The 57,671-nt window shown below is 64.3% G+C and carries 41 protein-coding genes (1 of these 41 running past the window's edge); 19 read left to right on the top strand and 22 right to left on the bottom strand.

Going from position 1 to position 57,671, the window contains the following annotated elements:
- The 3 genes from OKA05_RS24705 to OKA05_RS24695 all read right to left on the bottom strand — a co-directional run.
- Positions 1–145, bottom strand: partial view of a hypothetical protein gene (locus tag OKA05_RS24705; protein WP_264489886.1) — the 5' end (the start) only. The gene continues 1,142 nt to the left of window position 1, outside the view; 145 of the gene's 1,287 nt are visible here — the first part of the coding sequence; it begins with the start codon at positions 143–145; its stop codon lies beyond the left edge, outside the window.
- Between the two features lie 539 nt (positions 146–684).
- On the bottom strand, positions 685–2,760 hold the full coding sequence (locus OKA05_RS24700; protein ID WP_264489885.1) for a sialidase family protein: 2,076 nt from the start codon (positions 2,758–2,760) through the stop codon (positions 685–687).
- 554 nt (positions 2,761–3,314) lie between these two features.
- Entirely contained in the window at positions 3,315–4,478 is a 1,164-nt protein-coding gene (locus OKA05_RS24695) for a sialate O-acetylesterase (protein WP_264489884.1), read from the bottom strand.
- Between the two features lie 211 nt (positions 4,479–4,689).
- On the opposite strand from OKA05_RS24695, the gene OKA05_RS24690 reads away from it, so the two are divergent.
- The 5 genes from OKA05_RS24690 to OKA05_RS24670 all read left to right on the top strand — a co-directional run bounded on the left by OKA05_RS24690 (position 4,690) and on the right by OKA05_RS24670 (position 16,138).
- Positions 4,690–5,808 carry a glycoside hydrolase family 16 protein gene (locus OKA05_RS24690; protein ID WP_264489883.1) on the top strand — a complete coding sequence of 373 codons (1,119 nt, stop codon included), beginning with the start codon at positions 4,690–4,692 and terminating at the stop codon, positions 5,806–5,808.
- Between the two features lie 130 nt (positions 5,809–5,938).
- Positions 5,939–6,715, top strand: a complete 777-nt coding sequence (locus tag OKA05_RS24685; RefSeq protein WP_264489882.1) for a hypothetical protein — start codon at positions 5,939–5,941, stop codon at positions 6,713–6,715.
- A 145-nt stretch (positions 6,716–6,860) separates the two neighbouring features.
- Positions 6,861–11,675: an exo-alpha-sialidase gene (locus tag OKA05_RS24680; RefSeq protein WP_264489881.1), complete on the top strand. Its 4,815-nt coding sequence runs from the start codon at positions 6,861–6,863 to the stop codon at positions 11,673–11,675.
- 151 nt (positions 11,676–11,826) lie between these two features.
- On the top strand, positions 11,827–12,465 hold the full coding sequence (locus OKA05_RS24675) for a YdcF family protein (protein ID WP_264489880.1): 639 nt from the start codon (positions 11,827–11,829) through the stop codon (positions 12,463–12,465).
- Positions 12,466–12,562: 97 nt separating this feature from the next.
- Positions 12,563–16,138 carry a beta strand repeat-containing protein gene (locus OKA05_RS24670; RefSeq protein WP_264489879.1) on the top strand — a complete coding sequence of 1,192 codons (3,576 nt, stop codon included), beginning with the start codon at positions 12,563–12,565 and terminating at the stop codon, positions 16,136–16,138.
- A 327-nt stretch (positions 16,139–16,465) separates the two neighbouring features.
- On the opposite strand, the gene OKA05_RS24665 is transcribed toward OKA05_RS24670, so the two are convergent.
- Positions 16,466–17,548, bottom strand: a complete 1,083-nt coding sequence (locus OKA05_RS24665) for a substrate-binding domain-containing protein (protein WP_264489878.1) — start codon at positions 17,546–17,548, stop codon at positions 16,466–16,468.
- 85 nt (positions 17,549–17,633) lie between these two features.
- The gene (locus OKA05_RS24660) at positions 17,634–19,244 is read right to left on the bottom strand and encodes a GDSL-type esterase/lipase family protein (protein WP_264489877.1); all 1,611 of its coding nucleotides are present in this window, start codon (positions 19,242–19,244) and stop codon (positions 17,634–17,636) included.
- Positions 19,245–19,372: 128 nt separating this feature from the next.
- On the opposite strand from OKA05_RS24660, the gene OKA05_RS24655 reads away from it, so the two are divergent.
- From OKA05_RS24655 to OKA05_RS24640, 4 genes are all read left to right on the top strand, one after another.
- Complete coding sequence (locus OKA05_RS24655) at positions 19,373–20,917, top strand: sialidase family protein (RefSeq protein ID WP_264489876.1); 1,545 nt, start codon at positions 19,373–19,375, stop codon at positions 20,915–20,917.
- 107 nt (positions 20,918–21,024) lie between these two features.
- Positions 21,025–22,071 (top strand): tRNA wybutosine-synthesizing protein 4 beta-propeller domain-containing protein, encoded by a 1,047-nt coding sequence (locus OKA05_RS24650; RefSeq protein ID WP_264489875.1) that lies wholly within the window; start codon positions 21,025–21,027, stop codon positions 22,069–22,071.
- A complete protein-coding gene (locus tag OKA05_RS24645) occupies positions 22,068–23,315 on the top strand; it encodes an MFS transporter (RefSeq protein ID WP_264489874.1) in 1,248 nt (415 codons plus the stop codon). The genes OKA05_RS24650 and OKA05_RS24645 overlap by 4 nt, the downstream gene beginning before the upstream one ends.
- Positions 23,316–23,325: 10 nt before the next feature.
- Positions 23,326–24,261 carry a dihydrodipicolinate synthase family protein gene (locus tag OKA05_RS24640; protein ID WP_264489873.1) on the top strand — a complete coding sequence of 312 codons (936 nt, stop codon included), beginning with the start codon at positions 23,326–23,328 and terminating at the stop codon, positions 24,259–24,261.
- A gap of 29 nt (positions 24,262–24,290) precedes the next feature.
- Here the strand turns inward: OKA05_RS24640 and OKA05_RS24635 are convergent, their stop codons facing one another.
- Genes OKA05_RS24635 through OKA05_RS24615 form a run of 5 tightly spaced genes read right to left on the bottom strand, consistent with a single transcriptional unit; the run spans position 24,291 to position 26,709 of the window.
- Complete coding sequence (locus OKA05_RS24635) at positions 24,291–24,731, bottom strand: arsenate reductase ArsC (protein ID WP_264489872.1); 441 nt, start codon at positions 24,729–24,731, stop codon at positions 24,291–24,293.
- Positions 24,728–25,174: an arsenate reductase ArsC gene (locus OKA05_RS24630; protein WP_264489871.1), complete on the bottom strand. Its 447-nt coding sequence runs from the start codon at positions 25,172–25,174 to the stop codon at positions 24,728–24,730. Before OKA05_RS24630 ends, OKA05_RS24635 begins: the two co-directional genes overlap by 4 nt.
- Complete coding sequence (locus OKA05_RS24625; RefSeq protein ID WP_264489870.1) at positions 25,171–25,842, bottom strand: MIP family channel protein; 672 nt, start codon at positions 25,840–25,842, stop codon at positions 25,171–25,173. Before OKA05_RS24625 ends, OKA05_RS24630 begins: the two co-directional genes overlap by 4 nt.
- A gap of 4 nt (positions 25,843–25,846) precedes the next feature.
- On the bottom strand, positions 25,847–26,323 hold the full coding sequence (locus OKA05_RS24620) for a DUF6428 family protein (protein WP_264489869.1): 477 nt from the start codon (positions 26,321–26,323) through the stop codon (positions 25,847–25,849).
- On the bottom strand, positions 26,320–26,709 hold the full coding sequence (locus OKA05_RS24615) for an ArsR/SmtB family transcription factor (RefSeq protein WP_264489868.1): 390 nt from the start codon (positions 26,707–26,709) through the stop codon (positions 26,320–26,322). Before OKA05_RS24615 ends, OKA05_RS24620 begins: the two co-directional genes overlap by 4 nt.
- Positions 26,710–27,081: 372 nt before the next feature.
- Between OKA05_RS24615 and OKA05_RS24610 the strand changes: the two genes are divergently transcribed.
- The 5 genes from OKA05_RS24610 (at position 27,082) to OKA05_RS24590 (ending at position 33,867) form a co-directional block, all read left to right on the top strand.
- Positions 27,082–28,161, top strand: coding sequence for a hypothetical protein (locus tag OKA05_RS24610; RefSeq protein ID WP_264489867.1), 1,080 nt, complete (start codon positions 27,082–27,084; stop codon positions 28,159–28,161).
- A complete protein-coding gene (locus OKA05_RS24605) occupies positions 28,158–30,281 on the top strand; it encodes a DUF1553 domain-containing protein (RefSeq protein ID WP_264489866.1) in 2,124 nt (707 codons plus the stop codon). The genes OKA05_RS24610 and OKA05_RS24605 overlap by 4 nt, the downstream gene beginning before the upstream one ends.
- A gap of 12 nt (positions 30,282–30,293) precedes the next feature.
- Positions 30,294–31,625, top strand: a complete 1,332-nt coding sequence (locus OKA05_RS24600) for a DUF1501 domain-containing protein (protein WP_264489865.1) — start codon at positions 30,294–30,296, stop codon at positions 31,623–31,625.
- Positions 31,622–32,590 (top strand): WD40 repeat domain-containing protein, encoded by a 969-nt coding sequence (locus OKA05_RS24595; protein ID WP_264489864.1) that lies wholly within the window; start codon positions 31,622–31,624, stop codon positions 32,588–32,590. The genes OKA05_RS24600 and OKA05_RS24595 overlap by 4 nt, the downstream gene beginning before the upstream one ends.
- Positions 32,591–32,670: 80 nt before the next feature.
- Complete coding sequence (locus OKA05_RS24590) at positions 32,671–33,867, top strand: AGE family epimerase/isomerase (protein ID WP_264489863.1); 1,197 nt, start codon at positions 32,671–32,673, stop codon at positions 33,865–33,867.
- Between the two features lie 94 nt (positions 33,868–33,961).
- Here OKA05_RS24590 and OKA05_RS24585 read toward each other — a convergent pair whose 3' ends face one another.
- The 12 genes from OKA05_RS24585 to OKA05_RS24530 all read right to left on the bottom strand — a co-directional run bounded on the left by OKA05_RS24585 (position 33,962) and on the right by OKA05_RS24530 (position 52,392).
- Positions 33,962–34,954 (bottom strand): metallophosphoesterase family protein, encoded by a 993-nt coding sequence (locus tag OKA05_RS24585; protein WP_264489862.1) that lies wholly within the window; start codon positions 34,952–34,954, stop codon positions 33,962–33,964.
- Between the two features lie 62 nt (positions 34,955–35,016).
- Positions 35,017–36,294 (bottom strand): MFS transporter, encoded by a 1,278-nt coding sequence (locus OKA05_RS24580; RefSeq protein ID WP_264489861.1) that lies wholly within the window; start codon positions 36,292–36,294, stop codon positions 35,017–35,019.
- A 19-nt stretch (positions 36,295–36,313) separates the two neighbouring features.
- The gene (locus tag OKA05_RS24575; protein WP_264489860.1) at positions 36,314–37,747 is read right to left on the bottom strand and encodes an aldehyde dehydrogenase family protein; all 1,434 of its coding nucleotides are present in this window, start codon (positions 37,745–37,747) and stop codon (positions 36,314–36,316) included.
- A gap of 167 nt (positions 37,748–37,914) precedes the next feature.
- Positions 37,915–38,799 (bottom strand): metallophosphoesterase family protein, encoded by an 885-nt coding sequence (locus tag OKA05_RS24570; protein WP_264489859.1) that lies wholly within the window; start codon positions 38,797–38,799, stop codon positions 37,915–37,917.
- A gap of 118 nt (positions 38,800–38,917) precedes the next feature.
- Positions 38,918–40,147, bottom strand: a complete 1,230-nt coding sequence (gene phnA / locus OKA05_RS24565; RefSeq protein ID WP_264489858.1) for a phosphonoacetate hydrolase — start codon at positions 40,145–40,147, stop codon at positions 38,918–38,920.
- Between the two features lie 112 nt (positions 40,148–40,259).
- Positions 40,260–41,402 carry a TIGR03364 family FAD-dependent oxidoreductase gene (locus OKA05_RS24560; RefSeq protein WP_264489857.1) on the bottom strand — a complete coding sequence of 381 codons (1,143 nt, stop codon included), beginning with the start codon at positions 41,400–41,402 and terminating at the stop codon, positions 40,260–40,262.
- Positions 41,403–41,460: 58 nt separating this feature from the next.
- Positions 41,461–43,356 (bottom strand): LamG-like jellyroll fold domain-containing protein, encoded by a 1,896-nt coding sequence (locus tag OKA05_RS24555; RefSeq protein WP_264489856.1) that lies wholly within the window; start codon positions 43,354–43,356, stop codon positions 41,461–41,463.
- A gap of 73 nt (positions 43,357–43,429) precedes the next feature.
- Positions 43,430–44,953, bottom strand: a complete 1,524-nt coding sequence (locus OKA05_RS24550) for a tetratricopeptide repeat-containing sulfotransferase family protein (protein WP_264489855.1) — start codon at positions 44,951–44,953, stop codon at positions 43,430–43,432.
- Between the two features lie 79 nt (positions 44,954–45,032).
- The gene (locus OKA05_RS24545; RefSeq protein WP_264489854.1) at positions 45,033–45,839 is read right to left on the bottom strand and encodes a hypothetical protein; all 807 of its coding nucleotides are present in this window, start codon (positions 45,837–45,839) and stop codon (positions 45,033–45,035) included.
- A gap of 216 nt (positions 45,840–46,055) precedes the next feature.
- A complete protein-coding gene (locus OKA05_RS24540) occupies positions 46,056–48,347 on the bottom strand; it encodes a LamG-like jellyroll fold domain-containing protein (RefSeq protein WP_264489853.1) in 2,292 nt (763 codons plus the stop codon).
- 294 nt (positions 48,348–48,641) lie between these two features.
- Positions 48,642–51,569 (bottom strand): beta strand repeat-containing protein, encoded by a 2,928-nt coding sequence (locus OKA05_RS24535; protein ID WP_264489852.1) that lies wholly within the window; start codon positions 51,567–51,569, stop codon positions 48,642–48,644.
- Positions 51,570–51,768: 199 nt separating this feature from the next.
- Complete coding sequence (locus OKA05_RS24530) at positions 51,769–52,392, bottom strand: GNAT family N-acetyltransferase (RefSeq protein WP_264489851.1); 624 nt, start codon at positions 52,390–52,392, stop codon at positions 51,769–51,771.
- A gap of 44 nt (positions 52,393–52,436) precedes the next feature.
- On the opposite strand from OKA05_RS24530, the gene OKA05_RS24525 reads away from it, so the two are divergent.
- The 5 genes from OKA05_RS24525 to OKA05_RS24505 all read left to right on the top strand — a co-directional run bounded on the left by OKA05_RS24525 (position 52,437) and on the right by OKA05_RS24505 (position 57,493).
- Entirely contained in the window at positions 52,437–53,630 is a 1,194-nt protein-coding gene (locus OKA05_RS24525) for a XylR family transcriptional regulator (RefSeq protein WP_264489850.1), read from the top strand.
- Positions 53,631–53,787: 157 nt separating this feature from the next.
- Positions 53,788–54,201, top strand: a complete 414-nt coding sequence (locus OKA05_RS24520; protein ID WP_264489849.1) for a hypothetical protein — start codon at positions 53,788–53,790, stop codon at positions 54,199–54,201.
- Between the two features lie 147 nt (positions 54,202–54,348).
- Positions 54,349–55,722: a right-handed parallel beta-helix repeat-containing protein gene (locus OKA05_RS24515; RefSeq protein WP_264489848.1), complete on the top strand. Its 1,374-nt coding sequence runs from the start codon at positions 54,349–54,351 to the stop codon at positions 55,720–55,722.
- A gap of 353 nt (positions 55,723–56,075) precedes the next feature.
- Complete coding sequence (locus tag OKA05_RS24510; RefSeq protein ID WP_264489847.1) at positions 56,076–57,035, top strand: archaemetzincin; 960 nt, start codon at positions 56,076–56,078, stop codon at positions 57,033–57,035.
- Positions 57,036–57,154: 119 nt separating this feature from the next.
- Entirely contained in the window at positions 57,155–57,493 is a 339-nt protein-coding gene (locus tag OKA05_RS24505) for a hypothetical protein (RefSeq protein WP_264489846.1), read from the top strand.
- Positions 57,494–57,671: the final 178 nt, after the last annotated feature.

The raw sequence follows: 57,671 nt of genomic DNA, 5'->3' as shown, positions 1-57,671 counted from the left end.
CGTTTTCTGCAGCGGATGATGATGAAGAGTCGTGCTTGCGCGTGGTGGTGGTTTCCGCGGTGCGCTCGAGGTGATCGGCCCCGCGATGGAGGCAGAACAAGACGAGCAGAAGGATGACTGCCGCGATCACGCGCTTCTTCTTCATGATAGGCATGGTGAGAAGAGCGGCGGGATGGGGCAAGATGAATGCGAGGCTGTAACGATCGGGTTCGCGAGGGAAATTGGGAGTGTGGGATTTATTCCGCTGGATGGTGGGTTCGTTGGGAGCACCTGTCTTAAGATCGGCATCGAAGGACCATTCGAGCCGGTCTGAAGACCGGCGCTCCCGGGGTCGTTGTTCCGCCGGAAGGGACCATTCGGGCGGGATAAATCCCGCGTTCCCAGTGGGCCGTGACGAGGTCTCCCCGAGTCTTTCGAATTTCGTCGTTTCGCTCGTTTCGTTGTTTTCCACCCACGCCCTGTTCGTGAGGACGGATGCAGCCGGGTGCTTCCCCGCAGCAGGGCTGCTGGCTTCGGGCGGCAGCAGGGCTGCGCGCGCTCCCGTCTCCGACGACTTGGGCGGAGCTAGATTGGGAGCGGAGTCGTTGGGTGCTTCTGCGGGCCGGAGCTTGTCGGCTCCGTTGAGGATTTGAATCAGGCCGACCACCTCCGCTGCGCTACGGTTCCGCGCACCCAGCGCGCGGGCTACTGCCGGCTCCATTCGGCGAGGGAGAACCTCAGGAAATACATGGTGTTCTTTCCCTCGTAGATCACGCCGAGGTGGGAGTCATCGACGGGGGCGAGGCAGGAGTAGCCGAAGCCGCTGCGGGAGTCGTAGAGGCGGGCGCTTTCGTCCGGCCAGGTCATGCCCTGGTCGGTGGAGCGTTTGACGGTCATGGCGCGGCGGCCGTCGGTGGCGTTGGGATTGGAGAACCACAGTGCGCCCTTCCACTCTAACAGGCTGGCCATGCAGACCGGCTCGCGGAGGGCCTTGCGGTCGGTGGGGTGGAGGGTCCAGGTTTTGCCGAGGTCCTTGGTGGTGGCGATGGTGCGGGAGCCGCCGCGGTCGTCGCGGCAGTTGATCATGATGGAGCCATCGGAGAGCTCGGCGACCTGGGCCTCGGTGGTTTTGCTTTTCACGCCGGTGCCGGCTTGCCAAGTCGCGCCATGGTCCTTCGAGGAGATCATGGTGGACCATGGCTGGCCATCGGCCGCGCGATATTGTGCGGCGAAGACGAGGGTGCCGTCCTTCATGGCGATGCCGGCACCGGGGCCATTGAAGAACAGCCGCATGGCGGGGTCCTTGACCTGGGTGGTGATGTTCACGGGCTTCGACCATGACTTGCCATCATCGTCGCTGTGGACGAGGACGAGCTGGCCGGTTTCCTCCGGCGTCATGCCCGGACCCGAGCCGTGCCAGGCGCGATTGCCATGGCTCCACAGGGAGGCGATCCAGATGCGGCCATTGGAAGGATCGACGAGGATGGCTGGGTCGCCGACTCCATCGTGGCCGTGCTCCGGGTCATCGCCCATGTCGACGGCCACGCGCATCGGCTCCCAGCTCTGGCCTCCATCGGTGCTGCGGGAGGCACCGACATCGACGTTCGCAGGCAGGTCGCCGGAGTGATTGTAGCGGATGTCGTAAACGGCGATCAAGGAACCCGCCTTGGTCCGGACGAGGCCGGGGATGCGGTAGGATTTCGATTTATCATCGCCGGGCAGGCGGACGGCGTGGCCGATGCGTTGGCTGCCATCGGGTGATGGTTGCGCGGGCTCGAGCACCTTGCCGCCGACCTTCACGCGGAAGAGCGAGGCATCGACGCGGTGGTCGAGGGATGCGGTTTCTTCTAGCTCGGGAGAGATCCAGAACCAGTGCTCGCCGGAAGCGAGCGCGTGCTTGCTTGTTAGAGAAACCTTGTCGGCGGCCTTCTTGCCCTCCGCGATGGTTGCGCCGGGATCAGCGGAGGGATCGGCACTGCCTGCGACGACGCGGAAGGAGGCGATGTCTGTTAGATCGGTGGTGCCCGTGAAGCCGAACTCGAGGCCATCGAGCTTGAGGGTTCCCTCGCTGCCTTCGACAACGATGCGGAAGCCGAGGATGGGATTGAAGTCCTCGCGGATGAAGGCGGGGCAGACGGGTTGCACGGTTTCCAACAGCACGGCTCGCGCGGGGCCGGGGCGGTGGAGGGTGAAGTCATCCATCATCACGCCGGCGTCGGGCGGGGCGGTGGCGCGAAAACGCAGCTCGCGCGCGCCGGTGGGGATCTCGATGCGCAGCTCGGTCTTGAAGCCGCCGGTTTGGACGTCGTCGGCGTTCTTGATCTCCTTCCAGGTGCCGCGTTCCTTCGCATCAATGCGGAACTGGAAAGGCTGACGGCTGGTCCAGCGCTCGGCGTGGAAGGAGAGGGCGGTGTTCTTTGCCGCGGGCTCGGCGAGGGTGAGAATTGCGCTGCGTTCGCCGTCGCCGGAGAGGCGGAGGGATTGGCGGCCGCTTTTCGCGTGGCCTTGCTGGATTTGGGCGTGGCCGGGTTCGGCGGTCCACTTGCCCGTGGAGGTTTGCGCGTCCTTCAGCGGGCCGGCGGGGATGGACTCGAAGGATTCGGCGGAGGCCGTGGTGGAAGCGAGGGCGAGGGCGGCAAGCGCCCAGGTGGCGGAGCGACTGCGTCGCGAGGGGGAGTCGCTGCTTCCGGGTTGGTGCGGTGCCTTCCCCAGCCGGAACGACGAAGTCGTCCCGCTACGGGAGGTGGTGCCGCTACGAAGAGGAGAAAGTGCTGGGGTCATTCGGGTCTCGGTTGATCGGACTAGCGCAGTCCCGTGGTATCGCCAACGGGGATGAAGGTGAACATCCATTTTCCAGTCGTTCTTGCGGTGGGGAATCTTGAGCAGGAACTCGCGGGACACTCGGAGGATGCTGGGGAATGCTACGTCCGGCACAGGCGGTCGCTTGCTGGTTTGGTTACGCGACCAGTTCGTCTCGCCATTTGCGAGGCGCGCCGGTTCTCGTCGAGGTCCGCACCGATTTCCGGCAACGATGGCCGTGGAGGGAGGATGGATCGGAGAGGGCGCTGAAATTCAGACAGGCTGGCTCGATCCACTCGCCGCCCCATGCGTCCTATCTGCGTCAATCTCCGGCAAAATTCTCCCGTCAATTCGACGTGGCCCCAAACCAAAGTAGTCGACCGCAGATTACGCAGATGGACGCAGATTAAGAATGGAGGGTTGCATTTGGAGGATGAGTTAGAAGCCATTGGGGATGGCATCGCCATGGCACAATTTGGGGCACCACGTTGAGCTGCGGCAGCCTGGCGCGTTCTCACATTGGACGTCTCCGGCGATCAATTTTCCAACGACTTTGCCATCGCCTCCGCCAGGCGTCGGGCCACCGGCAGCTTGTCCGGCGGGTGGACGTCGGGGCTGTCCCAGCCGAGGTCCTGAGTCACGACGAGGTGGACGCCAGGGAGCTTGCGGGCGACGTCGGCTTGGACCTTGCGGTACTCCGGCCAATGCTGGCGGATCGGCTCATTGCCGCCGATGCGCGGGAGCTGGATGAGGTAGAAGGGCAGCTTGCCTTGGCGGAGTTCCTTCCGCCAACCGGCGACGAGGTAGGTGATGAGCTGGCGGTTCCATGCGTCATCGGCGATCTCGGCATTGGTCTCGCCCTGATACCAGAGCACGGCGTCGAACGGGAAGCCGCACCACGGGCGCACACCGGACTCGAAGAGGAAGCCTGGCTTGAAGGGATGGTTCGCGTCCGGGTGCTTGCCGAGGTTCTGCTTCGCCCGGCCGCGAGCCCATGGGCTGATCTGCGGTGAGGAAAGCCAGGCATTGTCTAACAGCGGCGCGTAGTTCTTGCGCGCCGAGAGCACGTTGCGCGGCAGCCAGGCCTCGGTGCCGGAGCCGCCGATGGCATTCTCGACGAGCCCGACCGGCACGCCGTCGAGCTCGTGGATCATCTTGCCCATCCACCATGCGATGGCGGAGAAGGCGGCGGCGGATTTCTCCGTGGCCACTTCCCAGCCGCCGGTGAAGTGGTCGCGCTCATTCAGGCGGGCGAGTGTCGCGGCGTCATAGACGCGCGAGTCGGTGGGAGCACCGGTGAGATTGCAGAGACGGATGGCGGGGAACTTGCCGGCTCGCTTGGCCTCGTCTGCGCCACCGACGGCACGGCCGAGCTGGAAGTCCATGTTCGACTGGCCGGAGCAGAGGAAGACGCGGCCGGTCAGGAGGTTCTTGATCACCAGGCTTTGGTCCGCCGAGCGGACGGTGAGCGATGCAGCCTTGGCCGATGGCTCCATGGCCGGCAGGATGGCCCGCCAGCTTCCACTCTTGTCTGCGGTGGTGGTGACGGCTTTTCCCCGGAACTGGATCTCCACCGCCGCGCCGGCATGGGCGGTGCCCCAGACGGGCACGTCCCGCCGCATCGGGAGCACCATGTGATCGCCGAACGGCCTGGCCAGCGCCAAGTCCGCGCCGGTGACCGCGGAGGCGAGGGATGACAAGGCGACGGCTAGAAGACGGGCTGGGATTCTCACGATGCAGGGATTCTCCGGGAGGATGACAAGGGTGAGAGCGAAGGGCAACGCTGGTCGCCGGTTGGTTCGGTCGACCGGTTTTCCAAGCTGGTCGGGGAAAGCGACCAGATGAAGGAGGAGGCATTTCCTGCCGTCTGCGCTACGCATGCCATTCCAATCTAACAAACTACCCACCGGAATGAATTGCAGGACCATGAGCCGGTCGCTCGCCGTCGCGAGCCTGCTTTCCCTCACCGTGGCACCACCCCTGAGCGCGCAGGAAGCCAAACTCCCGCCGCTGCCCCGGAATGCGAAGCTGGCCTTCGAGGAAGACTGGAGCAGCGGCAAGATCGACCCCAAGCGGTGGTATAATCCGCGGAAGAAGTGGGGGCAGGGCAATCACGGGGTATCGCCGGAAAATGTCCGCATCGAACGCGATCAGGTGGCGGGAAAACAGAAGCACGTGCTGGTCTGCCAGGCGAATGGCGATCTCTACGATGGTCCGGTGACTGGATATGAGGGCCAGCGCACGCGGGTGGGTGGCATCGTGGTCACGCAGGAATTCTTCGCCTCCGGCCGCTACGAGGTGGTGATGAAGATCGGTGGCACCGGAAAGCAAGAAGGAGGCCCGGAAGATCCGACGCGGCCGAAGGGCGCGGTGCCGGCCGTGTGGACGTATGGCTACCGCTACGTCTCCGTGCCGAAGGAGGGGATGGATGCCTTTCATGCCTCGGAGCCGCTCTACAATCCCCATATGAAGGCCTACGGGGAGGGCGCGAATGAGTATTGGACGGAGCTGGATTTCCCCGAGTTTGGCAAGGGCGGGGACTTCAACAAGGCACTCTACAATACCTTCCTGCAAAACAAGCACCAGCCCCGAACCTTCGACGTGAAGCCGATGATCGACGGGCAGTATCACACGCTGACCACCGAGTGGCGGACGAAGCTGGTGCCGATCGAGGGCGTGAGCGACGCGCAAGTAGCGGAGAAAGGCGGCTATCATTGGGTGCAGGATCGCGCGATTCCCTTCAACCGCTACTTCGGCAATCCGCTCAAGCGGCTCGGCAAGAACAAGTATGCAGTCTACGCTGGCGACCGGGTGGATCACTACCTCGATGGCAGGAAGGTGGCGGAGAATCTCACCTTTGTGCCCTCGATGGCTGCACAGTTGACGATGGGTGTGTGGCTGCCGGGCTGGGGCGGACCTGCGCCATGGAAGCAGGCCACGACGTCCTTCGCCTCGGTGAAGGTGTGGCAGTTCGGCGATGAAGGCGATGTGCGGGGGATCATCACGGAGAACATCGACGACAATTACTAGGTTTGTAGGAGGGAGTCTGGTTTCCTCAACCAACCACTTCAGGGAGGTGGTGATGAGGCTTCTGGCCAGTAGATGTTCCGGCGTGATCGACCCAGTGCTGGCACGATCCGATCCAAGAACTCGACCTCCCATGAAAAAAACTCCCCGCGTCATTGCGCTGCTTGCCGCCTCGATCGTTTCCGCGAATGCAGCGGTCGTGTTCTCCGAGAATTTCGGCAGCACCACGGCGTCCACCGCGACGACCTTCGGGTCGCCCACGGTGCAGAATACCTGGACTTACTCGGATTCGGCGGGCACCACGGTGAATACCAACGAATCCCGGCTCTTCAACCCCGGCGGTGCGGGATCGGGGGAAAACACCCATGGCTGGATCAGCGCGCTGACTACCGGCAATACCTTCCAGCAGATCACCACGACCGGGAGCTTTGTGACATTGCCGGCGCTCGGTGTCGGGCAGAACTATGTCTTCACGCTCACTTTCTTCGCATCGGCCCAGACCAGCGTGGTCGCCAATGACCTGAACGCCTACGTGGATTTCTCGTCCGCTGGCAAGTCCTTCAGCTTCACCACCGGGTCGAATGGCTCGATCACCAATCCGACCAACTTCGTGTCGCAGTCCCTGAGCGACAGCAATGCCGCGGCCGACACGCTCCGGCTCGGGTTCGTCGCCCAAGGTGGCGGGGGTGGCTATAACAGCGACCGGAGCTATACCGCGAGCTGGACGAGCACCTCCGTGCTCGGATCGGACAGCTTCAGCCTGGCCTTGGGAAGAACCACGAATGCCGCGGGCGCATCGTTTGCATTCTTCGATAACGTCTCGCTCGATGTCGTTGTCGTCCCCGAGGGGGGATGCGCGTTGCTGGGGTCCTTCGGCCTGCTGGCCCTGCTGCGCCGCCGGCGGGCGTGAAAAATTTTCGAGGGTAGTCCAAGGCCGCACGGGTGAGGTCCCCGTGCGGCCTGCTCGTTTGTATGTTTCCGGGGGGAATCTGGTTGGTTCAACGGACCAGTGGAGGGCGGGTGAAGTTGCACCGCTCCGGGACGATGGTCGGGGGATGTCGTTCCTTCGTTTGCTGCCCTTGGCGGGCTTGCTCGCTGTGGCCGGGGCCATGGCTGATGCTGATGCCGAACCGGTGAAGATCGCCTTGATCGGCGATTCGATCACGCAGGGGGCGGGCTATGCCGTGAATGGCTCGACGTATGCGCAGAATGGCAACCGCTCGTGGCGCTGGGAGTTCTTCAAGCATCTGGTGGACGCCGGGACGGAGTTCGACTTCGTGGGATCGCTGACGACGAATTACACGAACAACGACGCGGGGAGTGATGACGCGACGAATGCCTACTATCCGGCTTGGCGGGGTGTGCCCTTTGATCGCGATCACGACGGCCACTGGGGTTGGCGTGCGTCGCAGGTGCTGGGCGCCACCGCCGGGCCATCGAGTGGAAAGCGCGGCACGGGAAACCTTGGGACGTGGCTGAGCAGCTACACGCCGGACAGCGTGGTGATGATGATCGGCATCAATGACCTGAATGATCCGGGAAAGATGCCGGAGACGCTCGCGGCGGACGTTTCGGCGCTGGTGGATCAACTTCAAGCGGACCATCCTGCGGTGCGCATCCGGCTCTGCGAGCTGCTCCACGTGGGCCCGAGCCATGCGAATCGCGTGACGCTCAATACGGCGGTCGATCTTTACAATAGCAGCCACCTGCCGGCGATCGCGGCGGCGAAGAGCACGGTGACTTCGATCGTGAGCGTGGTGCCAATGGTAAACCCGGCATGGAATGGCAGCGACTGGACCACGCAGCCCGGTGGATGGGATCCTGGCGCGATGACTTATGACAACGTCCACCCTAACAGCCGCGGCGAAGCGCACATCGCGGGGAGGGTGGCGAATGCATTCGGGCTCGAGTCGCAGTGGACGCCGGTGGCGATTAACAACGGCAACTTCGAAGGAGGCTTTCTCAATGCAAACACCGCGGCCTGCCGCCCGAACGGGTGGTCGATCTTCGGCACACCGAATGCCGCGGCGGTTCCGAAGGGTCTAACCGACTATTCAATCGTCAGCGAAAGCGCGGCGGATACGGGAGCGAGCCCAGGGTCGAGCTACATCATCGCCGGGCCGGCGGACACGGGCGTTGCGCAGACGCTGGTGGAGACGGTGCAGGCGGGCCGCGAGTATCAGCTCCAGGTTTCCCTCTACAAGGCCTCGTCCGCAGCGGTGGCGGGTGACTATGCGGCGGAACTTCGTGCGAATGGTGTGACACTGGCGACCATTCCGTTGACGGAAGGGCTGCCGATGTTTGTCACGGGCACGGGCACGCAGCTCGGGAAGTGCCTGAAGGAATTCACGGCGTCATTTCGCGCGTCGGATGTTCCGTCGGCGGTGGGCAGTGCGCTGGAGATCCGGCTGATGGCGAGGAACAACGCGCGCTACATCGGCTTCGAGGATGTGCGGCTGTCGTGGAAGGGCGAGACGGTGGTGCCGGAGGATGAGACATTGAAGATCTTCGTGCTGACGGGACAGTCGAATTCGCTTGGCACGCTGGGCACCACGGACACGGCGATGCGCCACGGCGCGCTCGGGACGCATCCGGCGGAGCAGGCGGGCGGTGTGCCCTTCTACTGGGACAATCGTACCGATGGGACCGTATCCGGTGATGCCGCGCTGGGAAAGTCGAGCGGCTGGGCGGTGGTCGGTGCTCAGACCGGTGGTGTGTATGCCGGGAATGACGATCACTGGGGGCCGGAGGTGGGCTTTGCGCGAATGCTGTGGAATGCGGGCTATCGGAACTTCGCCATCGTGAAGGCATCGCGCGGCGGCGGTGGGAACAGCTTTTGGCAGAAAGGCTCGGTGGACGATCACATGTATGAGCATGTCATCGCCACGGTGAATGCCGCGTTGGCGGACTTGCCGGGTGGCTACGAGGCGAGCCGGATTGCCGGGCTGCTGTATGTGCAGGGCGAAAGCAATACGACCACGGAGTCGAACGAGGCGGGCACGCGTTTCAGCGAGTTGTTGGCGAATCTGAAGACCGACTTGCCGGGTGCATCCTCGATCACCGGAGTCTTCGGCGAGATCGCAGGAACCGGTGCCAATCGCGACACCACCCGTAGCGCGCAGCTCGCACTGGCGAATAGCCGGGCGGACGTCGGCTATGCGGAATCGACCGGTCTCGCCGTGCATAATCAGGATGGGCTGAGCGTTCACTACGATGCGGAGAGCGAGATCCTGTTAGGCGAACGGATGGCGGCGGAGGTGATCGGGCTTGATGCTCTGCCGGTGAAGCCGCTGCCCGCGTGGGCGAGCCTTCATGCGTGGTTCATGGCGGACAATGGGATGACCTTCGACAGTGCCGACGCGGTGAACCGCTGGGCGGACCTGCACAATGGCAATGCGGTGCGTGACCTGAGCCGCCGTGTGAGCGGGCAAACCTTCCGGCGTGCGGTCACGGCGGGCAATGGCCAGGCGCGGCAGGTGATGCGCTTCGATGGCACCAATGACCTGTGGTCGAATGCCACGACCGAATTTGGCGCGCTCACGGGCGCGCGCAGCGTGGCGGTGCTGTGCCGCGTGACGGATGAGGCCGATGGCTTTCTTTTCGACGGCACCACCGGCACCGGCAGGACCCGTGCGCAAGTGCGCGGCGGGCAATGGCAGGCGGGGGTGACGACATCGACCGGATCGTGGAATGGAGCGGAGATCACCACGACTGCCCGGCAAACGGGAGCGTGGCAGCAGCATGTCTTCAGCTTCCTGCCGAATGGCAGCGGGGGAACGACGGTGGCGCATTGGGTCGATGGTGCTCTAACAGCCACGGTGACCGACAGCCAGGTGACGAACCTGGGTGGGCTGATTCTGGGGTCCAATGGCGGGTCGCCGTTCTTGAAGCTGAAGGCGGACATCGCGGAGGTCGCGGTGTTTGCGAGCGTGCTGGGGGCCAGCGAAGTCGCCGAGCTGAAGTCGGCTTGGGATGCTCGCTGGGGGACGCCGAGCGGACCTCCGTTCTCCGCGACGGTGATGCAGACCCCGCGCGAGATCGCACGCTTCGGGCGGCACGAGTTGCTGGAAATCGCGATCGATACGCCGGCGGCGACGACGCTTCAGGAAGTGCGTGTGCAGCTCGCGCCCGGCACCCGCGAGCGTGTTACCTCGGTGGAATTGATTGATGCTGGGACGGGAGCGGTGCTTGGAACGATCGATTCGCCGGGGAGCGATGCGCTGGTCTTTCCGGTTTCGGCTGCTTTGTTAGAAGGGAGCCATCACTTTCATGTCGCCATCATTCCGCAGCGGCATGCTGCGCTTGGCAGCGTTCTCGATGCCGCGGTGACGGGGCTGACAATTTCGAATGTTGGCGAGATCGTTCCTGCGAATGCCGATCCGGGCGGGGCGCTCACGCTGGGGTTGGTGCCTCAGTTCACCGATGTGGTGAAGAGCGGCGATCTCGGGATCAATACCTTCCGCATCCCCGGTATAGTGGCGGATGGTGCGGGCGTGCTGCATGCGGTCTATGATCATCGCTACGACAACTCGGCCGACCTGCCGGCGAATGTGGATGTGGGTTACAGCCGCAGCACCGATGGCGGTGCAACGTGGAGCACCTCGCGGGTGATCGTGGACTACGATGCCTCGGAGCCGGGTTCCTCGGGCAATGGCGTCGGCGATCCGTGCATCCTCTATGATCCGGTGACGGATACGATGTGGGTGGCGGCGCTGTGGTCATTCGGGAATCGCGGCTACAATGGCTCCGGTGCCGGCACGCTGCCCACCGAGACCGGCCAGTATGTGCTCACGAAAAGCGAGGACGGCGGTGACACGTGGTCCGCGCCGATCAACGTGACTGCGGCGGTGAAAGATAATCCGAACTGGCGTCTGATCTTCCAAGGCCCTGGTCATGGGGTAGCGATGCGCGATGGCACGCTGGTCTTTCCCTCGCAGTATCGCGATGAGAGCGGCACGGTGCGGGTTTGCTCTGTCTTCAGCGCCGACCATGGTGCTACCTGGGACTTCGGCTCGGGCGTGCCGACCTCGTCGCCGCAGACAAACGAGAATACGGCGTGCGAACTCGATGATGGGCGACTGCTCTTTTCCATGCGCACGCCGAGCGGGTCGAATGGCCAGCGGGCGTGGATCCGCTACACTCCAGGTGGGGCGACGCCGATGCGCGATGGCACGTGGGGCTCGCTGTTCCGCTTGCCCGCGGTGCCGGACCCCGTGTGCCAAGGCAGCGTGATCCAGTGGACGAGCAGGCATCGCGGTGACCCCCGGGAGCTGGTATTGTTCGGGAATCCGGCGAGCACGTCATCGCGGAGTAATTTCACGCTGCGAGTCTCGCCGGATGGTGGTGATACATGGCCGGTGTCGCGGCAGCTCTATGCAGGGTCGGCGGCTTACTCTTCGATCTGCATCCTGCCGGACCGCTCGATCGGCGTGCTCTTCGAGAAGGACGACTACAGCAGGATCACCTTTGCCCGAGTGGAAGAGTCGTGGCTGTTGAATCCATCGGCCGATGCGGATAGCGACGGCATGCCGGACGCGTGGGAGTTGCTGAATGGTCTGAATGCATCGGCGAATGACGCCGGACTCGATCGCGATCATGACGGGGTGTCCAACCGGGATGAATACGTTGCTGGGACTGATCCGGAGAATGCGGCGTCGGTTCTAGGGGTGACGTCGTATGACGCGGGCGGGAACTTGAAATGGAAGAGCGTTCCGGGACGGAGCTATGCGGTTGAGGAAAGTGAGGAGCTTTCGTTGTGGGAGACGGTGCCGGGGCTTTCGGCGGTGCTTGCGACGGGCGATGAGACGGCGGTGGTGCTTCCCGAGGAAGAGGGGCCGGTTCGCTTTTATCGGGTGAGGGTGATGGATTAAGATGGGGCGGGGGGATTCGAATTTTTAGGTGGGCTTTACTGGGAGCGCGGAATTTATTCCGCCTGGAAAGCGGGTTCGCTGGATTTGACAGGCGGAATGAATTCCGCGCTCCCAGTGAGCCTTGGCGCTCCGTCATCGTCTTTATCCAAGCATGCACCCTGATCATCTCGCCGCCGCGCTTGTCCTGTGGGACTATCATCAGCTCCATCACGAGCTCATTCCAGCAGATGGCATCCTGGTCTTCGGCAGCAATGATCTACGCGTCGCGGGGCATGCGGCGGAGCTTTTTCATCGTGGTCTGGCGCCGTGGATTTTGTTCTCGGGTGCGCGGGGACGGATGACGCAGGATTGGGCGGAGACCGAGGCGGAGGCGATAGCTCGCGTCGCGCGGGATTGCGGTGTGCCGGAGGAAGTGATCTTCATCGAGAACCGTGCCACCAACACCGGGGAAAATATCCGCTATTCCCGTGAGCTGCTGGCTTCCCGGGAGATTGTGTTATCCACGGCGATCGTGGTGCAGAAGCCCTACATGGAGCGGCGCACCATCGCTGCGCTGGACGTGCAGTGGCCGGAGGTTGTCTTCCGTGCCAGTTCGCCGGCGCTTGGATTTGCAGACTACTGTGCCGGTGCGCTCACGCCGGAGCTGGTGACCTCTGCGATGACGGGAGATTTCCAACGCATCATCGATTATCCCGCGCTTGGCTTTGCCTCTGCGCAGGAAATCCCGGCGGAAGTGATGGATGCCTTTCGGGTATTGGTGGCTGCAGGTTATACGGGGCAACTGCGCTGAGCATGGGGCAACTGGTTGGTGGTCCCGACCACTTGCGGATCGTTGTTGCAAGACGAGTCCGGGGCAAGCGTGGCGGCGTCGAACCTCGCAAAGCCCCATGGAAAGAACTTCATACGCTCTACTTTTCGCCGCGCTCGCCACCGGTGCCAGCCACGGCCAAGACATCCGCAGTGCCACCGCGGACAATCTGAACGTCGCCGGAGCCTGGGCGGACGGCAGCCCGCCGACCAACCTCGAGACGGCGACCTGGAATGCCTCGAGCACCTTGGTCAACACGCTCGGTGCGAACCTCATCTGGGCCGGTCTCAATGTGAGTGCGGCCTCCGGTACGGTCAGCATCAGCGGAGCGAATACGCTCACCCCCGGCGCGATCAACCTGGGCTCCACCAACCTTTCGGTGACCCCCAGTGCCGCGAACAGCAGCTTGAGCTTCACCAGCCTGACCGGCACCGGGAATCTAACGATCAACAACGGGACCGCCAATCTCGGGATGACCGCGTTCAACACGGCGAATGCGCTGAACTTCAATGGCACCCTGACACTGCGCGGCGGCAATGCGGCGACGACTCCGGGCGCGGTGGGCGGCAGCTTCACGTATCTCGGCCGGACGGGAATCACGCAAGCAGCGGGCACTGCCTTCGCGCTGGATACCGGAGCGGCAGTCGCCAACGCGAAGGATTTGATCATCGACAGCGGCGCATGGGGCGGACAAACGATCCATCTTTCCTCGCTGACTGGCTTCGGCTCGCTGCGGCGCGACTCCGGTGGTGGTGGTTCGCAGGTGGCGACGGTCGAGGTCAATCAGGCGACCGACACGGTCTTCAACGGGATGATCCTCTCGCACACGGCAGGCAACAACACTGACATCCGGCGGATTTCCCTGACCAAGAACGGCGTGGGTTCGCTCACGCTGGCTGGCATCGTCGGAAAACAGACGCAGAACCAAGGAGCTCCTGCTTCAGACATCGACCTGACCATTTCCGGTGGCACGCTGGTGCTGGCAGCGGCGAATACCCGCACGGGGGTCACCACCATCACCGCCGCCGGCACGTTGCAAGTGGGCAATGGCGGCACCACCGGTGTGATCGGCGGCAACGGGGTGACCAACGACGGATCGCTCGTCTTCAACCACGGAACCGGCGCGGTGATCACCGCGGCGAACGCGATCTCCGGTAGTGGTACGATCTCGAAGAAAGGCGCGGGCTCGCTGGTGCTGAGCGGCACCTCGACGCTCACGGGGGCAACGACCGTCGAAGGCGGCACGCTGCGGATCGCCGGAGACTTGGGATCGAGTCCGGTCACGGTGCAGAGTGGTGCGACCGTGGCGGCGGGTGCGGTTGCCACGCCCGGCTCGAGCTTTGTGAAGTCTCTAACGTTGGCTGGTGGCTCGACTTCCACCTTCCGCGTGGGATCGGCCTACGACCAGATCGTGCTCAATGATACCAATGCGCTCACAGTTTCCGGGCCTCATGTCATCACGCCGGTGGCGGGTGCGGGGCTGAATCCCGGCGACAAGATCCCGATCATCGACTATCTGGGCACCTTCAGCGGCTTCGCCAATCTCTCGCTTACGCCAGGCACGCGCTTCACGCTCGTCCACAATGTGGGCGAGACCAACATCGAGCTCGAATACACCGGTGGCACGCTGACGTGGAAGGGCGGCAATGGCACCTGGGACCTGAACACCACGGCCAACTGGACCATCGGTGCCGCCACGACCACCTTCCTTGCCGGGGATACGGTGCTCTTCGACGATAGCGCCACCACCGGCTCGGTGACCCTGGCCGAGACTTTGAGCCCGAATGGCCTGACGATTGACAACGACACACTCGCCTACACCTTGAGTGGCGGGACGATTGCCGGCGGCGGGACTTTCACCAAGCAGGGTCCCGGTACTGCCACGGTGAGCTCGGAAACGAGCTATACCGGCGCCACGTTTATCGATGAAGGCACGCTGACCTTTGGCGACGGCGCCACCAGCGGCCAGATCGGCAGCGGTGCGGTGAGCTTGTTTACCGGTGCGACGCTGCGCATCAACCGCAGCGATTTGCTCGACTACAAGACGAGCCCGCGGCTCCGCAATGTCAGCGGCGACGGCAACATCGTGATCGATGGCGGTGGTATCGTTTTCAGCTATCCTGGCAGCGGGATCGGCTTTTCCGAGGGCAACTCGTGGGCGGGCTTCTCCGGGACGCTGACGGTGAAGAATGGCTCCGAATTCCGGACGATCCGCAACGGCGCAACAGCGATGGGTACGGGAAGTGTCGTACTTGGCGACGCGACCACCAGCGGCAAGCTCGGACAGATCGAGGGCAACTGGACCTGGACCAACAACATCACTCTCGCGGGGCCCGATAACCGGATCATCAACCGCTCCGTCACGACTCCGCCGCGGGCCTTGAAGCTGCAGGGTGTGCTCTCCGGCAGCGGTGGCCTGACCTTCGAGGACGCGGCAGCCACGATGACGAGCAACCAGACCGGCTTCATTCTGACCGGCGCGAACACGCTGAGTGGCACGATCAACATTCCGGCCGGTGTGCCGGTGCGGGTCGGCGGGATTCCAGGCAATACCGATGTTAGTCAGGCCGGCGCGGATGCCTTTGGGACGCTCGGCAGTGCCACGGTGGCGAATGAAGGCGCCTTGTCCTTCTCCCGCACCGATGCCCACACGGTGGGGAACACCATCAGCGGCGCGGGTCAGGTCTTCATCGGCCTCACCACCGGCACGACTGCCCAGACCGTGACCTATACCGGCACGAAGTCCTACAGCGGTACCACGACGGTGCGGAATGGCACACTGCTGGTGAACACCGCCTTGCCTGCATCGCCGGTGGTGGTGGAAACCGCTGGCACGCTTGGCGGCAACGGCGCGCTGGGTGCGACCGCGACAGTTTCCGGCACGATCGCCCCGGGCAATGGGGTCGGCACGCTGGTCTCGACCGCGGGAGTGGCGCTGGAGAATGGCGCGCACATCGCCTGGCAGGTCGCCGATTGGAATGGCAGCGCGGGCAGCGGCTACGACACCCTCAATGCCGCATCGATCACGGTGAATGCCGTGGCGGGCACACCCGCGGTGGTGGTCATCTCGCCTGCCTCTCTGGTGAATTTCACGGAGGTGCCGAAGACCTTCACCCTGGCCACGACCAGCGGTGGAGTCAGCGGGCTCGACGCCGACGAGATCACGGTGGACGCCACGGCCTTCGCAGGAACCGGCACCTGGGCGGTGAGCACCAGCGGGAATCTACTGCAACTCTCGTACACGCCGGGTGGCGGCGACACTTACGGCGATTGGGAACAGGACAATGGCATTGCTGGTGCAGGCGCTGAGACTGACTCGGATGCCGATGGCATTCCGAACGGGATCGAGTTCGTCATCGGTGGCGATCCTTCGAACTCGCCTTCCAATGCGCTGCTGCCGACCTTGAGCGTGAATGCCACTCACCTGATCTTCGTCTTCCGCCGCACCGAGGATTCGGAGGCGTTCGATCCCTTCGTCCAGTATGGTTCGACCCTGACCGGTTGGACCCCGGCCCAGGATGGTTCGAATGGCGTGGAGATCGATGAGGATCCGAACTTCTACCCCAACAACACCGACCGGGTGACGGTGACCATTCCGCGTCCCCCCGCCAGCACTGGAAAACTCTTTGCCCGCCTGAAGGTCGAGATCCCGTAAGCGGACAAGCGGCTGGATCGAGTGGATTCGAGGTCAAGAAGATCGCTCTCATTCCCGCCAAAACGAAAGACGCGCATCCTGATGAGGGTGCGCGTTTTTTGTGAGGTGAGGTGTGTGGTCGCGTCGAGCGGGCCGGTGCGGACTCGAGGGCGAGGGGTGTCCTGCTTGGTCGCGATTCCGGTGTCGCTCTGCGACACGTTGCTGGCGTGAGTTGGTCCGTGGGTTGAAACCCACGGCTACCATCCTTGACCGCTACGCCGTCGTAGAGGCGCGGCGCGGCGTCGCATCTGCGATCTCCCATCTATCATCTGCCATCGCCCTTCCACCTCACACCTTGCCTACGGATGCACCCTTCACCGTTTCCGGTGTGATCCATGCGTTGCCGCCGGGATTGGGGTCGCCGGCGGCGATGCGTTCGAGGCGTCGCACGACCAGCTTCGCGACGGCTTCGGGATCGACTCGGTAGCCGGTGATCTCCGGGACGAGGTGATCGAGGGATGGTTCCCAGCCGAGGGTGATGAGGCTGAGGTGGCGGGGGACTTGGAGGCCTTGGCTGGCGAGCCAGGTGAGGGCCGTCGCGGCCTGACGCGGGCGGGTGGCGATGATGGCGGTGGGGGGGCTTTTGAAATTCAGGGCGCGTGCGAGGACGCGACCGACACCGCCGGGAGAGCCGTTTTCCACCAGCACCGTGGCCTCGAAGCCGGGCTCGCCGAGTTCCATCACTCCGCGGACGGCCGCTTCCACGCCCATGAGCGCATCGGCGGGCGAAAGGACGACGACGCGGCGGTGCCCCATGCGCCACAGGTGCCCGGCGGCGTGATGGGCGGTGGCCTGCCAATCGACATCGAGGTGAGGCAAGCCGATACCCGGGTGCGGATAGCCGCGGATGAGGGCGGGGATGCGGCCCTTCATGAACCACCCCTGCACGGCCGCGGTGGAGCGCAGCAGCATCCACGCGCTGCAGCGTTGTTCTTCCACGAAGTCTTCCAGGCGCTTGGCCGGATTCTTCTGCTCATACCAACCCGGAGCAAAGACTTCGAGCGATCCGCCCTTGCTGGAAAGCGCTTCACGGACTTGATCGATCTCCAACAGCATCGGCTGCGGCAATTGCTCCAAGCGCCGGTGCGCGAGCAGGCCGATTCTCAAGGCTGCGGTCTTCTCCCGCACCGTCTCGCCACCGGCATCGATGACCCGGCGGCGTGCGCCGGCATCGGCTGCGGCGAGCACGCCGTCGCGCTCGAGCTGTTGGAGGGCGAGCCGGATGGTGTCGCGGCCGACTTGCAGTGTCTCGGCGAGGCGGCGTTCGCCGGGCAGGAGCTTCGGCCATTCGCCTGAGGCGATGCGCAGGTGCATCACGCGCACGCACTCGGCGACGAGGTTTCCGCGGGATGGCATCGGGGCTCCGGTCATGGCTATCACATCAGTCTCTCCCGATCGCGACTGAAGGCAAGATTCAACTGGTGGGGCGGGCCAACCACTTGTGAGGTGGTCTTCTTCACGGCGAAACCGCCTTGACCACGAAATCGACGATGGGCTTGGGATCGGGCAGGCTGTGCGGGTGGTGCTTGCCGCCGGGCTTGCGGATTACCTGGATCTCGCCGCCGAGCTTGCGATAGCGGGTTTCGACGAGGTCGATGTTCTCGGCCACCGGGACCACTTCGTCGGCATCGCCGACTATCGCGAGGATGGGGATGCGGGCCTTGGCGAGCGGCGCGAGGTTGTCCACGGGATTGCTTTTCCACGCGAGGGCCGCGGCTTCGTCAGGGAAGTTGTAGGTTTTGATCAATCGCTGCCAATCGGGGGGCGATCCCGGGCCCTTGCCCTTGCCGCCGGGCCAGCTCTTGAAGTCGCAAACCGGGGCATCGACATAGAGGGCCGTGGTTTGGTCGGGATGGAGGGCGGCCCAGTTGAAGGCGAATAGGCCGCCGCGGCTGAAGCCCTCGAGGACGGTCTTCTTGGAGAGCGAAAAGTGCAGGGTGACAAACGCATGGAAGCGATCCATGGCCTGGAGGGCCACGGGCGCGCCGTAGAGATTCTGCAGGTCCACGTAAGCGACGTGGAAGCCCTTGCCTAACAGCGCGATGTCGCCCTGTGGCTCATGGCCGAAGAATTCGGTGCGCCAGATCCATGGCTGGCCGGCCGCCGACGTCTTGGGACGGATGAGCAGCGAGGCCCGGCCGGCGAGGTGGAAATCGAGCCGGTCGTAGCCATTCCAAGACGAGGATTTCATCGAGGCGAAGGCCTGATAGTCTCCTAACAATGCTGTCGCCTGCGTGTTGGCGGGTTCCAAGGGCTGGCCCGTGGGGATGCCGGGCCTCTGGTGCTTGGTGGCCGTGAGCCAGGCGTGCTTCAACAGATCCTGGCGTTCTTTCAGAGTCCGGAACGCCTGGCCCTCGGCGAACTCGGGCTTGCCGGGAAGCTTAAGCAGCGGCCAGAGTCCGGTGCAGGCAGCCTCGGCGATGAAGCGGTGGCCCGCATCGCCGGGATGGATGCCATCGCCGGCATAGACGAAGGCGGGATCCTTTGCCTTCGCCGCGGCGACCGAGGCGCGCAATCCCGGGCGGATGTCCACGGCTTCCCACCCCCGCCCGTTTTGTGAGACCAGCCATTCGGCAAAGCGGTCGAGAGTGACGTCGTAACGCGCGGGATCGGGCGTGGGCTTGTCCACCTTATGAAGCGGTGGGGTGAGGAAGATCACCCGGGCACCGGCCTTTTCGGCCTCCACCTTCAAGCGGGTGAGGCCTTTCTGATAGGCCGCTTCCCGTGCGGGGTCGGGCGGCAGCATGATGCCGTCATTCATGCCATAGCAGGCGATGATGAGCGTGGGCTTGAAGGCGGGGAGCACGCGGCCGAGACGTTCGTGAAGGCCGGGGCGGGGGAACTTGCCGCCGGCGTGGCCTTCTTCGGAGAGGCCGGAGACGGTCTCGCTCGGCAGGCCCATGTTGACGATCTCGGCGTCCTTGAACTCGGCGGTGTTTCGCAGGGCGGACTCCACGAGAGTGGTCCAGCGGCCGTCGAAGGTGATGCTGTCGCCCAGGAAGAGCACCTTGGCTTCGGCGCGGAGAATCAGGGGCAGCAGGAACAGAAGGGCGAGGAGCGGTTTCATCGGCTGGATGGGAAACGCGGGATGGGCACGGATTCTAGCAGCGGACTCGCCGGTCGGGAGAGCAAACCGGATAGGAAAGCTTGCCGGGGCGAGGAAGGATCGGTGAAGTCCATGAGTTGAGTCCAAAAATGTCCCGTATTCTCATCGCACTTCTCATGCTAGGTGTTCACGCGCACGCCGGGATCGAGGTGTCGCGTTCCGTGGTGCCGATTTTCAACGATGGCACGGAGTCGCGGGTGGCGGAGTTCACTTTCGAGATCGACCGGCTGCGAGTTGTGAAATCGGTCCATCTGTCCGGTGAGGGTTCCACGGATTTTGCCGATCTCGCAGAGGTTGGCATGCGGCATCTGAGAAAGGAGGGCGACCGGTGGATGACGGAGACGACCAAATTCCAGGAAGCGACGGAACTGGACGTGCGCATGGAGTTTCCGGCGGGGAGCCATCGTTGTGAGCTCGTGGTGAAGACCCGGCCCGGGGCGGATCTGACGCATCGTCTCGGCCTGAGGGTGGAGGCGATCGAGTTCGTGGATGGTGAGACGATGCGGGCAGAGAAGGCATCGGGTAGGCATGCGCCGCGATTCGCGTATCGGATTCATCGCAAGGGCGATCATGGCTGCGATACGTTTCGCATTCCCGGCTTGGCGCGTGCCAAGGATGGCTCGCTGCTGGCGGTCTATGACATGCGCTATGAAAGCTCTCACGACTTGCAGGGGCACATGGACATCGGGCTGTCGCGCTCGACCGATGGTGGCAAGACGTGGTTCGCGCCGCGGCCGATCCTGGACATGGGCGAGCATGGCGGGAAGCCGCAGCGCGAGAACGGCTGCTCCGACGCGAATATCCTGGTGGATTCGCAAAGCGGGCGCGTTTTCGTCTCGGCGGTGTGGACGCATGGCCGGCCGGGCACGCACCAGTGGCGGGGGAGGGGCTCGGAGCCGGGGCTAGGCATCCATGAGACCAGCCAATTCGTGTGCGTTCACTCCGACGATCACGGCGTGACGTGGAGCGAACCGGTGAATCTAACAAGCCAGCTCAAGCGGCCGGAGTGGTGGCTATTCGCACCCGCCCCCGGCAATGGCATCACCCTGGGCGATGGGACGCTGGTGACGCCGACGCAGGGCCGCGATGAAAGCGGACTGCCGTTCTCCAACCTCATCGTCAGCAAGGACCACGGGAAAAGCTGGACGGTTTCCGCGCCCGCTCGGAGCGATACGACCGAGTGTGCGGTGGCGGATGCCGGGGATGGATCGCTGATCTTCTCGATGCGCGACAATCGCAACCGCGAAAACAAGGGCGATACCAACGGGCGCGCGGTTTCGGTCACCCGCGATCTTGGTGCGACCTGGGCAATTCATCCGGCCGATCATGGGGCTTTGCCGGAGCCGGTGTGCATGGCGAGCCTGATTTCGCATCGGCTGCCTGATGGGCGGACCGTTCTGCTATTCTCGAATCCGCGCGACAAGCAACAGCGCCGGAACCTTACCATTCAGGCGAGTCTCGATGGCGGGAAGACATGGCCGAAGGAGCACCACGTGCTGCTCGATGACGGCACCGGCTACGGGTATTCTTCGCTGGCGATGGCGGATGACTCGACGGTCGGCATCCTCTTCGAATCCTCGGTGGCCGACATGATCTTCCTGAGGGTCCCGCTTGCGGACATTGTGCAGCCATGAACTTGCAGCGATCCGGTTGGCTCACCCGACCAGTCGCCGCGGCTGTCCGACAGCTGCAGGGTGGGAAAAATCCCCTCGTCCGCTCCCGACGGGGTGGCTTTCTTGGAATGAACCCGCCGCATCTTACCCGACCTCTCGCCGCCGCCGCTGCGCTGGCTGCCATGCCCGTGCGCGCCGAGGTGACGGTCCTTCCCCCGGTGCCGGATGCGGTCGGGTTCGCCGGGGCCTTCGCGGGCGTCCACGGCGGGCAACTGATCGCCGGTGGCGGGGCGAATTTCCCGGACGGCACGATGCCGTGGGACGGCGGGAAGAAGGTCTGGCATGAGCGCCTTTTCGCGCTCGATCTCAAGCAATCCGGTGCGACGTGGCAGGAGGCGGGAAAGCTGCCCGCACCGAATGGCTATGGGGTCTCGCTGACCGTGCCGGAGGGCGTGCTGCTGATCGGCGGCGGTGATGTGAAGGAGCATTTCCGCGAGGTGAAGCTGATGACCTACTCTAACGGAACGACCGCCTTTCGTGAGTTGGCTGCACTGCCGGTGCCGCTCGCGCAGATGGCCGGTGCGGTGACGGGTCGCCGGGTGCATGTCTGCGGTGGCATCGAGAAGCCGGACGCGACCGCGGCGAGCGCCGGTCACTGGATGTTCGACCTGGATGCGATGGACAAGGGCTGGCAGACGCTGCCCCCGCTGCCCGGTCCCGGGCGGATCCTGGCGACGGCTGCGGGCATCGGTGGTGACTTCATTCTCACCGGTGGCTGTTCGCTTGCTGCCGATGCCGCGGGCAAGCCGGTCCGCACCTATCTCCGCGACGCGTGGAAGTTCTCTGGCGGGCAGTGGCAGCGCCTCGCCGACATGCCGCGTGCCTCGGTGGCGGCGGCCTCGCCTGCGCCGGTGCGCGGCGATGCGCTATTCGTGATCTCCGGTGACGATGGCAAGCACGTGGGCTCGCCGAAGGATCACCGCGGCTTTACCCGCGGGATTCTCCGCTACGACGTCTCGGAGGATGCATGGTCATCCGCCGGTGAGCTGGATGCGCCCGCTCCGGTCACGCTGCCGACCGCGCCGTGGCGGGATGGTTTCATCCTTTTCAATGGTGAAGTGAAGCCGGGCGTGCGGACGCCGCAGGTGCTAATTTTCACCCCTCCCGAATCGTGAACGTGCCGTCCCGAGCCTGGCTGATCGTGGCACTGCTGGTGCCGGTCGCGCTGCTGAACTACCTGGACCGCCAGATGCTGGCGGCGATGAAGTTCTCGGTGATGGCCGACATTCCCGGCATCGGGCAGGAGGCGAACTGGGGGAAGATCCTCGCGCTATTCAAATGGACCTACGCGATCCTGAGCCCGATCGGTGGTTATCTGGCGGATCGTTTCAGCCGGCGTCATGTCATCGCGGGCAGCTTGTTCGTGTGGTCGCTGGTCACCTGGCTCACGGGGCATGTCACCAGCTATGAGCAATTGCTCGCGACCCGCGCGGTAATGGGGATCAGCGAGGCTTTTTACATTCCCGCGGCGCTCGCCTTGATCGCGGACTTTCACACCGGGCGCACGCGGTCGCGTGCGATCGGGCTGCACCAGATGGGCATCTACGTGGGCGTCATCATCGGCGGCTTCAGCGGCTACGTGGCGGATAGCCCGAACCTCGGCTGGCGTTGGGCGTTCGATGTCTGTGGTTTGATCGGCATTGCCTATGCGGTGCCGTTGCTGCTGCTGCTGAAAAACGCGCCGCGGTCGGCGGAATCCGAGGCCTTGCCAAGGACCTCTCCGGGTGCCGCGCTGAAGGAGCTGTTAGGCAATCGATCGTTCCTGCTGCTGGTGTTCTATTTCACCCTGCCGGCGCTGGCCGGGTGGGTGGTGCGCGACTGGATGCCAGCGATTCTCAAGTCGGAATTCGGCATCGGCCAAGGGAAGGCCGGGGTGTCTGCGACGCTCTACTGGCAGGTCGCGGCCATCATCGGCGCGATCATCGGTGGTGTGCTGGCCGATCGCTGGATGGAGAAGACCCCGCGCGGCCGGATATTCATCAGCGCCATCGGCATGTCGCTGATCGTGCCGGCGATGTTCGGCGTGGGCTATGCGCCGCAGACCGGGCACCTGTGGGTGGCGATCGCGTTCCTGATGCTCTTCGGGCTCGGCTGGGGATTCTTCGACTCCAACAACATGCCGATCCTGTGCCAGATCGCGCGGCCGGAACTGCGCGCCACCGGCTACGGGCTTATGAATTTCGTGAGCATCAGTTGCGGTGGCTTCGCCGACTATGGATTCGGCGTACTGCGCGACCGCCATGTGCCGCTCTTCGGCATCTTCAGCATCTTCGCCAGTGCGGCCGTGCTTTCGGTCGTGCTCGTGCTCCTGATCCGGCCGCGCGATGCGGATGCCGGTGCCGCGCCCTTGGCTCGCTGACTTTTATTTTATGAATCCGCAACCTCTTCACGAACTCGTCGTCGCCACCCATTCGCCATTTCACGCGGATGGATCACTGGCCCCGGAGGTCGTTCCGTTCCAAGCTGCTTTCCTTGCTGCGAATGGCATCCGCACGGTCTTCATCACCGGCTCCACGGGTGAGTCGCATTCGCTGACCTGCGCGGAGCGGCTGGCGCTCTACGATGCGTGGGCGACGGCCGGACCGGAGCACGGGCTGCGGGTCATCGCGCATGTCGGGAGCAATTGCGTGGAGGACGCCAAGGCGCTGGCCCGGCGGGCTGAGAAGCACGGCTTCTCCGCGATCAGCGCGCTGGCTCCGTCCTACTATAAGCCTGGTAGTCTCACCGCGCTGATCGATTGCTGTGCTGCCATTGCCGCGGACGCGCCGATGACGCCCTTCTACTACTACGACATCCCCGCGTTGACGGGCGTGAGCTTTCCAATGGAGCGTTTCCTCGTGGAAGCGCCCGCGCGGATTCCCACGCTGGCGGGGATCAAGTTCACCAATCCGGATCTGGTTTCCTATCGCCGCTCGCTCGAGGTGGCGGGTCGACTCGACCTGCCGTGGGGCGTGGATGAAACATTACTCTCGGCCTTGGCCGCCGGCGCGAAGGGCGGGGTGGGCTCCACCTACAACTGGGCGCCGGAGCTCTACCGCAATCTCATCGCCGCGCATGCCCGCGGCGACTTCGAGGAAGCGCGGCGCTTGCAATCGATCTCGATCGCGATGGTGGATGCCATCGCCGCCACCGGCTTCCTGGGCACCGCGAAGGCACTGATGGAGCGACTCGGCGTGCCGGTCGGCCCGGCGCGCTTGCCCTTGGGAAATCCGAGCGCGGCCCAGGTCGATGTGCTGATGGAGCAGTTGGAGAGCCTCGGTTTTGCAGCCTGGGGCGCGAGGGCGCTTGAGGTGGCGCTGCCGTGAGCCGTGGGATGGCGAGCGCGCCGGAAGACTCAAGCCAGAGCTCCGGAGCATCGCTCCGAGCACCAGCCTTCCACCGCCGCCTTGATCATGTCCCGCACTTCCCTTGCCGCTGCCAGTCGCTCCTCCGGAGTTCCAGTCGCGGCGGAGGGGTCGGGAAAGGACCATTGGTGGCGTTTCACCAAGCCGGGGAAGACCGGGCAACGCTCGGCTGCGGCGGTGTCGCAGACGGCGATCACATGCGAATAGAGTTTCCCGGACTTGAAGAGATCGAAGACCGCCTTCGTCGACTTCTGCGAGATATCGATGCCGATTTCACGCATCGCCTCAACGGCATACGGATTCAGCTCTCCCGGTTCCAGTCCCGCGCTCTCGGCGATGAAGTGGTCCGGGCACGTCGCATTCATCAGCGCCTCCGCCATCTGGCTGCGCGCGCTATTGTGGACGCAGATGAAGAGGATCTTCTCCGTCATGGCAGCGCGGGTTGGGCGAGCGCGTCCCGTCGTCCTGCGGCGTAGGCGTCGAAGACGCGCTTGATCTCATCCCGCACGCGGCGGAAGACGGTCATCTGCTCGTCCTCGCTGCCGGTGGCGTGGGCGGGATCGTCGAAGCCCCAGTGATGGCGGTTCATTTGGCCGGGGAACATCGGGCAGACTTGATCGGCATTGCCGCAGACGGTGATGACGGTCTCGATGTCCGAGGACAGGAATTCGTCGAGGTGCTTCGAGTGGTGGGTGGAGATATCGATGCCGATTTCCGCGAGGGCGCGGATCGCCAGCGGATGGACGTAGCCGGCGGGTTTCGAGCCGGCGCTTTGGACATCGAGCGCGTCACCGGCGGCGGCGCGGAGGATGCCTTCGGCCATGTGGGAGCGGCAGGAATTGCCGGTGCAGAGGATGAGGACGGTTGGTTTCATGAAGGGGTGCATTTGCCACCGCAGCAGCCGGAGTCGCGGACGCCGATGCACAGCGGCACGGCGAGCAGGGCGCCAAGAATGGTGGCGACGGGGTAGAGCCAGAGGTGCTCGATGTGACCGCTGACCAAGGCGGGGGCCAGTGAACGGGCGGGATTCATCGAGGCTCCGCAGATCGGGCCGGCGAACATGGCTTCAAGGCCGACGGTCGCGCCGATGGCCATGCCCGCGGTGATGCCTTTCTCCTTCGCGCCGGTGGACACGCTCAGGATGACAAGCATCAGCGCGGCGGTGAGCACGATCTCCAGCGTGAAGCTCTGCGCCACGCTCCCGGCGGGCAGGGTGGCTCCCAGCGTGCCGGCATCGGGAAAGAGGCCTTTCAATAGTCCGCTGGCAGCGAAGGCACCGGCGAATTGCGCGGCCAAGTACAAGGGCACCTCGCGCCATGGGAAGCGCTTTGCGACGGAGAAGGCCAGCGTTACCGCGGGATTGAGATGCGCACCACTGACATCGCCGAAGGCATGGATCATGGCCATGACCACCAGTCCGAAGGTCAGGGCGATCCCGGCATGGCCGATCGCGCCGCCGGAGACCTCATTGATGACGATGGCCCCCGTCCCCGCGAAGACGAGGAAGAAGGTCCCAAGGAACTCGGCAAGCGCCCTTTTCATGGGTCTAACAGCAGCCGGAAGGACCGCAGCACGGGGTGGATCCAATGGCCGGCAAGCGCCCGATCGGTGGCAGTCCGCAGAGCTCGGGTGCGAGGCACTCGGTGTGCTTGTGGGCTAGCACCAGCACCACGGCTTCCTCCGACACCTCGTGCCCGGAGATGGTGTACTGCGAGATCACGCGATCCTCGTATTCGACCTCTACCGGCACCGATTCGTCGGGAAGGTATGGCTGCGCCTTGCCAAGGATCGCGGCCAACTTTTGGGTCTCGATGCGATGGTCGTAGTCTTCGCCCACCCAGACCTGGAGTTGGCAGGCGATCGACTCGCGCAGCGTGCCGCCGCAATCGAGAAAGGTCTTCTGCACGCGTCCTACTTCGGTGACGTGGAAGGAAAGCGGCACCGCGGAACCGTCCGGCAGGCTGATGCGGAAGTGACGGCCGGCGTGCTCGCCGAGGAGCGTCTTGAGTTCGTGCAGGGTCATGAGCGGAGTGAGGAAGAGGAGGAGCGTCGCGGCCTCGCAAGCTGCTTGGGGCCGGGGCAGCAACTGCCCTCGCGGGCTGTGAGGCGTGCGTGGGTCTTGCTGTCATCCTCGGCCCACGTGGGCTCCGGCTTCTCGATGCCGGCCTCAAGTGCGCGGAAAAGCTTCAGGAATTTCGCCTGCACCCGGAAGTAGGTCCACTTCTCGCACTTCTCGGATTCCAGCAAGCCCGCGCGGCGGATGACCTGGACGTGGCTGGAGACGGAGGACTGCGGCATGCCGAGGATGTCCGCGAGTTCGCAGACGCACAGGGCATCGTGCGAGACCAGGCGGACGATGCGCCAGCGGATCGGATCTCCGAGAGCGCGGCAAGTTTCGACGGGATTCATCGTGACGGCAGAACTCGTAACGAGTAATTACGTTACGACAAGGGATTTATCGAGGCGTGCGTCTGGAAGCCCATGAGAACCGTGCCTACTTCCCGGCGAGATCCCGCTCAAGGGTGAGATTCAGGCCGATGCGCGGTCGGTCCCGGACGTATTCGTCGATCTCGCGTCGGTCTGACCTGGGATCCGTGGTCCCCGTGGCGGAATGAGTTTCAGGGAAGATCGTGCCGCGGAGAGTGTCGTGAAGCCAGTGGATTGGACGCTCTCTTGAATCGTGAGATACTTTTCCCCGCTTCGGGGGTTTGATCCGGAACCGCTGGAGACTTTCTCTTGAAGGTCTCTCGCGGCGCGCCTTCTCTTCTCTTTTCCCATCCCATGAAACTCCGCCTACTTGCCCTGTGTGGGGCTCTCTTCGCCTCCGTGGAGGCCGCCGATCCCGTCTTCTCCGGCCCTCAGCAGGGCGAAAAGACGACGCCCTTCAAGGTGGTGGAACTCACCGGGGAGAATGCGGCCAAGGAGCGCGACGTGATCGCCGAGAATGCCGGCGGGGCCACGGCCATCGTGTTCATGCACGGCATCGAGCGCTCGATGATGCCGCTGCTGCGCGTGGTGGATGAATACGGGGCGCTGCGGAAGGACGCTCTCAAGACGGAGATCATTTTCCTGGCTGCCGACCGCCTCGAAGGCGAGCAGCGGGCGAAGAACGCGACCAACTCGTTGAAGTTGCAATCGCGGGTGGGGCTTTCGCTGGACGGTGCGGAAGGCCCGGGGAACTACGGGCTGAACAAGGAGTGCCTGATGACCATCGTGATGGCGAAGGACAACACCGTGACGGCAAACTTTGCGCTCGGGCAGCCGGGGATCGCCGATGCCCCGAAGGTGCTGGAAGCGCTGGCGAAGGTCAGCGGCGACGCCACGCCGCCGACCGTGGAGGAATTGAACCAGCGCCACATGGCCCGCAATGGTGGTGGTCGTCGTGACGGCGACGGCATGCGTCGCGGCCCGGAGGGCGCGCCACGTCCGCCGGTGGATCTGAACCGCTTTGATTTGAACACCGAGGAAGGGCTCCGCGGAGCCGTCCAAGCGCTGATTGGCGAAGTCCAAGGCCTCCGTGCCGAACTGGCCGAGGTCCGCGGTGGTCCTCGCCCGCCGCAGCGCCCGATGCCTCGCGAAACCCCACCGGGGGACCCGCAGGGCGGCAAGGACCCTTTTCCAGGTGCGGTGCCTTCCGATCCCGAGCTGCAGGGAATGCTGCGGCGCTTCATCAAGCCGACCAATGACGACGCGACGGTGGATGCCGTGCTGGCCGAAGTCCGCGACCACATCAAGGACAGTGCCGATCTGAAACAGCAGGCGATCGACGGCTGGACCCGCGTGCTGCATTTCGGCGACCACTATGGCACCGAATACTCGCGCAAGGTGGGCCAGGCGTTTCTCGATGAGTTGAAGAAATGAGGGCTGCTCTCGCCAGTGCCGCGCTTCTGATGAGCCACGCGCTCGTCGTGGCAGCGGAGCATGCGCCGGCGTTCCAGTCGGATGTGCTGCCGGTGCTGACGCGCGCCGGTTGCAATGCGGGGGCTTGTCACGGGGCCGCCAGTGGGCAGGGCGGGTTTCGCCTCAGCCTCTTTGGCTACGATCCGGAGTCCGACTACGAGCGCATCACGCGCGAGTTTGGCGGGCGACGCATCGATCTGGCGCGGCCTGAGGACAGCTTGCTCCTGCGCAAGGCATCGGAAACCGAAGTCGACCACGAGGGCGGGCGCAAGCTGCGGGAGGGTTCTAACAACTATGCCTTGATCCGCGAATGGATTGCGGCCGGTGCGCCTGCCGGGCCGCCGGACTTGCAAGTGACCGGCATTGCGGTGGAGCCGCAGGATTTGCTGGCGAGGGGTTCCGGTGAAACGCGGCAGATTGTGGTTACCGCGACCTTGTCGGATGGGTCGAAGCGCGAGGTTTCGCCGCTCGCGCTCTACACCGCGAATGACGATGCGGTGGCCGGGGTGACTAAGTCGGGCAAGTTGACGGTGACCGGTCGTGGCCTCACCAGCATCATGGTCCGCTACGGCGGGCAGGTGGCGGCGGTGCGGGTTGCCGCGCCGTTGGAGGGAGCGGGCATGGCAGACGACGGGTTTCGGCCCGCGAACTTCATCGACGAGCACATCCGCGCTGAGTTTGTACGGCTGCATGTTTCTCCAGCGTCGCTTTGCGATGATGCGGAGTTCCTGCGGCGGGCGTATCTGGATCTTACCGGACGGCTGCCCGATGAGGCGATCACGCGTGCCTTTTTGAACGAGCCCGCCTCTGCCGAGCGGCGGATGAGACTCATCGATGAGCTGCTGGGGAGTGAAGCCTTCGTGGATTTCTGGACCATGAAGCTGGCCGATCTGGTGCTGCTAAATGGACAGGGGGGCGCAGCGAAATCCTGGCACGGCTGGCTTCGCGAGCAGGTCGCTGGCAACGTGTCCTTTGATCAGGTCGCGATCACGTTGGTGACGGCGTCGGGTAATCCGGCGACGAATGGTCCCGCGGGATTCATGAATTTGGCGACGGACCCGCGCGATTTGTCCGAGCATGTGGCGCGGATTTTTCTCGGTTTGCAAATCGGCTGTGCGCGCTGCCATGCTCATCCCGCGGACCGCTGGACGCAGGAGGACTACCATCGCTTTGCCGCGTTTTTCGCGCGTCTCAGCCGCGATGGCGGGGTGGTCCGTGCCGTCGACCGCGGCGAGGTGGATCACCCGAAGAGCGGGCTCCCGCTTGAGCCAAGGGCGCTCGGCGCATCTGATGTCGAGATTCCGCAAGGCTCCGATCGCCGGCTCGCGCTGGCTGCGTGGATGACGGATCCGGCGAATCCATTCTTTGCCCGCACGGTGGTGAACCGGGTCTGGAAACATCTGCTGGGCCGCGGTCTGGTCGAGCCCGTGGATGACCTGCGGCCGACGAATCCTGCGACGCACCCGGCGCTGCTGGATGCGCTGGCAGCGGACTTCTCCGCGCATGGGCATGACCTGCGGCGGTTGATCCGGTTGATTGCTGCCTCGCGGACCTGGCAACTGGCCTCGCACGGTGGCTCCGCTGATCCGGCGGCGGCGCGGCTCTTTGCGCGGGCGCTGCACAAGGAATTGCCAGCCGCGGTTTTCGCCGACGCGGTCGCGCAGGTCACCGGTGTGCCGGATACGTTTGCCGGGGTTCCCGCAGGCACCCGTGCCGTGCAACTCATCAGCCCGGCCACGCCGTCACCGGCGCTCGATGTGCTTGGCCGTTGCGAACGAAAGCGCGCGTGCGACAGTTCCTCCCGCAGCGGCGGCGGCCTCGCGCAGGCGCTGCACCTGATCAATGGCAGCACCATCAATGACAAGCTCGCCGCGGGTCTCGGACTTGCTGCGGAACTTCCTGAAAAGACCAATCGCGAGGTCATCGAAACCCTCTACCTCCGCGCCTTCAGCCGCTATCCATCGCCGGGTGAAATGAATGCCTGGGATACCGTCCTGCCTGCCGGTGAAGGGCGCCCGGAAGCAGTTGCCGACCTCGTGTGGGTCGTCCTGAACTCCCGCGAATTCTCGGCCAATCACTGATCTAACAGCGCCATGAACCACCGCTCGTTTTTCCATCGCTGCGACGGCGTTTCCCGCCGGGACTTCTTGCATCTGGGGGTGCTGACCTCGTTCGGGCTGAGCTTGCCCGGCTTGCTGCGAATGCAGGCGGCGGCCGCGGAGACCGGCAAAGGGGCAGCACGGGCGAAGTCGTGCATCCTGATCTGGCTGGATGGCGGGCCGAGCCATCTTGACATGTTCGACCTCAAGCCGGAGGCACCGTCGGAGGTGCGCAGCCAGTTCAAGCCGATCGGCACCGCGGTGGCGGGCGTGCAGATTTGCGAGCATCTGCCACGGACCGCCGCAGTGATGAAGGACGTGGCATTGATCCGCTCGCTGACGCATGAGCTGGGCAATCACGACACCGGCACGCGCTTCCTTCTAACAGGCCACCGGCCGACGCCGGCGCTGGAGCATCCCAGCCTCGGCAGCCTGGTGGCGCAGGCCGCGGGAGCCGGTGGCACGATGCCTCCCTATGTGGCGATCCCGCACGATGGGGTGGGTGGGGATTCCAATGCGGCGCGATCGGGCTGGCTGCCGGGAGCATTCGCCGCCTTCAGCACCGGGCGCGATCCCTCGCGAGTCGATGGCTTGCAACTTCCGGAGGGCGTCAGTTTCGAGCGCAGCGCCAAACGTCACGCAATGCTGGAGAAAATGGATGCTCTTTCGCGGCAAGTGGAGCAGGGCCCGGGCGGCGCGAACCGCGATGCTTTCTATGAGCAAGCGTGGCGGCTGCTGTCCTCGCCGGAGGCCAAGGCCGCGTTCGACCTGTCCCGCGAATCCCCCCAGACCCGTGAGCGCTATGGCCCTGCGAACATCGGTGCGGGTTGCCTGTTGGCGCGGCGGTTGGTGGAGGCGGGTTCGCGCTTCGTTACCGTGGTGGATCCCGGCTGGGACATGCACCAGCAGATCTTCCGCGAGCTGCCCGACTCGCGCTTTCCCGGCAGTGGCAAGCTGCCCTCGCTCGATCGCGCCTATGCCGCGCTGCTGACCGACCTGCGCGAGCGCGGGCTGCTTGAGTCCACGCTGGTGGTGCTGATGGGGGAATTCGGCCGCACGCCGAAGCTGAATGCCATCGGTGGCCGCGACCACTGGCCCCGTGCGGGCTCGGTGCTGATGGCGGGCGGTGGCGTGCGCGGCGGCCAGGTCATCGGCGCGACGAATGGCTTCGGCGAATTTCCCGTGGATCGTCCGGTCGGGCCGCCGGATCTGGCGTTCTCCATCTTGAAACTGCTCGGCGTCGATCCGGGCGCGGAACTCATCACGCCATCGGGCCGTCCGATGAAGATGATGGGTGAAGGGAGCTTCATCCGGGAATTGCTATGAGGTCTGCCGTTCGCTGCATGATGGCCGGTGTTCTGGCGTGGATGGGTGGGTGCCTGACCTTGCCCGCCGTGCCGGTGACCGCGCTGGTCTATTCTCCCGATGGCAGCGCGCTGGTGAACAACGGCGACCGTGCCATTGAGGTGCGTTCGCCGAAGGATGCGACGGTGCAGCGGCGGATCGAGTGCCCGCTGCCGCGAGTCGCCGCGCTGGCCTTTTCGCCCGATGGGCACTGGCTGGTGGCGGCAGGCGGTGAGCCTGGCGTGCGCGGTGAGGCGGTGCTGTTCTCATGGCCCGAGGGCGTGCTGAAGCACCGCTTCGGCAAACATGAGGATCTTATCATGGGCGTGGCCATCGATCTTGCGGCCAAGCGTCTGGTCACCGCGTCGGCGGATCATTCCGCGAAAGTTTGGTCGCTGGGGGATGGGGTTGCACCCGCGGAATCGCTCATTCTCACCGGCCACTCTGCACCCGTGCTCGCGGTGGCATTCAGCCCCGGCGATGGCAGCATCGTCAGCGCCAGTGCCGACCGGTCGTTGAAGGTGTGGTCCGCGGCCGATGGCAAGCTCCTGCGTTCGCTGGGTCATCACACGGAGGCGGTTCATGCGCTGGCATTTCGTCCGTCGAGGGAAGGTCCGGCGACGTGTGCCAGTGCGGGCGACGACCGCACGGTGCGCGTCTGGCAGCCGGAGATCGGGCGGATGGTGCGCATCGTCCGCAATCACGATGGGCCGCTGCTGGCTCTCGCGTGGTCGCCGGATGGTCGTCATTTGTTCTCGGCGGGTCACGAAGGCCTCATCCGCCGCATCGACGGCGATAGCGACGGCGATAGCGACGGCATCGGGAAGGAGTGGGGCTCCGGTGCAGACTGGATCTACGCGCTCGGGGTGAGTCCCGATGGGAGCACGTTGGCCGCGGGGGATTGGACCGGCGGCGTGAAGTTGCACCCGTTGCCGCCGGCAGAGTGACGTTGGTGTCTGGTTTGCCGGGAAAACCGGTGCGAAGGGCTTGTTTCCAAGTCTCTGATGGAGCTTCTTAGTTTCACTCGATGGACCTCGCCGCTTTCTACCACGATCAGCTTTTCGACGACTGCGTTCCCTTCTGGTTTCCGCGGGCGGTGGATGAGGAGCATGGCGGGTTCGTGCATTGCTTCGATCGCGATGGTGAGCTCGTCGATAACGACAAGTCGGTGTGGGCGCAGGGGCGGATGAGCTGGATGCTGCTGACGCTTTACCTCGGGCATGAGCGGCGACCGGAGTGGCTGGTGTGGGCGGAGAGCGGGCTGCGGTTTTTGGAAGAGAAGTGCATCGATCCGACCGACGGGCGGATGTTTTTCCACGTGGCGCAGGATGGCACGCCGCTCCGCAAGCGGCGCTATGCGTATAGCGAGAGCTTTGCGGCGATCGCCTTTGCAGCGCATGCGGCGGCGGCGAAGGATGGCGATTCCGCGGACAAGGCGCGGCACTGGTTCGAGCGCTTCACGGATTGGAACTTCACGCAGGGTCGCATTCCGCCGAAGTTCACCGGGGCGCGGCCGATGGAAGGGATCGGGACGCGGATGATCACGCTGGTGACTGCGCAGGAGCTGCGCAAGCACCTCGGCGAGGACCGGCTGCTGACGATGTGGATCGACCGTTGTCTGGATGACATCGAGCGGCTGTTCGTGAAGCCGGACTTGAAGGTGGTGATGGAAGCGGTGGCGCCGGATGGATCGATCGTGGATCACTTCGACGGCCGCACGCTCAATCCCGGGCACGCGATCGAGGCTGCGTGGTTTGTGCTCGAAGAAGCGGGGCACCGGAATGACAGCCGGCTGGTGAAGCTTGGGTGCGACATGCTCGACTGGATGTGGGAGCGAGGCTGGGACGAGGAATTCGGCGGTCTCTATTACTTCCGCGATGTCCATGGCAAGCCGGTGCAGGAGTACTGGCACGACATGAAATTCTGGTGGCCGCACGACGAGGCGCTGATCGCCACGCTGATGGCCCACCGCATGACCGGCGATGCGAAGTATCTGGAGTGGCACGAGAAGCTGCGCGAGTGGAGCTTCTGGAACTTCGCCGATCCGGAGCATGGCGAGTGGTTCGGCTACTTGCGCCGCGATGGTGAGCCGTCGAATACGCTGAAAGGGTCGCTGTGGAAGTCGTTCTTCCATCACCCGCGGGCGTTGTGGCGCTGCCATTTGCTGGCGAAGGAGATCGGCGGGACGGAAGCGAGCGATGGCGGGGTTCGGCCCGCACTTTGAATCCGGGCGGCGATTTTTCGAGAAAGCGCGAGCCGCCGGAACGACGAAGTCGTTCCGCTACATTCGGGCGGGTCCGCGACCGCTGTGACGGAGATCAGCCAAACGGAAGCGTGCGGCCGCGGAGGACTGGAGGGGTGAGCCAGATGTGCTCGGGCGGCATTTGTGCCTGGCCTTCGTAGGTGGAGAGGGATTCCTCGATGCGTAGCTCGCGCTTGCCGGGATCGAAGGTGATGAAGGTGAAGGGCGGCTTACTGGAATCGTAGTAGGTCGTGCTTCCATTGGGCGGCATGCCGAAGGTGGAGCTGGTCAGGGTGAGGTGATGGACCCCGTGGCGGATGGAGTGCTCCTCATCGTGATCATGACCGGCGAAGACCGCCACGACCTGGGCCTTGCCGCGCTTGGCATTGTGGGAGTCGATGACGTAATTGACCGCGTCCCAATTGCCTTCGTGGCTGCCGACGCCGGAGGGCTGGTGCTGGAAGATGACGACCGGCTTGTCGGTGCCGGCGAGATCCTTCGCCAGCCATGCGAGTTGTTCCTTGTCGATGCAGCTCACGCGGGCGAGGTGGCCGGGGCCGCCCTTTCGATGGATGGGATACCAGTTGCCGTTCGCGTAGGAGACCGTCTTGCCCTCGTCGTCGATGAAGTGATTGCGATCCAGCACCACGAAGTGGAATCCGCCCACATCGAAGGAGTAGTAGGGATTCGGCATCTGCCATGCCTCTAACAATTCTTCCTTGGTCTGGAAGTCGCAGTCGTGGTTGCCGATGACGTGATGCTTCGGGCCGGGGAAGCGATTCCACTCGGCGAGGAAGTCCTTGGCGGTGGTGATGCCGCCTTTGGCGCAGCAGAAGTCGCCGCACTGGATGATGAAGTCGGGCTTGCGGGCGATGGCGGCATTGATGAAGGGCTTCAGCCGGCCGACCTGATCCTTGCCGTGGGTGCCGTGGTGGACGTCGGTGATGAAGCCGAACGTCACGGAGTCCGCGGAGGGAGACTGCGTGGATTCCTGGGCAGAGGCCGCGGCGAAACCTGCTCCGGCAAGCGGGAGGGCGGCGAGGAATTGGCGACGGGTGGCTGAGGGCATGGGGAGGAATGACGTCAGATTTCGGCGCGAAATTTCATCTTTAGCCCAAGAAAGTGCTGGAATCAGGCTTTCGTAAGCTTTCCCTTCCGGGCCACGGGCAAGATCGCCAGGCACGAGAAGAAGGCGATGACGATGAAGGAGATGAAGACGGCGTCCCAGCCCCACCGCTGTTTCAACCAGATCGGCACGATGCCGGAGAACAACTGGGCGGTGGAGCCGATGCCATTGATGATGCCGGCGGCGGAGGCGGTATTCTCCGCGCCGCCGATGTCCTGCGCGGCGATGCCGGAGACGATGGCATCCGCGATGTAGAGGAAGAGCCCGATGGCGCCGAGGCCGATGAGATTTCCCCACAGGCCGCCGGTGCCGCTGGTGACGCGGTAGAGGAGAATCGCGCCGATCATTCCGATGAGGGCGAACAGGGCGAGGCGGACGCGATTGCCGGGAAAGAAGCGGTCGCCGACCCAGCCGCCGAGGAGGAGGCCGAGGATGCCACCGATCTCGAGGCCATTCGAGGCGTAGGCGGCGGACTCCTCCGCGAGGCCGATGCTGCTGACCAGGTAGTAGGGGCTCCAGGAGAAGACGGTGTAGCGGACGTACTTCAGGCCGGTGTAGGCAAGGCCTAACAGAAGCACCGCGGGCTGCCGGATCATCAGCATGAAGCCGCTGCGGGTGTTGTCGGTGGCCGGTGAGCTCCGCTCTTCCAGCTCGATGGCATAGCCGCGGTCCGCGGGCCGATTGATGAGGAAGATCCCCTGGATGACGCCGACCACGGCGACGGTGATGCCGGTGAAGAGGAAAACGTGATGCCAGCCGTAGCGGGCGAGGATGGTGCCGGCTACGACGTTCGCGGCGATGCTGCCGAAGATGTAGCAGGTGGTCCAGAAGCCCATCACCTTGCCGCGGTTTACCGGGTTGACCCATTCGGCGACGACCTTGCAGGAGTTCGACCAGCCGGTGGACTGGAAGAGGCCATTGAGGGAAAGCGCGATGACCAGCACGCCGACGATAGGAAACAACCCGAAGGCCAGCGAGGCGATCCCGGAGAGGATCATGCCGGTGGTCAGCGCGATGCGCGGGCCGAGCCGGTCGCCGAGTGCGCCGCTGAGGAATTGGCCGATGGCGTAGCAGACGCCGTAGGCGGTCTGGACCCAGCCGATGGTGGTGTCCGAGATGCCGCTGTTCACCATCGCCGGAGTGGCTACGCCGAGGTGCTTACGACAGAAGTAGTAGAAGAAATACGCGAAGTAGGAGAGCAGCACCATCCGCGTCTGGAGCGACAGCGGGGGAGGTGGGGCGACGGGGCTGGCGGATGGTTGATCGGTCCTCGTCGCTTGCATTGGCAGTGGTTCGTGTCGTTTACCAAGGCAGCGACCAGGTTTTCTCGTGAGTGAAGAACTTGATCGCCTCGATCACTCCCTCCTTCACTCCGAGCCCGGAGTCGCGGGTGCCGCCAAATGGCGTCAGCTCCAGTCGATAGCCGGGCACCTCGTTAACATTTGTCGTGCCAGTCTTGAGTTGTTTGCAGGCTTGCATGGCAAGCGAGAGATTGTTGGTGACGATTCCGCTACTCAGGCCGAAGGGGCCAGAATTGTAGTAGGAGATCGCGTCGTCGAGGTCCTTGATCGGGATGATCGGGGCCAGCGGGCCGAAGCTTTCGAGGGCGACCATTTCGGCCTCGCGCGGGACATCGGCGATGATCGTTGGCTCTAACAGTGCGCCGCGGCGTCCGGCGCCGTGCAGGACCTTCGCGCCCATGGCCACGGCATCATCGACACGACGCGAAAGCTCGGCTGCGGCGGGCGCGTGGATCATGGAGCCGACCACGGTCGCTGGATCTTCGGGATCGCCACAGGGGTATTCGCGGCGGACGAGATCGACGAAGCGCTCGGTGAAGGCTTCAAGGATGCTCTCCTGGACAAGGATGCGCTTCACGGCGGTGCAGCGCTGGCCGGAATTCCGGAACGAGCCCTCGGCGGCGAGCTTGGCGGCGAGGTCGAGGTCGGCATCCTCCAGCACGATGAGCGGCGAGTTTCCGCCGAGCTCCAGGCAAATCCGCTTGTAGCCGCAGGTGCGGGCGATGTGTTTCCCGATCTCCACGGAGCCGGTGAAGGTGACGATCTCCACGCGCTCGTCGGTGATCATCGGAGTGACGATGTCATCGATGCCACCGAGGAAGAGGCTCAGCATCGGGCCGGGAAGTCCGGCCTCGTAAAGCACCTCGGCGAACTTCAGCGCGGTGAGCGGGGTGCGGTCGGAAGGCTTCAGCAGCACCGGCGCGCCGGCGGCGATGGCCGGGGCGAGCTTGTGGACCACCTGATTCAGCGGGTGGTTGAAAGGGGTGATGGCGGCGACGAGCTTCACCGGGTAGCGCGAGGTAAAGATCTTGCGCGGCTTGCCATTCGGCGAGATGTCGCAGGAGAAGATGCGGCCGTCATCGCGCAGTGCTTCCATGGCGGCGAAGTCGAGCACGTCGGAACTACGGGTGGTCTCGTACTTCGCCTCGCGGATGGCGAGACCGGTCTCGCGGGTGATCAGCGCGGCGAATTCATCCCGGCGCTCCGCCAGCAGGACGGCCGCCCTCCGCAAGATATCGTGGCGGTCGCGGCGAGTAAGCGATTCATTCGGGAAGGCGAGCGCGCTGGTGATGGCTTTCTCCAGATGCTCCGGGCCGATCAGGGCGGCGGTGCCGGTCAGCGAGTCATCGTAGGGGTAGCGGACTTCGAGGGTGCGGCCGGTGGTGACGGCTTGGCCGGCGATGTAGGACGGGAGATGGACGGGAGACCAGGACATGTGGTGAGGATGAACCGCGGATTACGCGGATTTCACGGATGAGGGAAGGAATGATGAGGAGATTTTAGAGCGCGGGATTTTTTTGGCGTATAGGGACCACTCGGGCGGAATGAATTCCGCGCTCCCAGTGGCAGAAGCTTTCCGTTCGCGTTTTTCCAGATATGACGTTAGGCGGGGACGGGAAGATAAACGCATTCGCTGCGGCCATCCGGCCACAAGCGGAGCAGGGCGTAGCCGGCCGGGGTGCGCTTGTAGCTGCCATCGCCGGCATCGCCCGGTTCCCACCACGAGCCGCTGAGCGCGCCATTGCAGTGGAACTTGATGTTCCAGAGGGATTCGCTGCTCTGGATGTGGATGTGGCCGCTGAGTGCGAGCACCGGGGCCTTGCGGGCGGCGAGCTTGTCGATCACGGCCTTGGCGCCGCTCATGTTCCCGCCATCGTAGTCGCCGGCCAGTGAGAACAGCGGCAGGTGCGAGGCGAGCAGGACGGGAGTTTTCTCCGGCAGGGCGGCGATCTTCTCGAAGAGCCATTTCTGCTGCTCATCGCCGAGCGAGCCGCGGCAATTCTCCAGGGTGATCACTTCCCACGCTCCCTGACGCGAGCTGGAGTAGGGCTGCTCTATGCCGAGCCGCTTGCAGACGTAGGGGATGCCGTGCATCTCATCGTCCTTCGGGCCGGCCCACCACGGGTCGTGATTGCCGATGGCGTGGACGATAGGGAGCCGCTTGAGCGCGGTCATCACCGTGTCGTCCCAGACCTTCCACTGCTCGAGCATGCGCTCGCGGGTGATGTTGCCGTAGTCGGCGGCGTAGATGCTGTCGCCGGTATTCACGACCAACCCGATCTCGGGATGGCGTTTCAGAATGTCCCGCAGGATGGCGGTGCAGCGCTTCGGGGCATCGTGCTCCGGGCGGATGTGGATGTCGGTCAGGTGAAGCACCGTCAGCGGTTTCCCCGCCGGGGCAGTAGGAGCTGCGGACGCCTTGAGCGGCAGGGCTGCGGACAAGCCGGTTGCTAGAAAGGCGCGGCGGGGAAGGCGGGCTTCAGACATGGTGGGTGAAGTGGAAGACGGATGAACCGCGGATCACGCGGATTTCACGGATGTGGGGAAGGAAGAGGGGCGGGACGCCCCTCCAACGGACTGGGGCAAGATGCCCCAGCTACGGCTTTCAGACATGGCAGATGAAGTAGAAGACGTCGAAATTCCGCGGGTCACCCTCCGCCATGCGCTTGAGCGCCGGGGTGAGGGGCTTGGAAATCACCAGGGGCACGAGTTCTTCGTAACGGCCTCCGTGGGAACGCAGGCCGCCGTGGAGCACGGTGAGATCGTGATGCTCGGCGGACTTCCCGACCACGACGTCGCGGCCGGAGAGGACGACGAGGTCGCCGATGCGGTCGGGCGCGAGTTCGAGCTTATCGACCGCTTGCTCGCGAGTGAGCACCTCGGTGATGCCGTCCTGATTGAAAAGGAACTCCGCGATGGCGGCGCGCTGCGAGGGATCCTCGAGGTGGACCATGACCAGCGAGCCGAGCGCGCCGTGGTGGACGACGTAGGGATCCGTGATGGGGCAGATGACGCGCAGGGCATCGCCGAAGTTTTCCTTCAGCAGGGACTCGACGAAGATGACCTTGGGATTTCCCTCGCTGTCATTCTTCGCATTCATGCCGTGGTCGGCGGTGAGGGCGACGGTGCAGCCGGCGTCTAACAGGCGGCCGATGGCCGCGTCGATGCGGGCGTGGAAGTCGAGGATCTCCGGTGCCTCCGGGCCGAACTTGTGCTGCATGAAGTCGGTGGTGGAGAGGTAGAGGAAGTCGGCCACGCCTTGCTCGGCGAGGGCGGCGCCTGCTTCCAGCACGTAGATGGAGGCATCACCCGAGTAGATCTCCGGGCGGGGCTTGCCGATGATGGACATCGCATCGTCGATGCCGTGGGTTTCCTTTTTCGCTTCATCGACCTTCTCGGACGAGAAGACGATGCCGCCGCGCTCGACCACGCCATCGCCGAGGACGGTGCGGAGCTTTTCCTTCGCGGTGATGAAGGCGACCTTGCGGCCGGCATCGGCAGCGGCGGTGAGCAGGGTGCCGCAGCGGCGGAACTCTGGGCCATTCATCATGACCTCCTGGCCGCTCTCGGGATTGAGGAAGAAATTCCCGCAGATGCCGTGGACCCGGGGTGCGACGCCGGTGACGATGCAGGTGTTATTGACGTTCGTGAAGGACGGCAGCGCGCCGCGGACGATGCCGCGCCAGCCATCGCGAGCCATCGCGGCGAGGCGTGGCATCTTGCCCTGGGCGATGGCGGTGCTGAGGTATTCGTCGGCGCAGCCGTCGAGGCAGATGACGGCGATGGGATTCGGGGGCAGCGGGTAGGTGCGGCCGTTGGCTTCGAAAGATGGCATGGGGCTCGGAGGTCGGAGGTCGGAGGTCGGAAGAAGAGGAGATGGAACCGCCAAGACGCAAAGTTCGCCAAGGAAGGCGGTAGTGATGGGTGGCGTAAGAAGGCGTGATTTGTTAGACGGCGGAGAGGCGGTGGGTGAAGAAGCGGTCGGCGAGGCCGAAGGACATGGTCATGCCGGCGCCGCCGAGGCCGGTGGCGATGTGGACGCCGGGGAGCGGCTCGGCGCGGAATTCGGCGCCGTCGGTGTTCTTGGCATAGATGCCGTGCCAGCGCTCGGCGATGGTCCAGTCGGGGAAGGTGTAGAGCTTGCGCAGCTCGCGAATCATGAGTTCGTCGATCTCGGCCTTGTCGAAGATCTCGATGTCCGCGCCGTATTCGTGCGAGTCGCCGAGGACGATGCCGCCGTTGCGATCCTGCGAGGCCATGACGTGGATGCCGTAGCGATCGAGCTCCGGCATCTCGCGCGCGATGCGGGCCTTGACGTCTTTCAGCGAGGGGCAGATGGCGAAGTTCGCGTAGTGGCGGAGGGTGAGGCCACTGGCGAGCATGGGGCCGAGCTGCCAGCCGCCGGGTTGCGGCGCGGTGCGCATCATCTGGAGCTTGCACGGCTTCAGCGGCGCGCCGGCGAAGACCTCGGGGAAGAGCGTCTCGAAGTCATGGCCGGAGCAGACGAAGATCTCATCGAAGGCGTGCTTATCGCCGTGGCTGGTGCGGAGGCTGCCGCTGGTGGCCTCGACCACGGTGGTGCTCCAGTGAAATTTCACTCCGTGTTTTTTCGTGAGGAAGCCCGGCAAGGTGGCGAGGACTTCGCGGGGATCGACATTGATCTCGGTGGGGCTGAAGAGGCCGGCCTTCGCCACGCCGCGGCGCACACCGGGGCAGCGCTCCTCGACGGTCGAGCGGGTCCACAGCTCGCACTCGTAGCCGAGATCACCGCCTAGCTTTGAAAACTCCTCCAGCACCGCGGCCTCGTCATTGTGATCGACCACGTGGACCGAGCCGCTGGGGCGATGATAGATGCCGGTGGCCTCGATGAACTCGAGCCACAGCTCGCGGCTGCGCAGGCCGACCGGGTAAAGCTCCGCCGGCTGGCCGAAGGGCCAGAACATGCCGAAATTCCGCACCGAGGCTCCGCGCGCCTTGTCGCTGCGCTCGAAGACGGTGACTTCACATCCGGCACGCGCGGCTGCCCAAGCGTGGGCCAAGCCCACGATGCCGCCGCCGACGATTCCGACCTTGTTGCGATTCGTGCTCACGAAGTTTCTTAAAAGGTAACTTTTGTTTCTTGAGAGGCAAGACGGGATTTCCCGTTGGTCATTTTCGTAACGTGACCTGGTCGAACAGGCGACCCTCAAGGTCGTAAGCCTTGATCTCGAATTCACTGCCATTCACGGTGACGTAGCAGAAGTGGTGGCCCTGCTTCACGTGGCGCTGGAAGCCGGGGCGGTAGGGGCCGGGCCGTTCAAGAATGCCACCCGCACCGCCGGTGACCATGTAGAGGGTGCCGTCTTTTTCGACCGGCTTGCCGCCGCGGATCAACCAGGTGCGCTCGTAGCTGTGGACGTGGCCGCACCACACGAGATCGACGGCGTGCTTGTCATAAAGTTCCACCAGCGGTTGGCTGCTGGTATCGCCGAGGGTGGCGCGCTTGATGGGTGCCTTCCAGTTGTTGCCGTAGTCGTCGTCCGAGGAGAATGGCGGCTGGTGGTGGACGCAGATTTTCCAACGGGCCTGCGAGGCGGCGAGCTCGCGGTCGAGCCACTGGAATTGCTCGGTGCCGGGCTTCACGTCGCGGTTCGTATCGAGCATGAAGAACTGGGTATTGCCGTAGGTGAAGGTGTAGAAGTACTCCGGCGCCGGCAAACTCATGTAGTCATAGTAGTAATTCGTATTCACCTCGTGATTGCCGAGCACGGGGTAGAAGGGCACGCGCGAGACGAGCGGGTGGAGGGCGGCGAAGAACTGCTTTTCCCACTGCCACTTCGCATTCCCGGCATCGACGAGGTCGCCGGCGATGACCGCGAAATTCGGGCGGAGGTCCCACGAGGCCTTCGCGAGCGGGGCCGCAATGTCCGGCTGGAGCTGGGTGTCCGAGAGGACCACGAAGCCGAAGGGGGTCTCCGGCTTGTTCGCCGTCTGGAGGGTGGAGACGGCGCTGTCCAGTCGGGTGCCGCGGTGGCTGACCAGGACGCTGTCACCCTCGGCGGGCGAGCTGGTCTTGTAGTAGTAGAGCATCTCCGGCTCCAGGCCGGTGAGCTTCACCTCGTGGAAGGTGCGCGGCTCCGGCTCGACGATCTCGGTGCCCACTTCGGCGCTTTCGCCCCAGCTCACGATGCCAGCGCAGGGGAAGTTCGTTTCCCAGCGGATGGTCGCTTCGGTCTGGGTGATCCATTGCAGGTAGGGCTGGACGACGATGACCGGCTCGACTGGCGGCGGCGTGTCCACGGGCTGGCGCATGAGTTCCTCATGGTGCTCCAGATCGTGCTTCACCCACTCGGGATTCGCGCAGGCGCTGTAGAGGCGGAAGTCGATCAGTCGGCCGGCGTGGGGGAAGTTTTCATCGCTGTCCCGGTAGCCGCCGAGCCATGCCTGCACCGCCTGCGGCCAGAGGATCTCGCCGCTTTGCTCGCGCGAGGTCGCGACGGGCTCGCCATCGAGGAAAAGGGTCAGCACGGTGCCATCGTAGGTGGCCACGAGTTGATGGACCTGGCCTTTTTTCCATGGCTTCGAGGAAGTCAGGTAGGTCAGCTTGCCATCGCCATCGTCGCCGCCGGCGGTGGCGAGGGCGATGTAGGGCTTCGAGTCATTGTAGCCGAGTGCCAGCCCGCGCTCGACGCCGCCGCGATCATCGAGCGCGGAGAAGATTGCGCCATACTGGGCCGGTTGATCGATGGTGATCCACGCGGCGAGCGTGAATTCGTTGTGCGGCAGGAGCTTCGCGAGCTCCTCGGTGGTGGCGGTGAGGCGATGCGCTTCCTTGAGCCCGGCGAAGCGCAGTCCCTTGCCATTGACCGGTTCGTCGAGCGGCAGGGCGGAAAGCTCCAGCACGGGGCCGAAGCGGGATTTCAGGGTCGGCTTCTCGCCCGGGACGATCGCGGCCTTGCTGAAATCGTAGGCCAACACCGGCTCGGGGCCGGATGGATGCGCGAACGCCGGCAGGGCGAGGGCTAGGAGAGAAAGCGTTCGGAGCAGCATGGGATTGGCACGCATGATCGGTCTTCTACGTAGCGCGGTCGATAGGACCATCGCAAGATTCATTGGCAAATTTACCAGATAGCGTGACTCAATCGACGTATCCAAAGCGCCGGACGAGGGGCGCGAGGAGTGGTTGGACGGGCGCGAGCAGGGTTTCGTAACGGCGCCACTTGCCGATGGCGCGGCGGTGAACGGGCTGCTGCACGTCGGCGTAGGTCGGGGATTGGGTGAGGCGGCGGGCGAGGGTCTCGCGGTAGCCAGTCACTTCATCGGACCACTCGAGGCCCATCCAGCGCAGGGTGTCGCCGGCGGTGGTGCGGAGGTCTTCCACGCAGTCCTCGTAGCGCACCTCGCGCCATTGCGCTGGCGGCAGTTTGTCGCGGAGGCGCAGCCAGGATTCCATCTCGCGGACGTAGCGGCGCGCGGTTTGCTCGATGGTGAGGAAGCTGACCGAGAAGGCATTGAGCGGAAAGTAATTCAGGAAGCAACTCAGCACCACGTCGCGCGGGTCGCGCAGCATGACGAGGATCTGCGAGTGCGGCGCCATGCGCAGCCAGGCGGGGATCAGCTCGGTGAGCGAGGGATTCTTGTCGAGCATCATGCGACCGGCCAGCGGTTCGCCGAGGAGTTCCTCCATGCCGCCGAAGTACTCGGCTCGCATGCGCTCCGCGCGACGGGAGTCGGTGGCAGCGAGCCGGCTGCCTGCATCGCCGGTGCCTGCCTTGCCTGGTGGCTGGAGGACAGGCGGTGCGATGAAGCGGGCAAAGAGATCGTGCTCGTCCGAACTGCGTAGGCCGGGGTGCGCATCGAGCACCTTTTCCAACAAGGTGGTGCCTGAGCGCGGGCTGCCGGTGAGCAGCGTGACGGGCGGGTGCTTTTCCTTCTGCCACTCGGCGAGGCGGGCCGGGGTGAAGGCGCGGGCGAGTTGGTCGCCTTGCTTGCGGATGAGGGCAGCGATGCGGCGCAAGGTGTCTGCGTCGCTTTCACCGAAGGCCTTCGCCCGCATGGCCTGACGGACGGCTTCCGCGGGATCGCCGCTGCGGTCGGAAGCCTCTGCCAGCGCATAGCAGGCACGGGTCCTCAAGTACGGGTGATGTCGTACTTTGGAAGCGAGTTCCTCCAGCACCGGCACCGCCCGTCCGGAATCGCCGCGGCGAATTGCGACGTGGGCTTGGAAGAATCGTCCTTCCGTGAAGGAGGGGTGGCGTGCGATCAACTCCGCCAGCACCGTGTCCGCCTCCGCCACTTCGCCGGCGCGGTCGAGCAGCATGGCGAGTTCGAGGCCGGCCGCCGGGTCCGCCGGGGCCAGTGCTGCCGACTGACGGAAGCACTCGAGGGCCTTCCGGCCACGGTGGATCATGCGGTAGGTTTGGCCCGCCATCGCGAGTTCCCGTGCGCCGCGACCGGTGACTTCGAGATAGCGGTCCACCAGCGCTTCTGCCTTGGCAATCTGATAGCGGGCGCCGAATGCACGCGCGGCATCGATCAGCGCGAGCGGGTGATCGGGGTGTTTCTCCAGCACCGCCTCGAACTTCGCCAGCGCCTCGTCGCAGCGGTCCTGAAGCCACAGCGCGCGTGCTTCCTTGAGGTCCTGCGGGTCATCGGTGCTCATGGGAATGAATGATCTACAAACAAACGGCCCCGTCAGCGTGACGCGGACGGGGCCGGAGATCAGCATGAAAAATTTCCACTCACGCGCGGCGGCGGCGCAGCAGGACGAGCGCGCCGAGCCCGCCTAACAGCGAAACCGATGGCTCCGGAACGATGTCCACGACCAGATGGTCCGCGTACCAATCCGCCCCACCCGCCAGGACGTTTCCGGTTCCGGCGATGAAGTTGACCACGACCGAGCGGGCACCCGTGGGGACGAGGCTTTGCTGCTCATAGAACGCCCAATAGGCGCGGTTGGTCTGGGAGATCGCGTTGTTGGCACCACCCGGATTGACCAGGATATCGGCGGTGGTCACCTGATTGGTGGTGACGCCGCGATCGAGCACGAAAGTTGCCAGTGCGGTGCCGGTGCCATTGGTGGTGGAGAAGAACCGGAGCTGTGCTGCCACGGTGTCCTGGTTGCCGGAGTAGTCGGTAAGCCAGGAGCTGAACGAGAATTGCGCGGCTCCCGTGTCGATGTATGCGAGCGAGGCACCCGTGAAGAGCGTGGTGAGATTGATGGTCTGGCTCGGGGCTGTTCCCACTCCCTTGTAGGTGCCGCTCAAGCCGGTGCCTTCGGCGATGACGATGCTGTCATTCACACCGTAGGCGGGCAGATTCGAGATGCCGCCGAGCTTCGGGCCAAGGGTTCCGTTGTAGGTGTGATTGTAGAGGTGGATGCTGCCCCAGCCGGAGATGGTGCGGGTGCCGTTGGTCGTGGTGATGGGAGTCCCGGAGTCGTTGTTGAAGCTCGGGTTGACCACGACATTCACTGCGTCGGCGGTTCCGGCGAAGAACGCGGCGCCGGCGAGGATGGAGATTCCGGCAAGGGAGGAGGTGTTTTTCATGAAATCGAATGGAGGATGGGTAACGGGGGATCGTGTCGCCATTGCAGATCGACCGAAGCTGTTGGCAAAAATGCCGGAGGGTTTCTTCGTTGGGAGATGGAACCGCCAAGACGCCAAGTGCGCCAAGTTTTCGGGGAGGGCGAAATTCGTTGTGCTTGGATCGTCGGTTCGCCGGAGCTGACGCGCGGAATGAATTCCGCGTTCCCAGTGGGCGCTTCAGGGGGTATCGAACTCCACCTTGAGGCGGCAGAACTCGTGCTCGCTGGTGGCGGCTACATCGACTGCGATCTGATGGACGCCTGTGACGCCGGGCATGGACTCATTGTCGGCCTGGACGGCGCTGCCCTGAACGGGCAGCCAGTCACCGGCGAGGTCGCTGGAACGATCGAGGATGTAGCGTAGGCCACCGGCGCGGTAGGCGAGGTCCGTGCCATGGATCCCACTGCCGCCGTCGCGCTGGGCGAAGCGCACGCGGAGTCCGCTGGTGATCTTTTCCACCTCAAGACGGGGAGTCTCGGAGGGACGGAACGGGGAGGTGCCGGCGGAATATTCGAGCAAGTTGTTAGAGCCGTCGCCATCGGCATCGTCGGTCGCGGCGGTGGCAGTGCCGGCATAGGCGTAGAGCGACGCTTGGTCCGCCATCCATGCGGTGAAGGCACCGGTGGGATTGTTCCCTTGGGCCTCCGTTGCCACCTCGGCGGGTGAGAGGGCCCGCCGCCAGACCTTCAGCTCATCGATGAACGCGCCCTGGGCCCAAGCGTAGCCATTGTTGCCATCGCGGCCGATCCGCACCGGCAGGGCGGTATCGACATTGCCCGCACCGGCGATCGAGACGCGGCCGATCTCGGTGGCGTCGTGGTAGAAGATGGCATCGCCATCGCGGTCATGGACGACCGTCACAAGTCGCCAGGTGGCGCCGGCGATGTTGGCATTCGAAGGGTCGAAGTCTTTTCGCGTGAGTGCGGAGCCCTTGAGGTTCCACTGCCAGTCGTTGCCATTGTTCTCGCCCGCGATGATCCAGCCTTGGTTCGCGCCGCTGTCCCAGTTCTTGTTAGAGATGATGCCGGGGTCTGAGGTCCACGGGGTGTTCGCCTTGAACCAAAACGAGATCGTGAAGTCGGTGTCGGCGCCGAAGCGAAGGTCGGCCGGCGCGCCGGCGGCGACGGTGCCGATGCGAGCGGAGTTGGTGCCGTCGAGTGACAAGGCTTGTCCGGACTTGCCGGTGGTGAAGTTCGCGGTGCCTTCGGCGGTGGCATGATTGTTGCGGCCGCTGGAGTCGTTGAGATTGCCATCAAAGGTGAGGTGCACCTCCGGCGCGGCCCCGGCGGGCACGCTGCCCGGGGTGATCGCTGACACGTCAAGCGGTGCCTCGTTCGAGCCTGTGAGGACGATCGAGTAGCTCACGGCGGAGCCCGGTGCGCCGGTCGGCACATCGGTGAAATGCCGGTCGGCCAACGCTGGCGTAGCGATGGTCACGCCATTTCGCTTCAGCTCGAAACCGGTCAGGCCGGCGATGCCATCGGGTGGCAACTGCCAGGAGAGGAAGACCGAGCCGGCACCGGTGGATGCCTTCAGGTCCGCGCCGATCTGGAAGGCATCCGACTCCCAGCCCCACGAGGCGGGAATGCCGAGGCCGAGGTGCCGCATGACGGTGGCTGGAATAGCGGTGTGGCCGATGAGTTCGCGGCTGATCGAGCCGCTCGGCACGGTGCCGCCCGAGGCGATGATGAAGATATTTCGTTCATCGGCGCTCTGCCCACCGTGCGAGGTGCCGAGGCCGCCGTGATCGGTGGTGATGACGTAGAGCCAATCTTCCGCAGCGAACTGCGGGCGGGCCTGGATGGCCGCGATCATTTGGCCGATCTGCGAGTCCACCGTGCTGATCGCGTTCAGGTAGGGAGTGAGATTCGGGCCGTAGCCGCTGGCGTGGCCGACGTGATCGACCTCGTCGAAGTGAACGAAGACGACATCGGGATCCGCCGAGCCAAGGCGCGCGACGGTGGAGCTGGTCAGCAGGATGTCGTTGCCGGATTTCACGCGGAAGTCCGCACTGCCAGTGGACTCTTGGACAATGTAGTCATCAATAGGCGACCAGACGACCAGCGAGGACAGCGAGGCGGCCGGATGGGTGCCGCGGATGCGGGAGAAGAAGTGCGGGTAGGTGGTGTAGTTGCGGCCGGCGAAGGTGTTAGAGGTGACGCCGTGCTTGTCCGACCAGGTGCCGGTGAGGATGCTCGACCAGCCGGGGCCGCTGCTGGTGGGTTGCTGGCCGGGCGAGCCGAGGTTGCCGCCGGCATAGGCGTTCCAGGTGACCGAGCCGCCGTCGATGAGTGACTTCATGTGCGGTGCGCCGCCGGTCTCGACGAGCTTCTTCAAGGCATCCGCACGCACGCCGTCGATGCCGATCACCATGGCGCGCCTGGGGCCGAAGGTGCCGGCGGCACCGGGACCGGGAGCGGCTACGCACGTTCCGGCGAGCAGGGCGACGAAGAGGACTCGGAGTGACATTTCTGTAACATGAGCGGAGAGGGTCCGGAGAGCATCGGCAAGGTTGCCATGGATCTTGGCAATTTTGCCACGGGGGAAGGGGAGGGGTTTTGCTGCTTGGTAGCGGAGCGGCTGTGCTGTTTCGGCGAGGGAGGGCTTGGAGGGAGATTCGCGGGTGGCGATTCGTTGCGGGGATCGCCCAGCCGGAAGGACGAAGTCCTTCCGCTACGAAGGAAGAAGGAAGAGGCATAGACGAGAACGGCCGCCCCGAAGGACGGCCGTCGACCTCATTGTTGCTCTAACCCATGAAATTCATCACTCGGTCACCGCGAGGCGGGCGAAGAGTTTGCCGCCGACGGATTGGGAGACGGGAATCGTCACTTGGATGATGTCGATGTCGGTATCGTCGTCGAGGACCTCGATGAGCACGCCATTTTCCCCGCCTTCGGCGGTGGTCCAAGGGCCGGCGAGATCGGTGTCGTATTTCACCACCGGATTGAGCGGCGCGGCGTCATCGGCGAGGCGGTAGACGAAGACCAGAGCTCCGGCACCATTGCGGGAAGCGGTGGGCAGGAGTGCTGTGGAATTGGAACCGGGGTTCGCGGGGTTCGGCTCGCCGCCGATGACGAACTCGATGCCATTCGAGATGCCATCCTTGTCGGGATCGGCATCGAAGAGGGCATTGTCTCCGGTGAGGCCTTTCGAGGTGGCCCAGTTTTCGAAGGGCGTGCCGGCGGGCTCGCCATAGACGAGCACCAGGTTGGTTCCCTGCACCTGCACCGACCAGTCGAAGGCGGTGGCGGCGGGCAGCGCGTCCGCATTCACGACGAAGGCATCCGGGGTGAATCCGGTGATGCCGCCGGAGGTGGAGACGAGGGTGAAGGTCTTCTGCGTGTCGCTGAAATTCGCCAGCGTCTGGGGGGTCACGATGACCGTGGCCGGAGTCTCGGGGGTGGCGGTGACGTTGATGGAGTCAGCCACGACCGTGTCGTAGCCGGTGCCGGCCGCGCCGTTCCAGTTGGACAGTTCGAAGTCGATCGCCGAAGAAGCACCGACGGTAAGAGCGGCGAGGCCATTCAGGGTGCCGACGCCGGAGCCCGGGGCGAGCTTGCCGCCGGTGAGGGTGACGCTGCGCTGGACGGTGCCGCTGCCGGCGAGGGTGCCATCGGTCGTGACGGTTACGACGGAGGCGGAGGTGGGAAGATTGCCGTCCACTTGCAGGGTGCCCGTGGTGACATTCACCGGGCCGGTCAAGGTATTGGCCGTCGAGGTGAGGATCAGCTTGCCGGTGCCTTGCTTGACCAGGATGCCGGTGCCGGAGACCGGGCCGGCGATGGTGCCGATGAAGCCCTGGGTGTCGAAGGGACGGCTGTTTTCCGTGCTGGGGAGATCGATGGCGCGGAGTGGATTGAGAACGATGTTGTCGGCCTCGAAGCGCAGCTTGCCGTTCAGGTTCTCCGAGAAGTGCGTGATGTTGTTCTCCGGATTGCCGAGCGCGGCGTCGCTGGTGAAGCCGATGGTGGCGCGGTTGATGAAGACGGTGCCGGTGAAGTCGTTCGTGGCGTTGGCAAAGATCGTGGCGTTGTCGTGTTCGACGCCGATGCCGGTATCGCTGAAGAAGAACTGCCGCGCGGGATCGCCGCCGCTGATCTTGCCGGTGAGACGGACCGCGGTGCCCGGGCCCGGGGCGGCACGGCCGCTGCCGAAGGAGCCGAACATGCGCAGGTCGCCGGTGCCGCCGGGCAGCACGAAGTTATTTGCCACGGTGGATTCGGAGCCGCTTGAGATCGCGAACTCGATGATGCCGCCCGTGGAGGTGACGGTGCCGGTGCCGAAGGCGGTCTCGGTGCCCGCGATCAAAGTGCCCGAGGCGACGGTGGTGCCGCCGCTGTAGCTGTTGGCAAAGGCCAGCGTTTGATTGCCGGTGCCGATCTTGGTGATGGACCCGCTGCCGGTGATCTGGCCGTTGTTGCTGGCGCCTGCGTTATTCCCGCCGAGCGTGAGTGCCACCGGCTGGACCGAGGGATTCAGCAAGGCGAGATCGGCAGTGCCGGAGAGACCGCCGAGGGTCGCCGCGGTGACATTGCCGAAGGCATGTGTGGAGTCGGGGTAAGTGCCACTGAGAGTGCTATTCTGCAGCGCCAGCGAATGATTGATGACCAACGCACCCGCGGTGAGGAGCGTGGTGCCGGTGTAAGAATTTGGCTGGGAAAGGGTCAGCGTGCCGGTGCCTGTCAGGGTCACGCCGGTCGATCCACCGATGCCGTGGGTACCGGTGAGCGCGTAGTTGCCGGTGGTGTGGCTGAAGTTGACCGTCGAAGGAAGCACGTCCGCGCCATTGAGCGCGACATTGCGTGAGCCGGTTTCGCCGAAGATGACGGGCGAAAGCGCGGTGAAATCGACACCCGTGCCGGGATTCGAGATGAGTTCCCAGTTCTTGGGTGAGGAGACGGTGGCGGTGCTCCATTCGCTGGAGGCTCCGCCGGTCCAGCGCAGGACGGGGACGGAAACCACATCGAGCACGATGGCATCGGCATACCAGTCGTTCTGGCCGCCTGCCCCGTGGCCGGTGCCATTGACGAAGTCGACGATCGCCGAACGGGCTCCGACCGGGACGCCCGCCTTGATCTTGTAAAGAGCCCAGTAGTCGGGATCGGTGCCGCTGTTCTCCGCACCATTCATGATATTCCCGGTGGCGAGGAGGTTGGCGGTTGTGACCTGATTGGCGGTGGTGCCGCGGTCGAGCTTGTATTCGGTGCCAAGCAGCGTGCCGGTGCCATCGCTGCTGGAGAAGAAGCGGAGCCGCAGCGCAGGGATGTTGTTATCGCCGGTGTAGGACGAGAGCCAGGCACTGAAGGCGAATGCAGCGCCGCCGGCGTCGATCTCCACGCCGGGGATGGCGGCGGTCAGGGCGGCTTCATTGATGGTCTGGGTGCCGCCGCTCAAGCCGTGGAACTTCGCGCCGATGGGAACGGTGACGTTGTCGTTGTAGCCGTAAGCCAGCGAGTTGAAATTGAAGTTGCCGGTGGCGGCGTTGCTTTGGGCTCCGCCGGTGTTCGCCAGCTTGATGCCCGCGAGGCCATTGTAGGGATGGTTGTAGAGAGTGCCCGTGCCGGTCCAGCCGGTAGCGTCGGGATCAAAGCTGCCGTTGGTGACGAGGTTCACCGCATCGGCCTCGCCGGCGAAGAAGGTGGCGCCGGCCAGCAAGGCAAGTGAGGTCTGGGAAAGAGAAGGAGGATTCATGGCGTTATTCGACTAGTGACATGCAGACGCTAGCCTGACACCCGATGGAGGTTCCATTGCAGGAAAGGGAAAGTTCTTGGCGAAAATGCAAGCGCGTGAAACGGCTCCGTCAGATGGGAGGCGCGAGGAGTCGATCGCGGCTGAACCTAGGTGCAGGGCGTGCTGCACTCGCTTTGCATTCGCGATCCCGGACCCAGTCTTACCCCCGGTCAGGCTCGAAGCCGAGCGTCACTCCGCCCTCGGCGAGCAGCCTCGCGAAGACCTTTTCATCTCCCGGCAGCACCACATGGGACCCGGACAGGAAGTGGTGTCCGGCATCATCCTGCTCGCTCGCGTGCCACTTGAAGCCAAGCCGCGCAAAGAAGGCGGCGCTCCATTGGGTTGCCTGGAGAAAGATCCGGCAGCCGCGTGTTCCCGGATTCACGAACAGCAGCCGGGCCAGCAGGATGGCGGTTCCGTAGCCCTTCCCGCAGTGGTCCGGATCGACGATTCCGAAAGTGAGACTCGCCGAGTCTCCGGGCTCGTAGGAGGAAAGGCCACCCCCTCCGATCACCTGCTCGCCCACCGTGGCGACGAAGTAGTGGGTGTGAGCATCCCTCAAGGTCGCTTGGAAATCCGGGAAGTAGCCGGGCGGAATCGTGTTTCCCTCGTGGGCCCGATACATGCGCTCGAGCGCATCAATGTCTGACTCGCGGGACCGCCGGATGTGACACTTGCCGGGATTGGGACGCACCATGACCTTGTCGGGGAAACTTCCAGAGCCAGCCAATCCAAGACGGCGGGAAGAGTCAATTTCACGCAGTGCCAGTTCGCGGAGCGTCACGCTCCGGCCTTGCTTTTTGCCAACGGCATCGGCCTATTTGCCACATGAGCCGGCGGGGGAAAACGGAACTGAATCGCACCTGGCGGGTCGGCGTGCGGTTGGTCGACTGGGCGCAGGGATTTGGCAACCGGCTCTACGGGGGCATCCTCGACTTCCTTCGTGAAGGGCATTCGTTCGAGATGGAGTTCGTCCAGCCGAGCGGTGGTGACCTGCAGCCAGTGGTGATCGACGAGAATTGGGAGGGCGATGGCTTGCTGGTCTTCCGCTACACTCCGGCCGAGGCGCAGGCGTGGAAGAAGAAGGGCATCAAGGTGGTGAACCTGAGCACGGAGCAGCCGGCGAAGGGCACTATCTTTCCGCGGGTGACGCTCGACAATATCGCGGCGGGTGGGATGGCGGCGGAGCATCTGTTAGGGCTGGGCCTGCGCGAGTTCGCGTTCCTTCACGATCCATCGCGGATCTACTCGAAGGAGCGGATGGATGGCTACATCCGACGCCTCGCGCAGGATGGCCATGGCTGCCGCGTGCTGGAGATCCCGTCGTCGTCATTCGCTCCGAAGATCCGCGCGCGACAGATCGAGAACATGGCGTGGCGGCTGATGGCGAGCCTGCCGAATCCCTGCGGCCTGTTTGCGAAGGACGACATTTCCGGGGTCACCGCGATCCGAGCGCTGAAGCAGGCCGGTATGCGGGTGCCGGAGGATGTGCCGGTGCTCGGCGTGAGCGATGACATCGTGTACTGCCATACCACCAAGCCGGCGCTGAGCAGCATCCGCTTCCCGGGGAAGAAGATAGGCCGAGCGGCAGCGGAGCTGCTCTTCCGCATGATGAATGGCGAGCCGGTGGCGATGGACACCCGCATCGCGGTGCCGCCGCCGGGGATCACGGTGCGCGAATCCACCGGCCGTGTGGAGCTGGCGGATCCTGTGGTGACCCGCGCGATGAACTTCATCCGCCAGTGCCCGCTGAATGTGACGGTGGATGCCAACCTGCTGTGCCGCGAGGTGGGTGCCTCGCGCGAGCAAGTGCGACAACGCTTTCACGCGACGCTCGGCCGCACGCCGAAGCAGGAGATCGATCGCGTGCGTTGCGAGCGAGTGGCCGAGCTGCTGCGCCGCACGGACTGGACGCTGGAGCGGCTGGCCGAACACTGCGGATTTTCGGGTGGGGACGAGCTGTGCCGGTTTATCAAGCGCGTGACGGGATCGACGCCGGGCGAGATCCGGAAGGGGGCGTAGCGGCTCGCTCCTCCTGTCCTGGGTGGGCGGGTTTCTTCAATGCCCTCGATTACACAATAGGCGGGGCTTTGCACTTACGGCCGGGCTGCCAGTCGAATAGGAACGCTGCTTGCCGGCCGGTCACGATGATCGTCCCGATCCCCAATCGATGAACGCCATGAGCATGAAACTTGCGACCTTTGCTTGCCTCTCCGCACTCGCCGTCGTCCCGCTGGGGCTGGCGGGCTGTAACAAGAGCTTCCTGCGGACTTCGACCACCGTTTCCAGTTCGTCCCGGACCGATTTGACGGTCAATGGTCGCCGGAAGATCACCAAGAAGGCCAACGATTTGACGCGCAAGCTGGAGACGACGTCCGATGTGGTGATGACCACCGGAAAGGTCACGTCGTTTCCCAAGGGGGCCGTCATCAAGCTGGAGGAGACGGGAAGCCCCAAGCCGCGCGTGGCGGAAATGCGGGAGAATGGAGGAAGCCTCGAGCTATGGGTCAGTGAGAGCGGTGCGTTCCGTCGCGGGTCGGCCGAGGAGGAGACTTGGCGGGAGGAGTTTTTGAAGGACGTCATTGACCCCTGACCGTGCCAAAGCGGCTTGGTGATTGCCGCCATCGGGTTTTCAGGTGGGCGGTGGGCCACGGCAGCTTGCCATGGAAACCTGCGAGGACGAGAGCCTGTCTTGATCGTGCGGCATGACTGGCGGACGATGCGTGGAAACTCAGGAATGATGAACCCGCTCCTTCTCGTTTTCGCCTCCTTGATCTTCGCGCTGCCTGTCGGCGGCGTGGAGGTGGCGAGCTTGAAGGCGCTCGCGGAGGTGGTGGCAAAGGATGATGGCGCGGTGACGATGAAGCCGGGCGTGTACCGGATGGCGGACTATCTCACGGAGGAGGTGCTGCAGCAGATTCGCGAGGGGGTGGACCGCAAGCAGTCGCGTCCGGTGGTGCCGATGTTCGTCTTCCGCGGCAATCGCAACCGCATCGACTTGCGTGGTGTGACGATCGAGATCGATACCTCGCTATACAAGAAACTGCCGGGCGGCGGCTACACGCGTTGCCTGATCGTGGCGGGGCAGGGGATTGCGATCGAGGGCCTGGAGATCCGCAATACGGGACCGGATCAAGGGAGCGGGGGGAACATCCTTTCTATCCAAGGCCACGGTAACACGCTCAGTGACGTGACGCTTCACGTGTATGGGTCCTTTCCGCACGGCTATGGTGATCTGTTAGGAAAGGGTGGGCCGAATCTGGTGGGCTTGCGAAAGCAGAGCGGCATCCAAGTCGTGGGCGATCAGTCGGTGCTGCGTCGGTGCAAGGTCTTCAGCCGCGCGTTCGGCCACTGCTTCTACATCCAGGTGGGTGACGGGATCCGGCTGGAGGATTGCCATGCCGAGGGGGCGATGCGGCCGACCAGCGAGATGCTGGCAGATACTTCCGGTCCTGCATTCGAGCTGGGCTTCAAGTCGGTCTATCCGAATCGCGATGGCCGTCATGTGATCACGCCGGGTTACATGAAGAGCCTGTCTGAAGATGGCTTTCGCACCTACAGCGATGCGGGCAGCGTGACGCTGGTGAACTGCACCGCGGTGAACACGCGCGCGGGATTCGAGATCGGGGCGAAGGAAGACAGCCCGAAGAAGACGACCATCGACGGCTGTGTGGCGAAGGGTTGTGAGCGGGCCTTCCTGCTCGGCTCGCATGTGATCGTGCGTCGCAGCCGCGGCGATGCGAAGTATGGGCCGCTGCTCTACCTGCGCGGCGGCCGGGAGTCGGATATCGAGCTGGAACTTGCTGGGGATCGCTCGGACTTCGCCGTGCATGCGATCGCGACGATCGCGGGAAGTGGGCATCGGGTGAAGCTGACTTGCAAGCCAAACCAGACCGGCTTTGCGAAGCTGCCGGTGATGCTTGGCTTTGGCATGCCGGATCATGCCGAGATGAGCAGCCCGATCCGACCGGCGGCGGCGATGGGCATCGAGCTGGTCAGCGAGCTGCCCGGCGTGCCGGTACTGACGAGCAGCGAGGCCAAGGAATGCAGGATCCAAGCGGCGGGCAAGACGGTGAGCGATGAGGAGTTGAGGAAGTCGCCGGGGAGGTGGTGAGGGGACCAATGATCAGTCATCAATCTTTCAATCACCCATCGGAGTGCCGCTTCGCGGGGTGAGGAGAATGAACTTTTACGACGGCTGGCTCGATGACTCGCGGCGCAGCCGCCCTTGGACTGCTGCAATCCTTTGCAGCTTTCCGAATGGAGGGTCAGGCGATTCACTTCGGTGGAGTGACGCGATCCGGGGAGATTGATTCTCCGCAATCGAGCTGCCATCTCCACCCTTCATTCGAGAGCTGCGAAGGATCGCAGCAGTCCGAGGGCCTTCGGCTTTTATCTGGCGAAGCCGCGAGGGTAGGTCGCTGGATTTGCCTCGATTCATGGGGACGTGTTGGTGTGGGATGAGACATGCGATTCCCGAAGATCCGCCCGTGGGTGATTCCGCTGCTCATCGCCGGGGTGGCGGTGGGTGAATTCAAGGTGTTCACGAAGGAGCAACGTCATGCAGCGGCGGGGACGTTGTCGGGATTGAAGCCGCCGCTGCGGCGTGCGTTCAGCGATGCCGGGCAATTCGAGGCGAAGAAGAAGCCGACGGGGATCGATTGGCTCGGTGTGCACGAGGAGCCGGGGCAGACGTTTGACCAGTATCTCGCGTCGCGGCCGAACATTCCGGGGAGTGTGCGGAAGAAGCTCTACGTGCTACCGATCGGGTCGTTTGCGAAGGGCGTCGCGCCGGATCTGCAGAAGCTGAAGGCCTACACCGCGGCGTACTTTCATCCGATGCCGGTGGAGATGCTGCCAGTGGTGCCGGATGCGGCGGTGCCGGCAAAGGAGCGCGTGAACCCAGGCACTGGGAAGAAGCAGTGGCTGAGTCCCGACATTCTAGAGTGGCTGCCGGGGAAGTTGCCGGCCGATGCCTATGCGATGATCGCGGTGACGATGACGGATCTCTATCCGGATGAGCAGTGGAATTTCGTCTTCGGGCAGGCGTCCTTCAAGGAGCGGGTCGGAGTCTTCAGCTTCGCCCGCTATCATCCCTCGTGGGCGGGCGAGGCGGTGGGCGATGGCACGGAGACGCTGGTCCTGGGCCGGGCGGCGAAAGTTCTAACGCACGAGATGGGGCACATGTTCGGCATCCGCCATTGCATTCACTACGAGTGCAATATGAACGGGGTGAACCACCTCGCGGAAGCTGACGCCGCGCCGATGCACCTTTGTCCGGTGTGCCTGCGGAAGGTGTATCATGCGATCCGTTTCGATCCGGTGGAACGCTACGAGGCGCTGTCTAAATTTTACGGGGCCAACCGCTTGGACGCCGAGGAAACGTGGGTGGACAAGGAAGCGGCGGCGATCCGGGAGGTGCGGTGAGTCGCCTTGGCAGGGGGATCGCAGCAGGGCTTGAGCGAACTCAGCGGGCAGGTGATTTCGGGGCCCCATGGTGAGTATCGTTTTCCTTTGGAACGCTTTGTGCGAGGGTGTCTATCGCCATGAATGAGTCTGCCCCGAATGCCGTGGAAGAAGATGTCGCCCTGATCGAGTCCTGTTGGTCCCAATTGGCTCCCGGCGAATGCTGCGAGCTGGAGGGGAAGCAGATCGAGTTTTCCCTCATCTCTCCGGAGAAGTACTTGGAGGGCCGTGGGACCTTGGAGACCGTGCCTCACCCGACGCAGCCGGGACTGTGCCGCTTGCGGATCGAGGTGCCGGTGCCGGGTTCCTCCGAGCCGTGTGAGGTCTTCCTGCCCCCAGCCGCGGTGGCGATGATCACCGAGGTGCGCTGGAGCACGGATCGCTTTATCTTGAAGATGGGGGATGACGGGGGTAGGTGAAGGAGTGTAGGAAAAGGGTGCTTCGCTCGCGATCTGTTGGTGGTGCGTTAGGGGCGTTAGGCCGCTGGGAGCGCGGGATTTATTCCAATGCCTTTAAGGACCTGTTAGATCGAGGGTGATCTTCTTCACCAGCGGGATCGAGGTCGGGTGGCGGATCTTCTTCCAGTTCTTCGTCGGC

The sequence above is a fragment of the Luteolibacter arcticus genome, assembly GCF_025950235.1.
Lineage (GTDB): Bacteria > Verrucomicrobiota > Verrucomicrobiia > Verrucomicrobiales > Akkermansiaceae > Haloferula > Haloferula arctica.
This window is presented reverse-complemented; position numbering and strand designations above follow the sequence as displayed.

Bases quoted from the DNA above. Each gene is read 5' to 3' on its own strand.
- OKA05_RS24700 (WP_264489885.1), bottom strand. From the start codon at position 2,760: ATGACCCCAGCACTTTCTCCTCTTCGTAGCGGCACCACCTCCCGTAGC.
- OKA05_RS24605 (WP_264489866.1), top strand. From the start codon at position 28,158: ATGAGGGCTGCTCTCGCCAGTGCCGCGCTTCTGATGAGCCACGCGCTC.
- OKA05_RS24680 (WP_264489881.1), top strand. From the start codon at position 6,861: ATGTCGTTCCTTCGTTTGCTGCCCTTGGCGGGCTTGCTCGCTGTGGCC.
- OKA05_RS24690 (WP_264489883.1), top strand. From the start codon at position 4,690: ATGAATTGCAGGACCATGAGCCGGTCGCTCGCCGTCGCGAGCCTGCTT.
- OKA05_RS24675 (WP_264489880.1), top strand. From the start codon at position 11,827: ATGCACCCTGATCATCTCGCCGCCGCGCTTGTCCTGTGGGACTATCAT.
- phnA (WP_264489858.1), bottom strand. From the start codon at position 40,147: ATGCCATCTTTCGAAGCCAACGGCCGCACCTACCCGCTGCCCCCGAAT.
- OKA05_RS24685 (WP_264489882.1), top strand. From the start codon at position 5,939: ATGAAAAAAACTCCCCGCGTCATTGCGCTGCTTGCCGCCTCGATCGTT.
- OKA05_RS24655 (WP_264489876.1), top strand. From the start codon at position 19,373: ATGTCCCGTATTCTCATCGCACTTCTCATGCTAGGTGTTCACGCGCAC.
- OKA05_RS24580 (WP_264489861.1), bottom strand. From the start codon at position 36,294: ATGCAAGCGACGAGGACCGATCAACCATCCGCCAGCCCCGTCGCCCCA.
- OKA05_RS24535 (WP_264489852.1), bottom strand. From the start codon at position 51,569: ATGAATCCTCCTTCTCTTTCCCAGACCTCACTTGCCTTGCTGGCCGGC.
- OKA05_RS24555 (WP_264489856.1), bottom strand. From the start codon at position 43,356: ATGCGTGCCAATCCCATGCTGCTCCGAACGCTTTCTCTCCTAGCCCTC.
- OKA05_RS24590 (WP_264489863.1), top strand. From the start codon at position 32,671: ATGGACCTCGCCGCTTTCTACCACGATCAGCTTTTCGACGACTGCGTT.
- OKA05_RS24515 (WP_264489848.1), top strand. From the start codon at position 54,349: ATGAACCCGCTCCTTCTCGTTTTCGCCTCCTTGATCTTCGCGCTGCCT.
- OKA05_RS24585 (WP_264489862.1), bottom strand. From the start codon at position 34,954: ATGCCCTCAGCCACCCGTCGCCAATTCCTCGCCGCCCTCCCGCTTGCC.
- OKA05_RS24540 (WP_264489853.1), bottom strand. From the start codon at position 48,347: ATGTCACTCCGAGTCCTCTTCGTCGCCCTGCTCGCCGGAACGTGCGTA.
- OKA05_RS24640 (WP_264489873.1), top strand. From the start codon at position 23,326: ATGAATCCGCAACCTCTTCACGAACTCGTCGTCGCCACCCATTCGCCA.
- OKA05_RS24575 (WP_264489860.1), bottom strand. From the start codon at position 37,747: ATGTCCTGGTCTCCCGTCCATCTCCCGTCCTACATCGCCGGCCAAGCC.
- OKA05_RS24545 (WP_264489854.1), bottom strand. From the start codon at position 45,839: ATGAAAAACACCTCCTCCCTTGCCGGAATCTCCATCCTCGCCGGCGCC.
- OKA05_RS24610 (WP_264489867.1), top strand. From the start codon at position 27,082: ATGAAACTCCGCCTACTTGCCCTGTGTGGGGCTCTCTTCGCCTCCGTG.
- OKA05_RS24570 (WP_264489859.1), bottom strand. From the start codon at position 38,799: ATGTCTGAAGCCCGCCTTCCCCGCCGCGCCTTTCTAGCAACCGGCTTG.
- OKA05_RS24595 (WP_264489864.1), top strand. From the start codon at position 31,622: ATGAGGTCTGCCGTTCGCTGCATGATGGCCGGTGTTCTGGCGTGGATG.
- OKA05_RS24505 (WP_264489846.1), top strand. From the start codon at position 57,155: ATGAATGAGTCTGCCCCGAATGCCGTGGAAGAAGATGTCGCCCTGATC.
- OKA05_RS24670 (WP_264489879.1), top strand. From the start codon at position 12,563: ATGGAAAGAACTTCATACGCTCTACTTTTCGCCGCGCTCGCCACCGGT.
- OKA05_RS24620 (WP_264489869.1), bottom strand. From the start codon at position 26,323: ATGACCCTGCACGAACTCAAGACGCTCCTCGGCGAGCACGCCGGCCGT.
- OKA05_RS24525 (WP_264489850.1), top strand. From the start codon at position 52,437: ATGAGCCGGCGGGGGAAAACGGAACTGAATCGCACCTGGCGGGTCGGC.
- OKA05_RS24520 (WP_264489849.1), top strand. From the start codon at position 53,788: ATGAGCATGAAACTTGCGACCTTTGCTTGCCTCTCCGCACTCGCCGTC.
- OKA05_RS24665 (WP_264489878.1), bottom strand. From the start codon at position 17,548: ATGACCGGAGCCCCGATGCCATCCCGCGGAAACCTCGTCGCCGAGTGC.
- OKA05_RS24630 (WP_264489871.1), bottom strand. From the start codon at position 25,174: ATGAAACCAACCGTCCTCATCCTCTGCACCGGCAATTCCTGCCGCTCC.
- OKA05_RS24600 (WP_264489865.1), top strand. From the start codon at position 30,294: ATGAACCACCGCTCGTTTTTCCATCGCTGCGACGGCGTTTCCCGCCGG.
- OKA05_RS24660 (WP_264489877.1), bottom strand. From the start codon at position 19,244: ATGAAACCGCTCCTCGCCCTTCTGTTCCTGCTGCCCCTGATTCTCCGC.
- OKA05_RS24635 (WP_264489872.1), bottom strand. From the start codon at position 24,731: ATGACGGAGAAGATCCTCTTCATCTGCGTCCACAATAGCGCGCGCAGC.
- OKA05_RS24550 (WP_264489855.1), bottom strand. From the start codon at position 44,953: ATGAGCACCGATGACCCGCAGGACCTCAAGGAAGCACGCGCGCTGTGG.
- OKA05_RS24615 (WP_264489868.1), bottom strand. From the start codon at position 26,709: ATGAATCCCGTCGAAACTTGCCGCGCTCTCGGAGATCCGATCCGCTGG.
- OKA05_RS24510 (WP_264489847.1), top strand. From the start codon at position 56,076: ATGCGATTCCCGAAGATCCGCCCGTGGGTGATTCCGCTGCTCATCGCC.
- OKA05_RS24650 (WP_264489875.1), top strand. From the start codon at position 21,025: ATGAACCCGCCGCATCTTACCCGACCTCTCGCCGCCGCCGCTGCGCTG.
- OKA05_RS24625 (WP_264489870.1), bottom strand. From the start codon at position 25,842: ATGAAAAGGGCGCTTGCCGAGTTCCTTGGGACCTTCTTCCTCGTCTTC.